The sequence below is a fragment of the Moorena sp. SIO3B2 genome (assembly GCF_010692525.1).
Lineage (GTDB): Bacteria > Cyanobacteriota > Cyanobacteriia > Cyanobacteriales > Coleofasciculaceae > Moorena > Moorena producens.
Genome location: NZ_JAAHHE010000026.1, coordinates 1 through 47,320, shown reverse-complemented (window position 1 = coordinate 47,320; position 47,320 = coordinate 1). Strand labels below are relative to the sequence as shown.

The following is a 47,320-nucleotide window of genomic DNA, read 5'->3' as shown; positions in this document are numbered from 1 at the left end:
GTGATGATTTTATCCATAGTTCCTTTGTCTGGAAATTGCCCTCTGCCCAAGTCACTATGCTATCTAGAGGTGTATCGATATTAGAGGGGATGGAAGTTCAATTGAAAGAAGAGTTGAATGCAAAATCTTGGTCAGAGGTTGAGAAATCCCTGCTTAAGGTAAATCACCAAAAGTTACTGAAGGAGATTGAATATCAAGCCAAGCAAAGCTCACCGGTTGCTGAAGATCCTCTATGGAAAGTAACCTATAAATTTTCATCGAGGGAGTCTGGGTATGACTATAACTTAGACTTGCAGGCCAATTGGAACGGTCCCCGTTCAAGCCCTGACACCAAACCTGAGTATTATTCCTTCACCAAGTCTTGTCGAATTAAGCAGGTGGATGGGCGATCAGGGTTAGGTTCTCAAGCAATTGGTAATGTGGAATGCCAACCCTCTAGGACAGGGGAAATTGAGGTGTTTGCTGACCAAGGAAAACGGTAAAAAGTAAAATTAAAAAGACTTGCTTACATCAAAATAGAAAATAGCAACTAGGAAATAGCAACTAGGAAATCTAGGATTTATAAATAGGACACGAACAATATTGCTGATTTTTAAGAACACAAAAAAATCCTCCAAGCTCTTTCCTACTGCTCCCTACTCCCTGCTCCCTGCTCCCTTGTTACTTTAATCCTATGTTCACAACTCAAATAAAAATGCTATAGCAAATACTAAATACCAATTATCAAATAACAAAAGACCAATGACCAATGAGGAACAACAAATTCCCATTCGTGGTATCAGAGGACTGGGAAAGTGTAGCAGCACGAGGATACTATCAGCCCTCCCCTAACATCACAGTAGCTGAATCGGGGGGAGCTTACCAATTACCGCTCTCCTTTGAGACTCACTCACCCAAGGGATGCCCTAGGATACCACCGGATATTCAGCTGCGGCAGTATCAGCGGCAAGCGGTGGCAAATTGGTTTGCCCATCGGGGACGAGGAACCCTGAAAATGGCAACGGGTAGTGGTAAAACTATTACTGCTTTAGCGATCGCAACGGAACTGTATCAAAAAATTGGTTTACAGCTGTTGCTGGTAGTTTGCCCTTACCGCCACTTGGTCACCCAGTGGGCAAGAGAATGCGAACACTTTAATCTAGAACCGATATTAGCCTTCGAGAGTGTCTACAGCTGGCAGAGTCAACTATCTGCCCAGCTATACAACCTCCAGGTTGGGAAACAATCGTTTATTACCATAATCACTACCAATTCTACCCTGATCAAGGAGGGTTTCCAGTCTCAGCTGAAGTATTTTCCTGAAAAAACCCTGATAGTGGGAGATGAAGCCCATAATTTCGGGACTACCCGCATCGAAAAGAGTTTACCCCGTAACATTGGACTGCGCCTTGGTCTGTCAGCTACACCGGAACGGTATTTTGATGAAGCTGGAACAGAAGCATTGTTTGACTATTTTGGTTCGGTATTACAACCAGAACTGACCTTAGCCGATGCTATTCGCCAAGGAGCGCTAGTGCGTTACCTCTACTATCCGGTGTTCGTGGAATTAACAGAGGCGGAAAATATTGCCTATGCTAAGTTAACTCAACGGATTGGTTGGGCATTAGGGGAAGCAGACGATATAGAAAATGACACTACTTTAACATCGTTATTGATGCAACGAGCTCGGTTAGTTGGGGCGGCGGCAAACAAGTTAAGGGCGTTGCAGCGGTTAATGGCTAAGCGACTGAACACCTACCATACCTTGTTTTATTGTGGGGATGGTTCGGTAGATGGGCAAGTGAGTAATGAAAGCAACCGTCAGTTAGCAGCAGTAACCCAGTTACTAGGTTCTCAACTGGGGTATCGGGTCAACACGTACACTGCCCAGACACCGTTGGCAGAACGGGAGGAATTACGTCGTCAATTTGAGCGGGGGGAGTTGCAGGGGTTAGTAGCAATTCGATGTTTGGATGAAGGGGTGGATATTCCATCCATTGAAACTGCGGTAATTCTGGCAAGTAGTAGCAATCCCCGCCAATTTATTCAGCGGCGGGGGCGAGTGTTGCGACCGCACCCAGGTAAGGAACGGGCAACGTTATTTGACATGATTGTTTTGCCCCCAGATTTGGGACGGGAAACTTGGGAAGTGGAACGGAGTTTGTTGAAAAAGGAATTGAAGCGATTTTTGGAGTTTGCTGAGTTGGCGGATAATGCTGGGCAGGCCAGGGTAAAATTGCTGGAAATTCAGCAGCGCTATGGAGTGCCAGATTGCTAATTGCCAAGAATGCGATTGGGGGGTTGTGAGAGTGGCTTTATGATTGTCGCTAATTTTTCCCCCATGCCCCCTGCTCCCTGTCCCCCTGCTATTTGAGAAAAGGTACATATGCGAACCGGATTTGGTATAATCTCTAAGTTTCGCCTATATACGCCCATAGATGATGATTTAAGATGAACATTCCCTCGATTTGTAGCTATAACGAATGGGACCCTCTCGAAGAAATAATTGTGGGAACTATTGACGGGGTTACAGCCCCTGTTTTAACCCATGACATAAAAACCTTCATACGAAAGGACTATTGGAGCTTCTATCGAGAGCATGGGGGGAAACCCTACCCCACAGAATTGGTGAAGAAAGCCGCCAAAGCTCTAGATAACCTTCAAGAAGTGCTTGAAGGAGAAGGTGTCATTGTACGACGACCAGAAGCTGTTGATTATGCCCATCATATTTTTAAAACACCTTATTTTACATCAGCGGGATTCTTTAATGCTGATGTGAGGGATGTCTTGCTTGTTGTGGGCGAGGAAATCATCGAAGCGCCTATGTCTCAAAGATGCCGCTATTTCGAGTTCTTGCGCTATCGTCCCCTGATTCAGGAATATTTCCAGCAGGGAGCAGGCTGGACAGCGGCTCCCAAGCCCAAAATGTCTGATGCCCTCTACGATTGGGACTATCCTGAAGAAGATATGGCCTTTTTCCGGGGGGAATCTGGTGTACCAGATAGCGTTGGTCCTTTGAATGGGCGCTTCATTACTACCGAGTCAGAACCTTGCTTCGATGCAGCTGATTTCACTCGCTTCGGCAGAGACATCTTGGCACAGAGGAGCCACGTCACCAACGACTTGGGAATTCAGTGGATGCAGAGGCATCTTGGCTCGGAGTACCGAGTCCACACAGTCAAGTTCCGTGATCCAGCTCCCATACATATGGATGCAACTTGGGTTCCCATCGGCGAAGGGCGTGTCTTGTCTTGCCCTGACCGTCCGTGCATCTCACCGGATATCCTAGAGATGTTTAAGCAGGGAGGATGGGAAATTCTTTATCCTCCCAGGGGCGTAGCAAACGCCGAATTTCATATGTCCAGCCGCTGGCTTTCTATGAATATTCTGATGATTGATCAGGAGCGAGTGGTTGTGGAGAAGAGTGAGGAACCAACGATTAAGTTTTTTAAAGAGATAGGCTTAAAGCCAATTTTAGTGGACTTTAAAGACCATTATGTTTTTGGAGGTGGGTTACATTGTGCAACTTGTGATGTACGCAGGCGTGGTATGTTGAAATCCTACTTTTAAATTTGGGTAGTTTCAATATGCAGCGAGCATAGCTAGTTAAGGAACAAAATTGGATACCAAGCAACAAAATTGGATACAAAAAAAAGCCATTTATACTCCCGATCAATTGAGCGTTAATGGTGTCGAAGTAATGCAGGACTGGGAAATTCCGTATATGAAGAAGTTGGCTTCAATCGCAACTTCAAATGGCGGACAAGTACTAGAATTAGGCTTTGGACTTGGATTATCAGCAGGTTTTATTCAAGACTCCCCCGACATTGAGAAACATACGATCCTTGAAGCCCACCCAGATGTACGCGAATTCGCGCAACAAAAATTCCCTGAAGCCTTGAGGATAGGTAGGATGGAAATTGTCCCAGGTTTTTGGCAAGAGGTTAGTTCACGTTTTGATGATGAGAGTTTTGATGGGATTCTGTTTGATACTGTCCCACTAACTCCAGAGGATGCAGGAAGTTTCCACCAACACGATTTTTTTAAGGAAGCGGGTCGGTTACTCAAAAAAAATGGAACATTTACTTATTTTTCACGGGTTGCCACTGAAATACCAGAAGCACATCAAAAACTATTGCAAGAAGCTGGCTTTTCCAAGATCGATTTTGAGGTTGTTGATGTAAATCCACCCCTACCTTCTCAGTATTGGGACTACAAAACAATCGGAGCTCCCATCATTAAGAAATGACCCTACCATCTTCTCTATTCTTGAGGTCTCAAATATTGCATTAACACTTAGGGACTCTTGGAGACTGGTTCCATACTATGGGTAAATCGATCAAATGTCTTTTAGTCAAGGATTTCGACAATAGATCTCTAAAATCTAATCAGGAGAAGTTTACAATCATTGGGGACAGCAACTATCGGGACTTAAACGATAAAAAGAGCAAAATTATGGTATAATCTATGATGGATCAACCTTTCACGTCGAAAGGGCGATTTACTCGCCCTAGGAGGCGCGCACCGTGATTATTTGATCACCAATGTTGAGGCAAAAAAAAGTAACAAAACAGTGGATAGTAATGACCTATTCCCAAAGAAATTGGGTGGAAGTATTTTCTTGGGAAGCCAAGGGTTGGCTAGGGTTGAAAGAATACCAAGTCAGGGATAAAAGAAGTCTAATTCACCATTTTATTCTAGTATTTTGTGCCTATATTTTTATTCTTTGGCATAAGTTAACCGGGGGATTACTTTGGCGATGGGCGTTCCAAACCTTGGCCACGCTACGCGAATGAATACTTTTACAGAAGCCTTGGAGGCTTTCCGTACAGCTATGTCTTTTCGTTTCTTTAATTGGCTAACTAACTCACAATCAGGAGGTGTTTGCTGCTTATAAAGCCAGTTTAGGCTTCATTTGGGCTTGATTTTTGTTTAAGTCCCACTAAAAGACCAGTTTTTCTGGCCTCTCACGATTTTTGATCAAAAAAAGCGATGCAGCGCGGTCTTGGGGAGGCAGCGCGGTCTTGGGGGTCTCCCCCATGACCGCGCTGCCGTGGTTTCCCCCACTCGCTATTGCATCAAGACACGGTGGCAGTGCCACCGATTACGACAATAAGGATGTTACTATTCTTCCGGTTCAAAATCTTCCTTACCGACCCCACAGACCGGGCATACCCAGTCATCTGGAATGTCTTCAAAGGGTGTGCCCGGTGCAATGCCACTATCTGGATCCCCTACCTCTGGGTCATATACATAGCCGCAAGCGGTACAGACATATTTCTTCATGGATATTCTCCTAAATTAGTGTTCTTCTCTCATGATTCTGATCATATCGTGTCCCGTTGTTTCGTTAGTGTTCTTTGTTATTGTTTTTTTATAAATTAATTCCATGACTCCCATGGCACTGAGCGACCAAGTAGTTCTTCCAATGCTGTAACTTCCTGTTTATAATACATAGTAAGAGCATTTTTGATAGCTGGTGAAATCGACACCTTTTCCTGAGGCTGCACATTAAGGCGTAAATAGATCGGATCCAAGGCTCGTCGAATTTTCCTCAAAACTTTGTGAATGGGTTTGTTTTGGGTATATTGACGCATACACTTTAAAAACTGCTCATAATTCCGGTGAAACCACCAATTTTTTACTGCCTTGCTGGGATTATATACTTTAAAGAGATAATCCCCATAGAAGCTGGAATCAATTCCTGCAAATCGACAAATTTTTTCAAGCACATATTTGGGATTACGGGATAATTCTTCATAAAAAGCCACATAAATTCTATCGGATCCGAATAACTCAAAGTAAGGTTTTAAGTAGACATAATAACGCCCTTGCTCAAGGGAACGCATATAGGTATAGGTATTTTCGTGCTCAAAATTATCTTTAATTAATTGCTGGTCAACATAGTTATCAAAGCTGATATTTTGAGGAAGATACTCTTTCTGTTTAGCAAATTTATACCAAGAGATTAAGCGAGAAACCGGTTCCCGTAGGATAAATATAAGTTTAACATTTGGTAGAGATTGTTTTATTTTATGGGGTGTACCTGATGAGTAAAGATAGTCTGGTGTTGCCTCCATCCGAATTTTTTCGACATTGGAGCACTGAGCATAACGAAAAATATCATCATATTTTTCTAGACCATCTTCATATCGATAGTTTGAAGCTTCTGGATAATCTTGATCCAAAAAGAAGCGAATTTCTTTGAGGTTAGAGGTACAAACTTGAGGATGATCAGCTAGATAATAAAATAGTGATGTGGTTGCCGCTTTTGTCGTGCCTCCAATAATCAAGTAAGAGTGCTGTTTAAAACTTGAACTATTCATAGATTTTATTACCCCTCATTCACTGTGATGTTTTTGCAGCAGAGAAACACCCTTTCGATGGAGTAGATAGATGATGAGTATCACATAGATAATAGCCATAACAGGCCAACTCATAGCAATACCAATTAATTCCCAAACTTGCCAAAATAACCAACTCAGAGCAACCCCTACAAATGCCATGGTCACCATACTCCAGACAACCAAACCATAAGCTCTCTGAGCATATAAACCAGCTTCAAGCACGGGGATTAGAGAAATAAATGCCAAGGACAGCCCTAACCAAAAGAATACTTGAGACGTCTGCTCAATAGAGGTAGCTTCAAAAGAACCATGTCCGTATAGCAAACGAATGATTTCTCCATGGGATACCACAATAAAAAGTACTGCAGGTAAGCTTACTAATAGAGTTTTGGTCAAGTTTTTGCGCAAAGCCGATCCCAACCGGGATTTATGCCCAGCTAAGTCATGCTCTGTCATGGCAGGCAAGCTGGTGGTAGCAATACTGACACCAATAATCGTTTGAGCAGCGGAGACGATCCGAATTGCAAAGTAGAATGTGGAGACCCCACCAACTGCTACTAAGGAAGGCAGCATCTGACTCTTGACTAGATTAGATGCGAGCTTAATCACAAAACCGATAGTAGGTAAAGAACCTGCTTGCCACAGACGCGCAAGGTCATCTTTGCCAGCCCACGCCAACCATTGATGTTGGTGTCCCGCTTTAAAAGCATCTAGAAATACCAGCACAAAGAATCCACCAAATCCCAAGGTATAAGCGATCGCTATCCACAGAGCAATACTAGACTGTTGCCATGCCAACCCAATGGCAGCCACTACGAAACCTGGTGCGATCGCATTCCGCAGAGCTACCGCACTAAAGCGCCTTTGGCTGTTGAGGATCACACTAAAGACCGCAATCCCAGGAGCAAACAAAACCATTGGCGCACAGATCCGAAATAAAAACGTTGCTTGTGCTCTACCCTCTGGAGAAAATCCTGGGGCTAACCCAGTTATAATCAATGGCGCTATAATTTCCAACAGAACAGTTAGACTAACACCGAGTACTAAAGCTAAGTTGACAATGCCACTGACCAAGCGATGATATTCCCTGTGATTCAGAGCATCTCGACGCTCCATGAACATTGGAACCAAGCTTTGTCTGGTTCCCTCCCGGCTCACGGTATCAATTAGTCGCGGTAAGCTGAGGGCAACAATCAAGGCATCTGTGGTTTGACTAGTCCCCAGTTTCGCCGCCATCAAAATGTCCGCAACCCACGCCAGTAGCATACCGAAGAAGGTCAGAGACATCACTCGCAGCGTGGGAGATTTCCACCCTTTGATTATACGGTTGGATAGGTTCATCAGATTACTTACTGCCAACACCTGATTAAGGTAGCAGACTTGGGGTCTTTCTCTGTTAGTTTTCCGTGCTAGTAGTTTCCAACAATTAGATCCAAATTGTTGCTACGTTTAAATTCACTGGTTTAAGACTCAGGTTGAAGTACCGGAGGGGAATCTTTAGGAGCGTCTGTCTTAGAACTTGGTTTTTCCCAGGCCAGGATAACCAGGCCAGTTGTCATTAACAGGGAAAGCGCCACAGCTCCCAAGATTACCGTTTTTTTGGTATTACCAACAGGTTCTTTCGGTAAGTTCGGCTCTACTAACAATTGCAGGGTTGGATAAGCAGTAGCATGATCCGATTTATTCAGGTTTAATTGAGCCGACTTCGCCGTAAATATAGCTTCAGAGATTTGCACCTCTCGCTCAAGCTCAGTCAGGGTTAACTGCTCCTGAATCAATGTCTGAAGTCTGGACTCTAGCTGAGCAATTTGTTCTGCCAAGGTGTTCACTTGACCGGTTAGTCCCTGCTGTTGAGCTCTCTGGTTGATTAACACTTGTGCCAGATTTGCTCGACCTGTCTGGGCATCTAAGCCTAAATTGAGATTATCCAAACGTTGAACATCCATCCCCTTGCCCAATAGCTGTTGGCTACGAGCAAGTAATGCCTCAAGCGCCGCTTGCTTCTTAGCTTTGAGATTAATCACCTGAGGGCTGTTTGGTGTCCATTGAGAATTTAGTATCGTTAGCTTAGCACTAATATCGCTATAGTTTTGCCAAAGTTTTTTAAACACTTCATCATCCTGAAGCATCAGAGCATCGGCTGCTTGGTCAGTTGACAACCTTAGGTTAGCTTCTAGCTGCCTTAATCCAGAGGTAGCCGCTTGCTGCTGAGCCAATAAATTAGCACGCTGCACTCGCAACCTTTCTACTTCTTCTGAAAGGTTATTGATTTGTTCAGAAATTTTGAGCAGTGACTTCTTTTTGAATTGAGACAGCTTTGTTTGGGCGTTTTTTAAGTTACTATTAGCAGAGTCTAAAGCTAGCAACGTCTTGTTATCCTGACGAGCTGATTCTTCTGCTCTTAAGTAATCAATCCGCTTGACTAAAGCTTGATAAAAAGCCTGAGTATTTCGCTGAGCGTCCGATGGGCTTTTGCCATCCGCTTCAAACTCTATGATAGTGGTACCTCTATCCAAATAAACCCTTGGCTTGGCAAACTCTTCAAAATCTTTGACTGAGGTATTAACAGCAGCAGCAGCTTCAGTTAATACGACGTCACTCATGGCGATATACTGGTAGTTTTGTCGTGGATCTACCTTTAAAAGATATCCGTAAGGAGATTTCTCACCTGGATTGGAGGAAGCTTGACCGACTCCAGGGAGTTGAACAGATCCTTGAGAACCCACACCAGGTATAATTGCTGCTGCCTTACTGGTGTAAGTTGGAGGGATTTGCTCGAGCACAAAAAAAGCTAAACCCAAAATAGCAGCATTGCTCAAAATCCCCAAACTTATGTAGGAAAACCATTTCAACCCATTGGGTCGAGAACGTTGGCGTGCTTCTGGTAGGGCTCGAATCGGAATTGAAGATTCTGTCATCTGTCTGTCATCAAAATAGATGCAGTCCACAAATTTACATTCAGACTAAATTATGAATATTTTGTGATTTTGACATCTCCCCCGGCTGAAGCACAGGGGATTCTACAAGGTTCCTACAAGGCAGGTTGAAACCGTGCCTTGTAGCTTCTCGTCCTATATGATCTTTTCATAGAGTTGAAAAGATCATACCGGTGCGGTAGTGTCAATGCTCCCCTACCCACCTTGGTCAGGTCAAGACCTAACTGTGTGGCTACTTTTCTAGCTATATTTGCAGCACCGTTACAATCGGCATTAATTAGCCAACCATTAGAAGTTTTGTACAGACCACGCCTAACTCGTTTGCCCGACGGTTTCCATCCTTTGGGTTTTTCGCCGTGTCTTGGGAGGCTGTCGGAGTCAAGATAAGACGCTTTGCTGGTGTACGCTTCCTCGGTAATTGTTAGCTTAATTCCATACTCAGGACAAAGCTGTTTCAGTCGTTCAATCAGTCTTTTTGTTGGAATGACCACAAAATTCTGATTACCCCGTTTCCCCATGCTTGAGGAATCTTTCTGTCCTTCGTTCCAACCAATGACGAGGTTTCCAACGCAATCGCTCAGGCACCGATTAATAATAAAACGGGCGGCTTTGTTGATCGCATCCCTGATTTGATTGTTTCTTCTGCGTTGGACACGATCTAAGTTTGAATCCCAGTATAATTCAGGCTTTCCAGCTTTATATTTGGCAACCAACCTGGCATAAGCCTGATTCAGAGACTTGAGCTTTCTGCCATCAATAATCAGGCTTCTCCCATGGGTTGAAACTCCGGTTAACCAGTTGTCCCCGCCGTGATCAAAACTCCATGCTTGGAAATAGTCTAGATTGGGATTATTTTCCACCGGTTGTTTTCCATCATCAATTACCCAATCGATCCATAATTGGCCTAGATACGGGCGAATAGTAACCTGTTTGACCCAATCTGGATCTATGAACCCTGGAGGTTCTAAGGCGATCTCAGTAAGCAGTTCAGGTCTACTTTCCTTGCTGATCGACGGGTAAAACAAACCGTTCTTATAGTTGAGCGCTTGTCTGGGAAAAGTGACGGCAGCTAGCCCGCCTTTCTTGCGGTACCTAAGCAGTTTTGGTCTATCGACTTGGCCTTTGTAGTAAAGGCTGACTAATTGGTTATAGCTAGTGATTGACTCGGCTACAGTTTTAAGAGTTTGTTGTGCTGACTGAGCCGCCATTGCCTTGTAATGAGGGTTGTCTTTCAAGCTGTTGCATAGCTCAGCATACTTGAGGGCGCACTTGTAAGTCTTCCAACCATAGCGCAGTTCATCCCCCCGCCAGTAAGTTGTAAATGCCTCTGGTTGCTGTTTCAACCAACTATAATGCTTCTGTTTGGAGTAATAGACTGCACAATTTATCAAGCTATTCGCTTGCTCACACTGAAATAGCCAGAAAGCATTTTCTTCGTCTGAAAACGTTGCTTTTACTGGAATTGTTTTGTACATCTTACTATCACCTCCCTCTCTTTATTATAACCTATTGGAATAGATACGGCGGGGTAAACCCCGTCCCGGGAGTTTCATCCCGGAGACGAAACCGTAAACCCTTTTGAAAAGGGAGGCTCTCACGTTCCCAGTATTTTTGGTAGTTCAGATCCCATGCTTTTAAACGATGGCGACCAATGGCATAAATCCTTTAGCTGCCATTTATTATAGAACTAGATGACAGAACTAGATGACGCACACAATAGTTTTTTGCCCATTAATTAAAATAACACCCCCATAGGACTACAGATCCAGATGGGGTTAGCCAAGACCAACTAACAACGGCGTAGCCTAATTGAGCTTAAGATTGACAATCTCAATCAGTTTTGATCAATTTTCAACCTACCCTACAAGGGACGCCAAGCCTTAACAACCTACCCTATGGGAACGCTAAGGGCGAACAACCCACAACCTTCAACCTTCAACCTTCAACCTTCAACCTTCAACCTTTAACCTTTAAACTTCAACCTTTAACCCCCAACCTCCAACCTCCAACCTCAAACTTTAAACCTTCAACCCCGCAACTCCCGAGAACGCTGATAAGACCCCAAAACCGCTTCAATCAAAGCCGAGCGAAAACCAGCCTTCTCCAACTTAGCGATCGCAGCAATTGTCGTTCCCCCAGGACTAGTAACCTGATCCTTCAATTGAGCTGGATGTATTTGAGTTTCCTTTAACAGCTGGGCTGTCCCCAATACTGTAGACTGTGCCAACTGCAATGCGATCGCTCTGGGTAATCCAGCTGCCACGCCCCCATCTGCTAGGGCTTCCACCAAAATCGCCACATAAGCTGGGCCTGACCCAGATAAACCGGTCACCGCATCCATCAGGTGTTCCGGAATCTCGACTACTTCACCAACAGCCCTAAAAATTGTCTTTGCTCGCTCCATTTGATCAGGCGAAACCCATTTTCCAGCAGCTAGTGCTGTGATTCCCGCCCCAACTGTTGCAGGAGTATTAGGCATTGCCCGGATCACTGACTGGGATGGAAAAGCGGTTTCCAGTCGTTCCAGAGGCACTCCAGCTAGAATTGAAATCACCATTGGCAACGTTCCTAAGCTGTGACCGTTGTCACCTCTACCCATTGCCAGTTCTGCCGCTACCGCTTCAAATACCTGAGGTTTAATTGCCAGTAACAAAACCTCTGATGCTGCCGCTGCCGCTTGGTTATTGGCAGTGACCCTTATCCCGTATTTTTGCGCCAAACCATCACGGCGCTGCTCCAGCAGCTCACTCACCAAGACCTGATCAGGCTGGTAAAGTTGTTGGGCAAGTAGACGGGATAGGAGGGCTTCTCCCATGACACCGCCACCAATTATGCCAAGTTTTATAGGCAACCCAACACCTCTCTTTTCAAATATTAATGTTATTCTTGAACACTAGACACTTGTCAAGTCCTGACTCTTACTGAGCCATCTGATCTGGCTCAGAACCCCAGGCTGGTGACGGAGCTGTCTGACGGGAAGGAGGGGCCTGGGGAGTAGGTATCTCATGAATCACACCAGACTGAGTACTTACCTGAACACAGCTTGGTGTGAACAAGAAAATACTTTCACCAATACGCTCTTGATGACCATCAATAGCGTAAGTCCCACCAGCCACAAAGTCCACCGCTCGTTGTGCTTGGTCTGGATCCATGATGGTCAGGTTTAAGACCACCGACTTCCGTTCCCGCAGTGCCTGAATCACTTGGGGCATTTCTTCAAAGGAACGAGGTTCAATCACTGCCACTTCTGAAATGCCATTGACTGCTCCAGGCATGCCAATCACATTATTGATGGGAGATGGCCCTACGCCTGCTTCTGATACCGTTGTCCGCTCCCGAGAACGACGTCTGGTTGGACGTTCCTCCTCTGATGGCGGTTGCACCGGTTGCTCTTGTGGGTAGGGAGTTGGGTAGGCATCCCCCTCCATGTCTTCATATTCGTATTCGTATTCCACTGGCTCATTCAGACCGACGAAATCGCGCAGCTTATTAAAAATACCGCTCATAGTCAACTCTCCATCACAACTTTAGTGTAAGCTTCTGCAAAACCGATAATCGACCTTCTCTAGGGCAGCAGTCTTGAGTAGATGCTTAGACTAGAACGTAAACAGTCTAACTTACCCCATAAGCTTACTTAATAATTTTCACCCTTGAGAACACCACAAGGTTATCAATATAGAATATATATCTGCCTTCTGCTCGGGGTGTAGTTGTCGAAACCAACACTTAGCAAAAGGTTATGCCATTATATATAAGAGGGCAATATTGATGATGGATGTGGTTGGGTATATACTACCCCATTACAAGGCTCTAGCCATAACCTAATTTCAGAAAACCCTCACAATCATCGTTTATACCTACTTCTGGCGGTAATATCAGCCCATTCACCTTGTCCGGCTCCAAGGAGTCTCCCAATTAACCCGAACGGGTTTCCTAATGGAACTTATTGGAAGGTTTGCTGATGGATAATCCGAAGCTGCTCATAGTCAGCCGATGAACCACTGCGCCTAAGTAAGCGAAGGCGATTTTCTACCAACAGCCGAGCCTCAGAACGACTGATTGGCTCAAAGGCAATACCATTGGTGGTACTTTTCACCAAAAAGAAAAGTCTGTGGGCATAGATCGTAGTGAACAACTCTTGTTGTTCTTCAACAATGCAAACTCGAAACAGTAGACCAAAATTGGGGTGATTGAGGTAGTTTTCAGAACTCATCAAAATCCATATTAGGCGGGACTTGAGCACCGAACTATCTGGTAATGGTCAAATAAGTCATTTCCATGACTTACTTTCCCTTAGTCAGGTTAGTGATATTGTGCCAGGGGTGTAAGCATTCAGCTATCAGTCTTGAGCCTTGGCCTATGGCCACGCATCGCGTATTGCTCACGCTACTTGAGGTGCCGTCAGCTAATCAACGGTCGGTAGTAAACCAGCATCGGGGGTGCTGGTACGGCTGGTTTAAAATCCCTGCTCGTTTTACTGATCCGACCCCGTGCAGTTAAAGCGCCTGCTAGCACCTCTAGTAGCGATGCAGTGGCCTCACGGGGAGGCAGTGCCGCCAAAGGGGGTTACCACGGGGCTTTCAAGGTGCGGACGCAGGTGACCCACGCAGCCCCTCCCGATGAGCAACTGCCGTGGTTTCCCCCACTCGCGCTTTGCATCAAGACAGCGTAGGCGTAGCGCATTAGCTAATAGCACCTCAAGTAGCGTGGGCGTAGCGCATTAGCTGATAGCTGATAGCTGACGGCTGAATGCTTACCCAGGGGTTTGGTTCGTTAGTTAATCTAGGTAAGACTAGGAGTCAGCAAGACCCTAACAATTCCTAAAGACTTTAACCAAGTTATAGAGATAATAGCTTGATTGGTGGATTATAGTTCGCCAGGGAGAACAATTAGGGGATTGGGTCATATTGTTTCTGACGGCATTAGAATTGCAAGATAATCCTAATCGGATCTTACTTACCAAGTCTACCCAAATCTCCACAATCCAAATCTCCCCTACCTTGGTTGAACTCCTCAATACCGATACCAACCGATTGGAGATCGACTGAGGATTTAGAAGAAGCCCATAGGGGAAGAGGATGGGGAGCAAAAAAAATACACTAATAGTTTTGGCAATAGTTTTGGCTGTGACTTCGTGAAATTTTAATAAAGATTGCTCAGAAGTCCACATGTTTCAAAAATTCTAGGTCGATAATGGTTCTATAAGCTAATGATTTCCCTAGTAATTAGCAGACTAAACTATCCGGATTAACGAGTCTAATGACTGAAAACTGGAGTGAACAAGAGACAAAAACTATCAGTAGAGGTGCATCCAGATAATAAATGATTAGGCGTTTTCAGGATGTTATTGATTAAGGGTAAGCATTTTCCTAATAGCCTAATCTCGACCCTGCAATGTTTGTAGGGTCATTATTATGAATTGATAGTGATTTTACAATGCCCGTTAGTTTGTCTTAATTGCTGGGCATCTTAGTGAGTAAGTCCTGGTAAATTGGTCACTCAATTTGGTCACTCAATTTGGATAGTAGGCTGACACACTGGGCTGTTAGTCTGTGAACTTCAATCGATAAATCTTTGAGGAGTAAAGTAGAAACATCATGTTTGACTGCATAATCGTTGGTGCGGGACCGGCTGGTGGAACTGCTGCTTATCACCTGGCTAAAGGTGGAAAGTCTGTGGTGGTTCTAGAAAAAGAATCCTTACCCCGGTACAAGGCTTGTAGTGGGGCGGTTTCCCCACAAGTGCAACAGTGGTTTGATTTCGACTTTACACCTGCCATATCTCTGAAAGCTGAGAGTGTACGCTACACCTGGAAAATGGATGACCCAGTAGAAGTGAAACTGGACACTCAAGAACCGGTTTGGATGGTGCAACGGGATGTTTTCGATCACTATCTCATCCAACAAGCCCAAAAACAAGGTGCTGAAATTCGAGATAATACAGCAGTTACAGGGGTGGAGTTTAAGGGAGACCACTGGCAGGTCAACACTGTCAATGGGACTGTTGAAGGTCGCTACGTGATTGCAGCTGACGGTGCTACTGGACCGATGGCAAAATGGTTGGGATTCAAAGAACGTAAATCACGTCTGGCATTAGCCCTAGAGGTGCCCAAATCGGAAACCAATAGTACCGAGATCCATTTTGACTTTGGTCAGGTCAAAAATGGCTTTATCTGGAATATTCCTAAAGCCGAAGGCTACTCCATTGGTCTTGGCTCCTTACGGGGTGGTGACCTGAAAGACATGGAAAAGATAGTCAAAGGTTATGCGGAGAAATCCGGCTTAGACCTGAGTAGCTGTAAACAGCACGAAGGTGCCATCTGCGTCTGGGAACGTGAGGAGAAGCTGCATACACAAAATGCTGTATTAGCTGGGGAAGCTGCTTGTGTGGTGGATCCCATGACTGCTGAGGGAATTCGACCCTCCATGTTCAGTGGCATGAAAGCAGCTGAGGCCATTCAACAAGCTTTGGCAGGTCAAGCCGATGCCTTAGAAAACTATACCCAGGTGATGCAGCAAGAACGGGGAACTGATATGAGTTGGGCTGCTAAGCTCGCTGGTGCGTTCTACAGCTTTCCCGGAATTGGGTACAAAGTCGGCGTTAAAAAACCCGTTGCTACTCAAATCATGCTCAACATTCTGTGTGGGCAATTACGCTACTCCGAAGTAGTAAATCGTGCCATGAAGCGCTTGAACCCATTAAGCGGGGGATAATGGTGATAGGATAATTAATTTTGTCTGGTATCTTATCACATAAATAGTTGGGGTTGTTGAGGGTGGACACTTGACTGTCAACCCTCAACCCTCAACAGATAATACCATTAATGTCGGGTAAAAATGACCACACTTGACCCCACCACAGGACTACGGGCAAGTAACGTTCCCTCTAGGTCAGTAATTTCCAACTTGTTAAAGTCTAATTGTTGAGACTGACTCAGCATCCTTTGAGCTAAGGTATTCTGCTGAGCATCGTTGAGTTGGTACCACTCATCACTGACCTTGACCAAGAGCATACTTCTGAGAAAGTTCGCCTCAATTGCTTGAATCAGGTCATTACCGTACTGAGCAGTAATAGCCGCAATTTGATTTTGAATTCCGACAATCAGGCTTTGTTCAGGAGTTAACTCTGGTGTGGGTATGGGTTCCGATTCCACAAGTTGTGATTCCTGAGGAACTTCCAAATTTTGTGGAGAATTAATGGTATCAGCAGTAACTTGTGCCACCTGTGCTGGTGTCTTTGGTAGAAGCGCTAGTGTTGTCCATAGAATGACTACTACCACGCTTGCGATCGCACCAGTCAACATCCAATCAGACAGTTTTTCATTCCAAGCTGCCGGTAGCAAGGAGCGGACTTTTTTTAAGGTGCCATCCCACAACCGGCCAAGAGTACTAAGAATCGGCAGCAAGCGATTCATTAATCCAGACTTAGGCTGAGAAGACGATAACTTTCCCTTGCCAGTGGTCTGAGGCGATTGACTTGTTGTTTCCAAGCTGTCTTTGGATTTATCTGTCACTGATGGTGTCGGCGGCGTTTGCATTGGTTGATCATTTGCCGCTTCTGGCTGCTGTTTTTGCTCTTCTGACATTGTACTTCCTCCCAGGCAGCGCCATTTTTTGATTCAATCGATTGACACTCCTCCCTACTCACTATATGCGGACCAACATGTGTAGGTACTGACACAGACTTCTTGACCATTTTCCCACAAAGAACGAGCATTCTTGACTGGGGTAGTGCGGGGGGACAGCAACTGTTGTTTTCCTTTACTGCCGTGCTATATCCTCTAGCCTATTAGGAATTTAGATAAGATTTCCTAATCGAGCAATGGTCAACTTGCTTACCAGAAATGCAATGTTCTATCACTACCTATTTATCACTACCCTCATAATTTTAATGGGAAATTGAACAGGTATTATACCCACTCAATTTCCCAGTATCAAAGCTCCGTCTTCAAGGTAGGAGGGCGGAGATATTCGCGATTCAGTTATACCGCAGCAAAGTAAACTTTTGATTTAACAGGGTCAGGGTTCATAGTTTTGTCACCTGGTTGCCAGCCTGCTGGGCAAACTTCATCGGGATGAGCTTGAACGTATTGAATTGCTTTCAAGGTACGCAGGGTTTCGTCAACGCTACGACCAAAGGAGAGGTTATTGACAGTAGCATGCTGGATAATGCCCTCCTTGTCCATGATGAATAAACCACGCAAGGCAATACCGGCTTCCGGGTCAAGAACGTTGTAAGCGGTGCTGATGTCTTTTTTGATATCAGAAACCAGAGGATAAGCTAGATCGCCTACACCTCCATCCTTGCGGTCAGTCTGAATCCAAGCCAGGTGAGAGAATTCACTGTCAACAGAGACGCCAAGGACTTCGGTGCCTAGTTCTTTGAATTCTTCAAAGCGATCGCTAAATGCAGTAATTTCAGTAGGGCAAACAAATGTGAAGTCTAGGGGATAGAAAAACAGAACGACGTATTTACCACGATAGTCAGACAGTTTAATTGTCTTGAACTCTTGCTCGAATACAGCAGTGGCCGTGAAGTCGGGAGCCAGTTGGCCTACCCGGAGACATCCTTCTGTCGTAGTCATGTCGTTATTCTCCTTATAGTGTCTAGGGTGTCAGTTGGCTACAGATTGCTGATCAAGTGGTGGTCACCTCAAACCTTGCTACCCATACTATTTCTCAAAGTGCTGGCTAAAAAGATACATCTTGAGAGGGAGTTCATGGATAAGAAAATGATCTAACCAATATCCCATGTCCATGCCGAGACCATGACATGATCTGTAACCTACCACACAAATGGTATCAAATCTAATTGATTATTTACGAACCTTTACAATTAGATCATAGTCATAACGATTTTGATTAGTAGGCTTTCCTTCAGGTGCGACCCGTGGCGAATTTAATTCTTAATGGTAAGAGCGCATATAAGTATCCAGTATTAGGAAATATTTGATGGAGCTTTATCGTTGATCCTTCCCAATTACTCTTTTACACTTTATTCTTCATGCTTTATAATTTACTCCTAACCCTTCATGCTTCAAGAATACTCAATTCCAACAGGGTTACCTCCCAAACCAATCGCGGCTGAGCATAACTGAGCAGGTATCGCCGAGCTTGCTCTAGCTTTTTAATCATCTCTGGTTGAGTGTGTGATTGCCAGTAGCAGTGTTGTAAATACTTCACTAACCAAAGCTGAGTGTGGGTATCCAGGTTGTTGTCAATTTCCTTTGCCAGTGCTAATGCTTGACGGGATGTGTGGGGTAACTGGGTAAGTTGGGTGAGTAAGTTTGGGGGCATGGCTTTGAGTTGCTCAAAAGCAGCGATCGCTTCCCCCGGACTTCCCTGGGCAATAGCGAGTACTGATGGTTCCTGTAAAATCTGTTGATGACCGGTTTGCCACAGCACTGTTGTCATAGTTTCGGGCCCCAGCCGAGAAAATGGAATCCGCTGACAGCGAGACACTAGGGTCGGCAACAAAGATTCAGTGTTAGGTGCGATCACTATCAACGTAGCGTTTCCCGGTTCTTCGAGAGTCTTCAGCAAACCATTGGCTGCTGGCTCTGCCATAGTTTCTGCTTGCTCTAGTACCACCACCTTACGTGATGCTTCTAGAGGAGAATTACTCAGAAACCGAGCAATTTCCCGAATTTGTTCCAACCGAATTTGGGGGGGTGCCTGACGCTGAATTCCTTTTTGGACAGCTTCTGTAGCAGACACCAGTGTACCATTCTGGAGATAGGTTGGCTCTACCCACAATACATCTGGGTGATTGCCCTGAATCAGTCGTTTTTTAATTGAGACTTGCCCATCAGCTGGGATACCTTGACCAAACAACTGTTCAATAAAAGCCCGTGCTACCAGACTCCGCCCCACCCCAGATGGACCAGCAAACAGGTAGGCAGGGGCAATGCGGTTAGTTGTAATTGCTCCGTTCAATAATGCGATCGCTTGGTCTTGCCCTAGGATAAAATCGAACGCTCCTGGAACCATGTTCTCAACCGTTCACCCAAAATCTTCTGAATGGCATTATGCACCTCCTCCTCACTGTAGCTAGCATCTACCCGAACAATCCGATCGGGATTTTGTTGATACAACTCCTGAAATCCCTGCTGCACTCGTCGGTGAAATGCTAAGTCAGCTTGCTCCATGCGGTCAACGGTTCCCCGCTGTCGCGCCCGTTCCAGACCAATTTCGACATCAATATCTAGCCACAGGGTGAGGTCACTTTCCAGTCCACCGGTAGCAATTTGATTAAGCTCCTCGATCAATTTCAAGTCAATACCTCGGCCATAACCCTGGTAGGCAATTGTGGAATCCGTGTAGCGATCGCATAAAATAATTGCTCCGTTGACCAACTGTGGCTTAATCAACTCTTCAACATGTTCAGCCCGATCAGCAGCATAGAGTAAAAGTTCAGCCCGAGGGTGAATAGGTGAGGAATCTCTATCTAGTAGCAGTTGGCGAACCTTAGCGCCTAATAATGTTCCCCCCGGTTCTCTTGTGACTACAACGGGCATGGTTTGATCCAAAGTACCTAGACAGTCTTGTAAGCCACCAGCTCGAAGCCAATTTGAGCATCGCTGCAGTTGGGTAGTTTTACCACCGCCTTCCACTCCCTCGAAAACAATTAGCTTACCGCTCAAGCCTACCTCCTTTACTACTCATGGCGCTAATGTTTGATAGCCTACAGCTTAAACAATGGCTTGAACAAGCTCAGGCATTCAGCGGTTCCAATTAGCTTGGCGATCAATCACGCCTCCTTAAGCTGTGCTAATAAATACTGACGATATAAATCACAACTTGGCATGACGTGATTTCCGTCAAAGATGATCAAACCTAGATTCTTTAATCTATTGATTAAGATTGAATCTAACTCAACACCTCTATCGGTTTGAATCACCTTGTTGAAGAAAGTGGCTAACTCAGGATTTTGCCTAAGTCTAGTTAATTTTAGCAGCAGATGATCCCTATAAATTCCCTCTCGGGTAGGTGCTTGATCAAGAAGTTGTTCTAGGCTAAGGTTTTGACAAGCCAAGTGATAGAGAGCAAGCTGCACTAATTTCGGATGTCCCCCCACCATAGCCATTAATTTCTCCCTAGCTTGACCTCTAAACCAATCGAGTCCATAAAGCTGGGCTAACTGCTGAATTTGTTGAAGGTTAAACTGGGGTAATTCAATGGGCAATCCTAAATTCGATAAATAGTCAGCTATTTTAACAGGAATATCAACTTCTGTGGAGTAAGCAAGCACAAGCCGCAGCTTTTGCCAAGGTGTGACGTGTTTGGCAGCCTCAGACCAAGATCGCAACAGAATAAAAAAGTCAAGAGCTGTTTGCCTATGCTCAAGGAGCAAATTCACTTCATCCATCGCCAAAACTAGGGGCTGTTCAAGGGACTCTAAGATATGTCCTTGAAAAAAAGAGCTACAGCTTGCTTTGCTGCCGATGTCCTCATGCCAATACTCATCCAATTGCTTGGCAAGCACCAGTTGATTACATAGATTAGCACACAACCAACGTAATAACCGATCTAAATTACTTAAAATCGCTCTTTCTGCTTGGGCAAAATTAATCCATACTGTTCCGTAACCTAGGGATTTTGCCCGGTCTACTATCCGCAGCATCAAAGAGGTTTTACCGGTCTCTTTCGGGGATCTAATCAGGATTAGACTTCCGAGTTGTTCAATGGCTTGGTAAGCCATTTCTTCGACAACGGGACGTTTAATGTAAAACGCTGATGATAGGGGGACTACTCCAATGGGAAAGGTTGGGCATTGGCTCAAGGATTGGTAATATTGCTCGATTAGCTCTTGCTGTAAGGGACTCAGAGGAATGCTAGCTAAAACTGGTTTGAAGTTGCCCTTGGTGATTGGTTTGCCAAAAATCTTGCTGAGCAATAGCCATAACTTAGAAGCGATTCTCCTGAGATATTCACTACCGTAGTGTATCTCCTCCGCCATCTCGGCATAGGTTTTTTCTTCCCAGGCTTGGTACAGAATCCATTCCTGAAGGGAAGTCAATTTAGTGTACCCCATAACTGTGAGTACATCTATGAGCTGATCTACTGTCATCGCCTTACTCTGTGCACCTTTTGCTGATGGTCTTGAGTCAGAGATGACCAAAACCAAGGAAGATCAATTGTTTGAATAATTATAAGGAATATAGAGTGTTGATCATACCGATGAGGTACATTCAATTTTATTACCCCCTTGCGCGCGGGGATTCCTACTCCCTACTGCCTACTCCCTACTCCCTAAAACCCAGGACGAAAGTACCTCACCCAATTGAAAACTGCTATAGAATTTCCCAATGAATTGTAAACAAGTATTACAGTTTTTTCGATTCCCAAAAATCTTTATATACTTGATTAGCTCTTGCCTCTTGCCCGCCCCCCTTACTAAGGGGGGTTAGGGGGGATTCCTCTTGCCTTTCCCTAAGCAATTAGGTTTACAACTCCAATGGAAATTCTCTAGTTAAGTGTCACACAGGCTTTTAGGGATCAGTAAGCTGATCAGATCAGGTAGCTTGATTCCAGTATGGCACGGAATGGATAGTTAGGTTCCATGATAGTAAATTAGTTACATTGAACACTTGACAAATTAAATCAATTAATTATAATTACATAATTAAAATAATTTTTGGGCAAATTTTTCCCTAAAATTTTGGGTTAATTGATAATAGTCTCAATAAAGCGGTAGATTAGTGGGCTAAATGCCTAGCATTTAGCCGCGACGATGTAGCCAAATCCTCTAAGACATTGGCTACAGCTTTTTATTGGGTTTTTATTGACAGTGCAAGGTCACATTTGTAATGATTCCTTTGGGATATAGAATTATGGGTGTATCACAGTCTAGATCCAGTGGCTCTGGGAGTCAGGGATAAAATTCAGGGCGATAGACTGTGAACCGAGAGTCCACAGGTCAGTTTGTAATATTCGGTGTTGTATGTAGACTCTAGTATCTATACTCTGGTAATGCTGGCGATATTGTTGATTAGGAATACTTAAGGTGTTATAAATTAACCTGTTATCAGTGTTTGTGTTGCCGTAGCGGGACCCAGTAGCTTCCAAACTACACTTTGAAGTGCGGAATGTGGGATACCAAACAATCCCTATCTACTAGTTAGCACTACCATCTTGATTGGAATTATGGTTCCGATCCATATTGTGCTGGGTTTTTTTACCAAGACTATCAGAGTCCAAAATTAATAACTGATAGCGCTGCGCGCAGGGAACAGGGAACAGGGAACAGGGAACAGGGAACAGGGAACAGGGAACAGGGAACAGAAATATGTCTTAAGTGTTCAGTTTTTTCGGGAAAATTTGTCTGGAAATAATTTTAAGCTTTTTTAAGTTGAGAGTATTCACAAAGTATTCACTAACTATTGTTAGAACTTTCTAAATCCAGTAACTGATCAATTTTTAATAAATATCCGGATTTAGAGTCTTGAAGGTGTAGTTAATAATTAGTTATTAAACTAAAACTTACCAAGTTTTTATGATTTAAAACAATCCAATAATTACTTTGGTTAAAAAATATATTTCTACCCTAGGTTAGGGGATTTAATTAATGCAATCGTATTATATATAGGGAATCAAAGGTAACGAATCCAAGAATACTAGTTAGTTGGTAAACACACTATTCCTAAAATATAGGTAATTACGTAATGACTATGCTAATTTGTCAGAAGCAATGATTAAAAATATTGCTTAGCAATCATTTTAGGCATTGATATTCGATTGATATTAAAAAATTAATTATCAAAATATCAGAGCTATAAACAGTATTAATTTTAATTAATTAAAATTAATACAAGTTAAGCATACCAGATACCTAAGAGCATTTTTTTATGTTCCATAAAATCAAAAAAATGTGTACCTCACCTATTTGATAAATGCTATATAGCGTTGAGCATACTTATGAAGTACAGTCAATTTTATTACCCCTAATCCCGACTCCCTCGGTGCGCGCCTCCTAGGGCGAGTAAATCGCCCTTGGGTCGCACCGCTCCCGACTCCCTAAAACCCAGGACTAAAGTACCTAAAGCAATTGATAAAATCTATAAACTATAACCCATAAATCACTGACTCTCAAACAGTTTTACTTCTTATTAATTAAAGTGACCAAGAAACTAATTTTAACTATTTTCTATCAGTTTAATCCTTGGCATAGCAGCATTGGTGGGATTCAGACCGTCATCCGCTCCTTTATCAAATATGCTCCCAGTGAGTTCGAGGTGCGGTTGGTCGGAACAGGAGACCTGGCTTCAGCTTCCGGTGTCTGGCAAGAAGGAGAAGTAGCGGGTCGAGCCATTCAATTTATGCCCCTGTTTCCTTTGGAAGATGACAATGTTAGGGGCTTGATACCGACGACGGTGAAGTATACGACTGCCCTGTTCGGTCGTTGCTTGGCATCGGATTTTATGCATTTTCATCGCATCGAACCCAGCTTAGCAGCTCTCAATTGGTCTGGAGAGAAGACGCTGTTTGTACACAATGACATTGCCAAGCAGATGAATCCTGCAACGGCTAATAATGGCATTCTTTGGCAGCGTTTTTCCGCAAGCTATTTTGCCCTCGAAGGCTTACTGGTGAAGCAATTTAGCCAAATTTTTTCCTGCAATACTGAATCAGCTAAGTTTTATCAACAGCGTTATCCAGCGATCGCAAATCGTGTTGCTTACCTAAAAAACACCGTTGATGACGAGGTGTTCTATCCCCTAGACCCAAAGCAACGAGCACAGGGACGCAAAGCTCTGGCACAGGAGCATAATTTGTCTGAACAGACCCGTTTTATCCTTTTCGCCGGTCGTCTGCATCCTCAGAAAGACCCGATGTTACTGATACGGGCGATGGCAACTTTATATATTGCCAATGTTCACTTACTGATTGCTGGGGATGGGGAGTTAAAGGATGAACTCCGTGGTGAAATTTCCTTTCTTGGGTTGTCTAACCGAGTGACTATGCTTGGAGCAGTAGGTCAGGAAAAACTAGCAGACTTATACCGTGTCTGTAGTGTCTTTGTTTTGACTAGCGTTTACGAAGGACTGCCCTTGACTGTCCTTGAGGCTCTCGCCTGTGGGACACCTGTAGTGACTACGAATTGTGGTGAAACCCCCAAATTTCTCGGTGCTGACAGTGGGATTGTTTGCAAAGAGCGTACTGCCGTTGCGATCGCAGATGCTTTGGGTAAGGTCTTGCACCATCCAGAGAATTATTCAGCCTCCTCCTGTGTGCGCACGGCTCAACCCTATAGTGCTCGCACAGTTGTCAGCAGTGTTTATGAGCAAATGCTCAACCGTGCTCACCAACGGTCTGCCTAATCTCTGTCTAATCCGCTGCCTTTAATCAAGATAGAGCAGTCAAACTTACATAGTAAGCATATGCGCTACAGATGGTGCTACTTGAGGTGCTATCAGCTATCAGCTATTAGCGTGTCGCGTATCAGCCAAAGGCCTGTGGCCACGCTACACTGAACAGTTTATGCCCATAGCGCACGCTACACCGAACAGCTTTTGAATAAAATAAGCTGACGGCTGACGGCTGACGGCTGAATGCTTACCTTACATACTCAGGGTGTCATCACCACTTCATTAGTCTGCCGAAGAGTATTGTAAAAGAGAAAACTAGAACTCATGAAAATTGCTGTAATTGGAGCCAAAGGAGTACCTGTTAAGCAAGGTGGCATTGAACGTTACTGCACAGAACTCTATCCCAGAATCGTTGCCCAGGGTCATTCGGTAGATCTATTTGCACGGTCGTCCTACACCGAGTCTACCGGTTTTTCATCCTCTGACTACAAAGGTGTTCGAGTAATCTCTCTACCCTCGATACAATTCAGAGGAATAGATGCTTTGGCTAATGCTGCCCTGGCAGCGATTATCTCCAGTGGCAAACGCTACGACATCATTCATTTCCATGCCCTAGGTCCAGCTGTGTTCTCCTGGCTCTCCAGAATTGCCTCTTCTGCAAAAATTGTGGTTACCTGTCAGGGATTGGACTGGCAACGAGCCAAGTGGGGGAAATGGTCGAGTGGGTTAATTCGTTTGGGGGAGAGGAACGCGGTCTACTCTGCCCATGAGTTAGTGGTAGTGTCACAAGCACTCCAAAATTACTTTCTCAACACCTATAGCAAGAATACAGTCAATATTCCCAATGCTCCAGGGATTTACCCAGAGTCAGACCCCAAATTTTCCTATGGTAAATTCCTAGGTCTAAACCCGGGGCGTTACATTCTGTTCTTGGGCAGGCTTGTACCGGAAAAACGACCTGATCTACTGATCAAAGCTTTCCAACGGCTCAAATCTAACGGTTGGAAACTGGTGATTGCTGGTGGTGATAGTGACACTCATAACTACATCGCCAACCTACATGACTTGGCAGGCACAAATCAAGACGTGTTATTCGTTGGTGAACTCTATGGAAGTCGCTTAGCCGAGATTGTTCGGGGCGCAGGGTTGTTTGTTCTGCCTTCGGATTTAGAAGGATTACCGCTGGTGATGCTAGAGGCAATGCAGGAAGGGATTCCAGTGCTCGCTAGTGATATCCCTCCCCATCAGCAATTGATTGGTGAACAACGAGGTCTACTGTTCCAAGCAGGAAACGTAGACTCTTGTGTCCAAGCTCTAGAGAGGGCGATCCGCCAACCTCAAGAGTTAGCGGACATGGCCAAGAAGGCACAAGACCATGTAGCCACTTACTATAACTGGGACAAAATTACTGCTGATAACTTAAGACTGTATCAAAAACTCTGTGCGTCCTCTGATCCCAAATTCAGTGTCACGCTCCCCTTTTTCAAGAACCAGTAAAACCACAGAGTTTCGTCAACGTTATGGACACCAGCCTTTCATCACTACCATTAGCCTTAAAGCGGCGGCTTTTGCCAGCCCTTGTTACCTTTACATCCGTAATTGGTGGAGCGATTGCCTATTTGGTTGTTACCCCACCAGTGTACCAAGTGAAAGCACGGCTGATGCTGGACAATAAAAAGGTGAGTGTATCTGAGTTGGGTGACAACCTCAGCCAAGTCCCTGCTAATACACCCGGTGGAGCTGACCCAATCGCAACTCAAGCAGAACTAGTGGGGTCAGAACGGCTTCTTCAGGGAGCACTTGACGAGATTGCTCTACTCGGCAGTTCACAAGAAGGACTGACCATAGACACACTCCGTGAGGATTTAAAGGTAAAAATTGTGCCTGCTACCAATATTCTTGAGCTGAGCTATCAGGGTCAAAATCCAGAATTGGTAACCACGGTGCTCAATGCTGTCGCCAACGCAATGGTTACTGAAAGTGCTGAAGGGATTCGTTCAGAAGCTAGAGCTGTGCGGGAATTTTTGGAGAAAGAAGTACCATTACGGCGTTTGGAGGTAGCAGCAGCAGAAGCAGCGTTAAACAAATTTAAACAGACCACTGGTTTAGTTTCTCCGGAGGAACAAACACAACTCTTAGTCAGGAGTTTAGCTACTTTAGAAGACCAAGAACGTGCTGTGTCTATTCAACTCCAAGATGCTAAAACCCGTAGCCAAGAACTCCAGACCATAACCAGTCTGAATAATACTCAGAATGCTTACATCGCTGGACGCATTGGTCAAGATCAAGAACTCCAAGCCTTACGAGCTCAGCTAGTAGAGTTGGATCGGGAGTTAGCCAAAATGCGATCGCGTCTAACTGATCAAAATCCAGCGATGATATCACTGGTTCAGGAGCGGTATGAACTCCTTACCCTCTACAATCAAAAACTTTCTCGTCTGTTACCGACTAATCAGTCCAATAATCAAATTATTGCCCCTGGTGATGTGGCCTCTGATCAGTTGAGCCAGGACTTTACCTCTAGATTTATTTTAGCTCAAACAGAACGGTCGGCACTGGAACAAAAGCTCTACCTGGTGCAGACTGAGCGCATTAAACTCCAGAATCGTCTTGGTCAAATACCAGTTCTACGGCAACCCTTTGCTAGCTTAGTTCGCCGACAAGAAGAAGCAATTGCCTCTCTTAAACTCCTCCAAAACAAACTGGAAGAAGCACGGATTGCAGAAGCCCAACTAGTTAGCAATATTCAAATTATTGAGCGGGCAAAACTTCCTTCATCACCCCAGGAACCCAATCCAAAAGTGGTGCTGGTGATAGCTACTGCTGCTGGAATTGCCCTAGCTGTCGGTATGGTGCTGCTGCTGGAGGTAATGGATAATACCCTACACGATGCCTCGGAAGCGGAGGCACTCCTGAAGCTGCCTAGGCTGGGGGTATTACCGAAGATACCTGCTCAGGCACTCAGTCTTGAGCAACCGAACCGATTCTTGGAAGATATGAGGTTAATGGAGCCTTACCGCCTGCTCCTGACAACCATGGAGTTGCGTGCTCAGAAGACCTTACAGCTGATTGTGGTCAGCAGTGCTGTTTCCGGAGAAGGTAAGTCAGTGGTAGCTTCCCACTTGGGTGCGGTTTCAGTAAGATTTTCCCGGCGGACATTGATTATTGATGCCGACTGGCGTCACCCAATGCAGCACAATTTGTTTGGCTTACCCCCTAAGCCAAAGGTTACAGATGTAATTGACAGCAATCAAACCTGGCGGTCGGCGGTGCAACCCACAGCCATCGCAAACCTTTCGATTTTGACCTGTAGTGACCAGCCCTCTGGTTCGGCTACCTTCCTACAGTCACAGATGATCAAGTCTATTTTGGCAGCAGCCGCAGATCATTATGACCTAGTCATTGTAGACACGCCACCAGTTAGTAGTTTTGCTGATGCCCATACCTTGAGTCGGTATAGTGATGGGTTGGTGATAGTCACACGTCCCAACTTTACCCAGAAAGATATCCTACTACAGACAGTATCGGAATTGAAAGATAGTAGCACTCCCATACTGGGGTTTGTTGCCAATGGCATAAGCGATCGGACTCAACAGTACTATTTCGATTCCTTCGATAGTTACCAGCCTCAAGCCGAATTCAGGCAGACCCATGGCAAGGAAGCCAGTAACAATTGTGCTGTTGTATCCAAGGGGGTTGATCATGCAGATTCATAACCCCTGGCATCGTTCCTCTGCTCTGACCTTTTGGCTAGGACTGGCAGGTGTGCCGATTGGTCTAGCTGTTGGCTTACTCGCAGGTACTCAGCCGATTTTGCTTGGTTTAGGGTTGGTTGCAGTAGCGGTGGTGGTCTACTTCTTTGCCCGGTTTGAGCAAGCGGTACTGGGACTATTGATCTTGCGTAGCTGTCTCGATCCGTTTTCTGATCAACAGGTACCAGCAGCTTTTGCTATCGGACTCGACGGCTTGACTTTGCTTTATGTGACAGTGATGTTACTGAGGGGGCAAACTGTACGCACTGATAAGTTTTGGTGGTTCTTTGCTGGTTGGGTGATGCTACAAGGCTTGTGGGTGATACTTTTGCCTCTGGGAGGGCTGGGGCTAGATGCTTCGTTTTTGCTAGAAAGCATCCGTGAGTGGATACGTCTATTTTCTTGGCTGATGGTCTACTTGCTGGTAATGCAACTCAAGGACAGGCTTCCACCTAAGCAAGTTGTCTATGGGCTGTTTTGGGCTCTGCTCTTACCAGTTACAGTAGCGTTGCTCCAGATGTTTGTACCTTCGGTTTTACCTCCCATGTTTGCTGCTGATGGAGGTTATTCCGAAACACTAGATGAAGTATCTCGAATCAAAGGGACTATTGGTCACCCTAATGGCTTTGTAACCTGGTTATTGCTGTTCATGGGTCTGACCTATTGGAGGCTAACCCAGTCAAAGCCACGCTGGATCTGGATGCTATTGCTGGGTTTACTTAGCCTTGTGTATGTGAGTACTAAGGCTCTATTTGGTTTGATGATGCTTGGTACCTTTATTGTGGTTTTAATCGCCCCTAGATTGAGCATAGTGAACCTAATCGGTGGCATAGTCCTATTTGTCGGAATTATAGTTTTGTTTGGTAGTACGGAGTTTGGTCAAGAACGTCTCGGCTCAATCACTGAAACACCCTTAGGCAATCCAGACATCGATATTTGGCGTGCCATCCTCCTCTCCAAGGGAGACCACAACAGTTTCAACTGGCGAATTGCTCAGTGGCATTACCTACTACAGCAATGGCAACATTTTCCTATCCTCGGTTACGGTCTCGGAATTAGTGCTGATGTTAGTACCAATGGGCTGTATCCCCACAATGATTACATTCGAGCCCTGGTAGAAGGAGGAATCCTAGGACTGGTAACTTGGTTGGTCTTCCTCGGAGTTCAGGTTGGGCGTCTTGTTCAATTATTTCGACAGGCATCTCCTGGCAGTGGACAACGAAATCTGTGTTTAGCCATGTTGGCGGTTCTTCTGGCTGTACCTGTGGGGATGATTACCGAAAATATCTGGAGTCATACCACTCTCTTTTTCTACTGGTATACCTTGTTGGCAGTGGTGGGTTGGAATTGGGATGATCTGCCGCCTTCAGAAAATCACACACCGGTTAGTCCTCCTGCACGGCTTACACCTTTTTGATCAGGGTAACTCTAGCTTTTATAGGAGTGACGCGAATTATTTCACTCACGAAATAGTTGAGACTTTAACCAATAGCAAGACAACACCATGACTAATCAAAACATCATAAATAATGCTGAAATTAACTTATCATCAAGTACTCAAGACTTGCTTTGCTGTCCCTGTTGCTTGTCTAGTTTAGAATCAATAAAAAATCAGTTGAGATGTACAAATTATCAATGCAAAAAAAATTTTCCTGTTGTTCAGGATAAACCAATTTTGATCAATGAATCATCTAGTATATTTAAGATTAAAAATTTTCTAAATCCCGAAAATGCTGATCTTAACCCAAAACCAAAATTAGAAAGAATTGCCATCAATTTGATCCCTAGCATTATCCTGAATTTTAAAAGTAAGAGGAATTACCAAAAATTCACAGAACTTCTGCTCAAGCAGACTGATAGTCCTAAAGTACTGATAATTGGAGGTAGTGTGATTGGTCAAGGTATGGAAGAGCTGTTATCAGTACCTGCCATTGAAATTATCGAAAGTGATGTTGCTTATGATTCCCGTATAGCAGTAATTTTTGACTCCCACAATATTCCTTTTAAAGACAATTCATTTGATGGAGTCATAATCCAAGCTGTCCTTGAACATGTTGTAGATCCATCCCGTTGTGTTGAAGAAATTCATCGAGTGCTCAAAAAAGATGGTTTAGTTTATTCGGAAACTCCGTTTATGCAACAAGTACACCTAGGAAGATATGATTTTACTCGCTTCACTCACTTAGGACATCGTCGTTTATTCCGCAAATTTGAAGAAATTTGTAGTGGTGCTGTGTGTGGACCAGGAATGGCATTAGCCTGGTCATATCAATACTTTCTTTTAAGTTTTGTTAAGACACCTATGGCAAGAAGTTTAATTAAGGTTATTGCAAGAATTACATCTTTTTGGTTGAAATACTTTGACTACTATCTAATTGATAAATCGGGGACATTTGATTCGGCATCAGGTTTTTACTTTATGGGCAAAAAGAGTGAAAAAATTCTTGAAGACACAGAACTAATAACTCTCTACAGAGGAACACAAGCAAGTTCTTTCTAACTAGCTTCGCTAAGCATAAGTCTGAAGTATAAAGTTATTTAATATCAAATATTTCGACTGATTGCTGCTGGTTATTTATTTCTGGATCTATGCACTATTATTTGGTTGCCTTTCAAAGTTTTAAATTTATAAATCAGTGAAATATACTAGGATTTTGATATTATTTTATGCTCCAAAAACACCTGAATAAAATCAGTAATTATATCCTACAAGATTGGCAAGTTAATTACTATGATTCTAACTTGAAGGCTCGGTTCATTTTATTGATGTTTCGTTCAACACATTTGCTTGGTAAATTACCTGCACCTTTGTCATTTTTATCGATTTTTTCTCGTTTACTTTACCAATTATTAGTAGAATGTATATTAGGAATTGAATTGCCTTGGGATACTCAGATTGGAGCTAATACTAAGCTTTTGCATGGCATAGGTTTGGTGGTAAATCATGAAACTGTTATTGGCGCAAATTGTACCTTAAGACACTCAACCACTATTGGAAATAAACAATTACCAGATGGTTCCTATAGCGGTTGCCCAAAAATTGGCAATAATGTAGATATCGGCTCCAATGTGGTGATTATTGGTGCGATTACCATTGGAGATAATGCTGTAATTGGTGCTGGTTCTGTAGTTGTAAAGGATGTTCCTGAGAGTTCTGTAGTTGTAGGAAACCCGGCAAGAGTTATTCGTAAAATTTGTAAAAAAAAGTTAATTTATAAAAAATAGTATAGCGCTTTTTATCCTCATGAGGTACACATATTTTTTTCCCTCTTCCCTCTTCCCTCTTCCCTGCTCCCTGCTCCGTTCGCGAAGCGTGGCCTACGGCCTCAGTCCCTGCTGCCTAAAACCCAAAAACTTGTACCTTACTAGATTAAAAACCGCTATATCAGTATTAAATAACTAAAGTATCGCTAATTTTTAAGCATAATATCTAGAGCAATAGCTATGGTTATGCCAAGCTCAACTTAGCTTGGAAATCTCTGCAGAAGGTTAATAGTGATTACCGACAGGCAAACCATTATCGTCAGCAAGCCCTTCTACACTATCCTAAGCTGCGCTTCTCTCTAGACTTTATCCGTTTGAGTTTTGTGATCGCACTGAGGCAGTTCTTCCGATCTCAGAGCTACAGCAGATTGCTAGAGGTAGATTACAGTCTGCGTCGGCGTCTATCAAGTGTTGCTCGATAGCTACCCATCTCCCCTTTCTCCTGCTCCTGATTATGCTATTCAAATCTAGGAAATTCAGTCGGAAATTCAGATGGTATGTAGTAATAGTTCTGGTGCTGGTAACGATAACTATCAGTATCGGTTTAGCTAACTATTTTAAACCGAAGCAATCTATTACTGCTAATACCACTACTTCTGCCGCTAATGCCAACACTCCTACCACTCGTGACCCCTGGTTATGGCCTTTTTCTCAGGACTCAATCTGGAACATGCCCATCGGCAGTAATGCTGAGTATAAACCAGCTAATTTGCCGCGATCGGCTCGCTCCACTATAGATATCGATCTTTTATTTATTATTCCTGCTAGTAGTCCACTGCGACCGTTGTATGACCCTGATAGTTGGACTAAGCGTTGTAGCGGAACTACAACCTATGAAAACTTATCTATCCCCATTCCTGATGATTTAATTGTTCCTGATGCCATTAACACTCTCGTTAGGTATTCCACTCCCAATAATGCTGCCGCCTTGCTACAGCCTGACGGTCGTACTATCATCCAGCTAGAACCAATGGCTCGCTGTCAAAACGGTGGTCCGGTATATGGCTATCACTGGCCGAAAAAAGATTTGGATCTATACAGTCAAGGTATTGCCGGAGGTCATCTTGGTTCTGGATTGTCCTCTTTAGGAGGAGCAATACGCCAGGGAGAATTAATTGGTAGCGAACCGATTCGTCATGTTTTAAAACTAGAGCTTTGGGAAAAATATATCTATTACAATCCCCAAAGTTCTACACCAGGATACCGTTGGCCTGCAGATAGGGCAGATTCAGCTGCTCCAAAGATATATAAAGGTGAAGACCCTCAACTGGTAATGGGTTCTCTGTTAGCAATTCCGCCGGAGGTAAGTGAAAAGAGCCTAGGTCTAACTACCCCAGCAGGGAAAAAGCTGTTTCATGCTCTCCAAGACTACGGTGCTTATCAAGTAGATGTCACAGGTAGAGACGCTTATGCTTTAGCAGCAGAACAGGGGGTTGAAGAAGAATTTAAAGCCACCTACGGTTACGGTTTAACGGCTAGAGCGCCCACTAATAATCCCTTTTACCAAGACTTTATGAAGCTTGTTCAAGCCTTACATATTGTTACTAACAATGGACCAGACACTGTCGGGGGAGGTGGTCAACTTAGAGAACCTTTAGCTCCAACCTTAGCTAAAACCGCAGACTCAAACAGTGACTAAAAAACTAGCTAGTACGGTTAGACGCCTATTGATTTCCATCTTAGGCGATGGTAAGTTCCATGCTGACTCACACCAACCACGAGTGCGTTTCCGTAGTTTAGTTTGCAATATGAGTCGGTGCTACCCAGTTTTCAGATTAATTCATAGCAGTCTCCTAAAGAAGACTTTGTCTTTAGGCAACTACGGTCATGCCGATGAAGTTTTACTAGCAATACTAGCTCTGTTGGGACGGTTCTATGACATTCCTGAATACCTGTTGTTTTACAGCAGACATCCGAAACAATCAGTGCAGGTGTACAGCAAGAATGGTGAGAATGATGACTATGAGTACCCTCAATGGTGGTACCCGGCAAACCAAGAAAAGATTATGTTTCCAAGATGGAAAATATTTAGTGAGTATTGCCGCGCCATATCCCAGGCTCAAGTAAGCTTATCTGACCGATTTGGCTGCTACTTTGATGCTCTAAATTACCTGAGAGGGAGTTGGATCTATTTGGTCAAAGAAGTGATTAGACCAGTAAGTCAATTTTGCCATCTTGAATAAAACTATCCTTGACTAGATAAAACTTACAGTACAGACCACCCAATGCTAATTAATAAGTTCAAGCAACTATCATCGGGCGAATTTATTCGCAATGCTGGTTGGATGGGAATAGCAGAGCTAGTCAATCGTCTCTCCCGTCTAGCTACAACAGTTACTTTAGCTCGTATGTTTACTCCTCAAGATTACGGACTGGTATCTGCTATTTATACCACCTTTGAATTTGGCAATGTTCTAATCCTCAGAGCTGGTACAGAATCCAAAATTATTCAGGCTAGTGAACAAGAGCTAGAAGCTGTATGCAATACATCCTACTGGCTTAATTGGATTTTTGGTGGTTTGATGTTTGTTATCCAATGTATTGCTGCCTTTCCCATTGCTAAATTTTATGGCAATAACCAAATAATTTTGCCCATAATCACTATCGCATTGATCTACCTAATGATGCCATTGTTTATAGTTCAATCGGCAATGATTAGGCGAGATAATCGACTAAAAGTTACAGCTTTTGCTAATGCCTGCCAGGCGATAATCGGCAATATCATAACTGTAATATTAGCTATATTAGGCATGGGAGTATGGGCTGCAGTTTGGGCAATGGTTTTATCGACTCCGGTGCATATTTTGATTAATTACCGACATCATCCTTGGCGAGCACCTACATCCTTAAAGCTTCATAATTGGCAGTCAGTCCTTAGTTTCAGCTGCAAAATTCTTGGGGTTGAGTTACTCGAAAAGCTTAGGTCAAATCTCGACTACTTACTCGTTGGTGGCTTTCTAGGTGTTGAGGCACTGGGACTATATTTCTTTGCCTTCAATGCTGGCTTGGGAATTAGCCAAAATGTCATCAAATTATTTACTTCCTCTGTATTTCCTTATCTTTGTGCAGTCAGAGAAAATTTAACCCAACTTAAGAACCGGTATTTTAGTAGTCTGAAAACCACTGCTATCATTGTATTGCCCCTCATTCTGCTCCAGGCAAGTCTAGCTCCCCTCTACGTACCAATTGTTTTTGGACAGAAGTGGGTAGTGGCAATTCCAATTTTGATACTTATTTGTCTTTCGGCTCTGCCCCTTGCTCTTACTAATACTACAACTGAGCTCCTCAATGCTGTCGGTAAAACTAAGCTAAATCTTTATTGGAATTTGATTTATACTGTAATCTTTTCTAGTTGCTTACTCCTAGCTGTTAACTGGGGAATTGTTTGGGTGGCTCGTGCAGTACTCATTTGTCAATTGCTGACGCCTATTTTCACTATTTGGGCTATTAGATATGTCTTTAAATAAAAACTATATAATTTAAAGATTAATCTGAAATATTGCTCCGGTAGAGGTTGAAGCTCCACTAAGGTTATATAGCGCTACGCGCAAGTCATAAGTCATAATTCAGAAGTAAGCTATGATTAAGTTTCGGAGTTTATGAATGTCATAACTTGAAGGCTTAGTGCTATATATAGCGTTAATTTATATATTTCAAATATCCTATAATAGCCGATCAAAATACTTAGCATATTCACAATTGATAACCAGTAATAATTCAGGAAAAATTTTATAATGTCAAAATCTAAACAATTAAAGCTTATACAAGTTTTTCGTGGAATAGCTGCATTACTCGTAGTACTTGTTCATGGCGATCTCATATTTAATCAAAATCTAAATCGAGATTTTTTATTTGATATATTTGCTTTTGGGGGTTCTGGAGTAGATTTTTTTTTCGTTTTGAGTGGATTTATTATCTTTTATATTCATAAAAAAGATATTCAAAACCCTTCCAGGCTTAAATCTTTTGTTCTGAAAAGACTTGTTAGGATATACCCAATTTACTGGGTAGTATTAACAGGCAAATTAATAGCATCATTTATGTTTGATTATTCGAGTACGCATCAAGGTAGTTTTGGTGAAATAATAAAAGCCTTTATTCTTTTTCCTCAAGACAGGGAAATACTTTCTTCAAGTTTTATTGGAGTTAGTTGGACATTAACTTTTGAAGTATTTTTTTATATTTTATTTAGTTTTTTGATATGGGTTAAACCCAAACTATTGGTGCCATCAATTACCGTTTGGATATTAGCAACATTATTAACATTTTTTGGCTTCATAAGCTTTCCTGAAGATCAGGCTACTATCCAGCTTGTTTTTAATGAACTTAATTTGGAATTTATTCTGGGCTGCTTAGCTGCTTATATTTTATCTAGACATAAAATTAATCATGGTTTATACTTGATTTGTTTAGGGTGTTTCTTATATACTATATCTGCCATCAATACCAATTACGGTCTTGTGAGCGTTTCAGATGTTATTGCCTTCGGTATACCTTCAACAATACTTATAATTGGCTCAGTATCTCTAGAATTAAGCAAAAATATTGACGTTAATCCCCTTCTTATGATTTTAGGAGACGCATCTTATTCTATTTATTTAATACACGGTTTTGTCATGAATAATTCAACTAAAATATTAGTAAATAATCTTGGACTAAAGATATTCCTTGCCAATTCAATAACCTTAAGTATATTTGCTATTTTTAATGCAGTTATAGCTGTAGCAGTAGGGTGTATTGTATATTTTTATATTGAAAAGCCCATTATTTCAAGGTTGAGACCACTCCTAGTGAAGAATTAAATAAACTATCCAATTTTAAAGAGGTTGATTTTGACCACATCAACTGTTTTTATCCTTACTTTATGGAAACTATGCCTCCAAAGCGATTTGGGTCTCCTTTAGAGCCTCAAATGCCCACGAAAACTAAACGCTCCTACAAAGTTGCCATAGTCCATCCCAGTGCAGGAGTCAACTGGAGTGGTGGCACCGAAAACTTTGCGATCGAGCTTACTCACCATCTAAGCCCGTATTTCGAGGTGGAATTGTTAGCAGGGGCTCCCTGTAGTCCTTTTTACTATCCTGCTGGTGGCATCCCTCGTACAAAAGCTCGTCAGCTCTTACGTAATCCTCTGGTTAACTCAGTGTTCAGGAGCGTCTCTACTCACCCTGATATGGTCATTGAACACTTGAGTAGTTTTATTCCCTGTGCAATGCGACTGCTAAGGAAGCCAGCCGACTTAATCTTTCCTTGCAATGACTATGGCGGTTTGGCCATGGCAGCTTTTGTAAGAGCACTGATTGGCACACCCATTCTGTTTAAAGCACACACTGGTTTGACTGGCGGTGGACAATCACTGGCGCGAAGCCTGCGATTTCGTCCCAATCATGTGGTGGTTTTCTCTGAAACAATGGCTGACTTTGTTGATAAACAGCGTCCTAATCAGCCTGTCACAATTATTCCCAACGGCGTAGATATGGATCGATTCAAGCCAGAGGGAAATCAGATCGACCTAGGTTTGAACAAGCCGATTGTGTTGTGTGTTGCTTCTTTAAATCATAACGATCACAAACGGGTTGAACTGACAATTCGAGCGATCGCAAAGCTTCCCTATGGGAGTCTTCTGATTTGTGGCGATGGACCTGACCGTGAATATTTTCAAGCATTAGGTGAGGAATTGTTGGGAGCTAATCGCTTTGCCATACAGACCTTTCCCTTCAATCAAATGCCTGAGGTTTATCGGTATGGGAATCTATTTACCCTCCCTTCTATCGATGAACCATTTGCCAATGCTTACCTACAAGCAATGTCTAGCGGCTTAGGAGTTGTTACTACTGATGATGAGATTCGTCGCTATATGATTGGCGATGCTGGTATTGTGTGTGATGTCACCAATCCAGATGTTTATGCTGGAGCGATCGCACAGGCTTTGAGCAAAGATTGGAAAACTAAGGCTAGAAAGAATGGGATGCGTTTTAGCTGGGACATGGTTGCTCTACGCTATCGTGATTTAATTATGCAAATGATTAGTCAGTCTAGTCTTGACTAGATTAAATAGTTAAATATTTGCTACTTTTTCCAAAATATTATGAGCATAATTTTCCAGTTTAATGTTGCATTTAACCACAATTAATCTGTCCTATTATTGTTTCGAGTTAATATTAACTTTAGCAAAATAGTTTGATTAAATAACTTGATTAATGAACTTGACTATGCCAAAAGTTACTGTTGTTATTCCAGCATATAATGGGATGGAATACCTCCCGAAAACAGTGGAGAGTGTTTTAGCGCAAACCCTTGCTGACTTTGAGTTACTGATTATCAACGATGGTAGTTCAGACCACATTGTTGAATGGGCATCTCAAATAGCAGACCCCCGAGTCAAACTGATTTCCCAGGAAAATCAGGGGGTGTCTGTAGCACGAAATACAGGCATCGCCCAGGCTCAAGGAAAATATATAGCCTTCTTAGATGCAGATGATTTATGGAAGCCAACTAAACTTGAAAAACAGGTAAGCTGTTTAGAAGAATATCCAGAGGCAGGTCTAGTCTATACCTGGACCGCTCTAGTTGATCAACAAGGTAAACCCACAAACAGCATTATAGCTTTCCATCAACAAGGAAATGTCTGGGAGCAAATTCTGGTGGTTAACATGATTGGCAATGGCAGCTCAGCTATGGTTCGTCGGAGTTGCTTTGACACTGTCGGAATGTTCGACCCCAACTTATCCAGCGCTGCTGATCGAGATATGTGGATTCGGATTGCAGCTCAGTATCTATTTGCGGTGGTCAAAGAACCCTTAACTCTTTGGCGACAGCATGCCAGTAGCATGTCTAAAAGGCGTGAGAAAATGATCCAGGATTCACGTCAGGCCATAGAAAAAAATTTCCAATCTGTTCCCTCTGATTTGTTGTACTTGCGTAACCGGAGTTATAGCTACTTAAATCTCTACCAGGCTTGGAATTCAGTAGATCAGGGAAACTACAAAGAAGCAATGCATTTCCGTAGACAAGCTTTTTTGCACTATCCACAAATGCGCTATTCACAGAGCTATATCCGCCTGAGTTTAGCAATTATGTTAATCCGCTGGTTTGGACCTCATGGCTACGACGGCGTGCGATCGCTTACCCAAGCCCTGCGTCAACTAGCGTTGGGTATTTCAACTTAATCTTTTCTGTAATCGAAGACGAATTGCTAAAACCTTGATAAGACAATAACACGCTAAATTATTCCCTGTTCCCTATTCCCTATTCTCTATTCCCTATTCCCTGCGCACAGCGCTTAGGATTAACAATAAAGCATGAATCAAATCAGAATATTATCGCCATTGCTTAAATTTTATCCTTGGGTTTTTCCATTAATTATTACCTTAGGCGTATTCTCTTCTTTGGCAGAAGGATTTAGTATTAGTTTATTTATTCCTCTTCTGGAAAGTTCTGGCAATCTAGGATCTCAAGCCTTCCAAAATAGCTTGATTTTAAATAATATTGAGCAACTCGTTATTAATTTTCCAAGCCAAGCTCGGATTTTTTTTATTGCTTTTTCTATCTTCATAATACTTTTTATAAAGAACTCCATTGTTTATATAAATAGTAGTTTAGTGTCTTGGCTTTACCTCAGGATTAACCATCGGTTGCGTTCCAGTGTTTTTAACCAGCTTCTGAAAGTCAGCTATTCTTTTTTAGAAAGGAATCAATCGGGAAAGTTACTTGACACACTTAGTGATCAAACCTGGCGGAGTTGTGAGGCTCTATCGCACTTTTTTAACCTGATAATTAATGTTTGCAGCATTTCTGTATTTGTAATTCTGTTACTGTTAATATCGTGGCAACTCACCCTTTTAGTTGCTGCTGGATTGGTACTCATTTCCCTGAGTATAAAGTTTGTGACACGCTCGGTAAATGACAGAGGTAAACAAGTTTTACAGGCTAATTCTGCCCTTGCTTGCCTGATGTTGGAAGGGTTTTCTGGAATGAAGGTGATTCGGGCTTTTGGCCATGAATCCTATGAGCAGAAGCGTTTTGATCTGGCATCAAAGCACTTAAGTAATACTTTGCTAAAGATTCAGCTTTTCGCTAAAGTTGTGAATCCCCTTTCTGAAGTCCTCTCTACAATTCTACTTCTATGCATTCTAGTTATTGCACTGCTTCAGAACCAAGCTACCCTACCGAGCTTACTAACGTTTCTATTTATGCTCTATCGTCTACAACCCCACGTGAAGCAGTTAGATAGTGCCCGTGTGGAACTTGCTGCGTTGACAAGTGCTGTAGAGGACGTCATGTATCTTTTGGATCCCTCTGATAAACCTTATATTCACTCTGGTAACACTCCTTTTAAAGGTCTCAGACAAGAAATCTCTTTTCAATCTGTTACCTTTCACTACAACCCCTCGGAAAAACCTGCACTTAAGAATATTTCAATTGCTATCCCACAAGGTAAAACCATTGCCTTAGTAGGTTCTTCAGGTGCGGGTAAATCGACAATTATTGGCTTAATTTACCGTTTTTATGACCCTACAGAGGGAGAGATTTATATAGATGGTTATCCCTTGCAACAGCTGAATCTAGCTGACTGGCGCAGCCGAATTGCCCTGGTTAGTCAGGAGATTCATATGTTTAGTACAACAGTACGGGAAAACATTGCCTATGGTCGGTTGGATGCTACAGAAGACGAAATTAGAACAGCAGCCAAACTTGCCCATGCCCATGAATTTATCAGTGAATTACCTGAAGGTTATGATACCAAGGTAGGAGACCGAGGAATTCGACTCTCAGGAGGTCAGCGACAGCGTATCGCCTTGGCTCGTGCTATCGTCCGCGACCCAGAAATTCTGATTCTCGATGAGGCAACTAATGCTCTCGATAGTGTTTCCGAGAACTTAATCCAAGAGGCGCTAAATAATCTTAGTCAAAATCGAACGGTGATTGTTATTGCCCATCGCCTATCCACCATTGAACAAGCTGATCAGATCTTGGTGTTGAAGCAGGGACAAGTCATCGAACATGGGAAGTTTCAGGATTTATTGAAGCTCAATGGATTCTTTGCTGAACTCTATCGCTTGCAAAATCGCCATGTCCACATTTGATAAAACTAAGTCAGCTCTCTATTTCCTATAGCGGTTTCTAGCCTAATGAGGTACACAAGTTTTTTTCCCTGTTCACTGTTTCCTATTCCCTCTTCCATCTTCCATCTTATCTGTTCCCTGTTCCCATATCCGCTGTTCCCTAAAACCAGGTACTCTGTACCTCACCAAAGTGAACACCGCTATAGATCATTAATGGGACATTGACTTGATTGGGATAAAACTAAGATGGATAAGAATAAGATCTGTCCTGAATTAATGAGTTTTTTTAGTAAAAAATATTATATTAATCGATAAATATTTTATAAATTAATGAGATGAATAGCAAACCATTAGTTTCTGGAATTACGATCTTCTTAAACGCTGAAAAGTTCATTGAAGAAGCCATAGAAAGTGTACTTGCGCAAACCTATGACCATTGGGAACTGCTGCTGGTAGACGACGGGTCCACCGATAACAGCACTGCCATTGCCCAACGGTATGTGGAAAAATATCCTGACCAGATACGTTATCTAGAACACCAAGATCACGAAAATCGCGGCATGAGTGCCTCCCGTAATTTGGGTATTCGTAATGCTAAAGGTAAGTACATTGCTTTCCTTGATGCTGATGATATCTGGCTACCCCAGAAACTGCAAAAACAGATAGGAATTTTGGAGTCTCATCCAGAGGCTGCTATGGTTTATGGAAATACTTTGTATTGGCACAGCTGGACTGGCCATTCTGAAGACAGTCAGCGGGACTACATGCCAGAACTGGGAGTTCAACTCAATACTCTGATTCAGCCACCAACCCTACTTAAATTCTTGATACAAGGTGGAGGCGCTGCCCCCTGTATCTGTAGCTTTCTGGTAAAACGGCAGATTGTCGAAGAGGTTGGTGGCTTTGAAGAGACATTCCGAGGTCTTTATGAAGATCAGGTCTTTTTATCCAAAATATTCCTGAAAACCCCTGTGTTTGTGGAAAGTGGATGTTGGGAAAAGTATCGTCAGCATAAACATTCTATTTGTTATACCTCCCAAGACACAAAAAAAGAATATACGGCTCGTAAGACTTTCTTGAATTGGTTAAAGGAATATCTGTCTAAAGGAAGCCTCAAAAATCCTGAACTTTGGTCTGCTCTACAAAAGGAGCTATGGCGATATAATCATCCAGCCTTGCACTATTGGACAAATCGTATTCGATATTTTGTAAAACCTATGAAAAAACAGTTGAAAGCACAATTGGAACCAATAGCAAAGCTAACATTGCCTGCCTCTACATACCGTTGGTTATACGATATATTCCATGGTCGTCTACCAGTAGGATCGGTAAATTTTGGCAGCCTGCGGCGGGTTACACCTATCAGTCGGGAATTTGGCTATGACCGTGGTCTCCCCATAGACCGCTACTACATAGAAAAATTCCTTGGTCACCGCAGTCAGGACATCCAAGGACGAGTATTGGAAATTGGCGAAAACACCTACACCTGTCGTTTCGGAGGAGACCAGGTCACAAAAAGCGATGTACTGCACGTCGTGGAAGGCAATCCCCAAGCCACCTTTGTGGGAGACTTAACCAACGCTGATCACATCCCGTCAGAGGCTTTCGACTGCGTCATCCTGACACAAACCCTACACCTAATCTACGACATGCGGACAGCTTTAGGCACACTCCACCGAATCCTTAAGCCTGGTGGAGTTTTGCTGGTCACTTTTCCGGGAATTAGCCAAATCGTTAAATGCGATTGGGGTGATGACTGGTGTTGGGCCTTGACCTCTCAATCAGCAGGCTTGCTATTTGAAGAACTATTTCCGAAAACAAACGTTCAAGTTGAAGCCCATGGCAATGTACTGGCAGCGATCGCATTTTTGCAGGGACTAGCCATGGAGGAGTTGAGCCAGAAAGAACTTGATTACCGAGACCGCGAGTATCAAGTCTTAATTACAGTCAGGGCAGTGAAAGGGGAGGTGACATCATGACTATAAGGGAGCTTGGCAGATGGCCTATTTCTCTATACCGCTGGCTACGAGAAATATGCCACGGTCGCCCACCAGTAGGATGGGTAAACCTTGGTAGCCTCGGACGAGTCAAGCCGATCAGCTCTGACTTCGGTCTAGACCGGGGTTTACCTATGGACCGATATTATATTGAGCATTTTCTTGGCCGTCATGCTCAGGATATTAAAGGACACGTACTAGAGATTAAGGAACCTCTCTACACTCACAAATTCGGTGGCGATCGCGTCACCCAGAGTGACGTGCTTCATGTGGAAGAGGGTAATCCCCAAGCCACGATTGTGGCAGATTTAACCAAGGCTGACCATCTACCATCCGACACCTTCGACTGCATTATCCTAACTCAAACCCTCCCATTCATCTACGATGTGCCAGCCGCCCTCAAAACCCTCCACCGCATTCTCAAACCCAGCGGTGTCCTACTGGCCACGGTTCCAGGCATCACCCAAATCAGCTGTGATGATATGAATCGCTGGGGTCAATACTGGAGTTTCACTACTCTCTCAACTCAGCGGCTTTTTAAAGAAGCCTTTGGAGAAACCCCAGTGCAAGTTGAAGCCCAAGGCAATGTATTGAGTGCGATCGCATTTCTGCACGGCTTGGTAACTGAGGAATTGCCCCAGGCACAACTCAACTATCACGACCCTAACTACCAGGTCTTAATTACGGCTAGAGTCGTCAAGGAGCTGAAACCATGAGCATAGGCAAGGTCAGTAGGAAATTGGAACAGACAGCCTGGCGGCTCAAAAATAAAATTTTGCCAGGTGTGCTGATCTTAATGTACCACCGTGTGGCTGAAGTAGATTCAGACCCTTGGTCTCTATGTGTAACCCCAGAGCATTTTGCTGAACATCTAGAGGTTTTACGAAAACATCACTACCCTCTGAGTCTACAGCAATTGACACAAACAATTCGCGATCACCAGACTATAAAGCGGTCAGTTGTTATCACTTTTGACGACGGCTATGCTGATAATTTTTACAATGCTAAACCATTGTTGAAACGCTATGACATTCCCGCAACAGTTTTTGTAACAACTGGAGGAATTGGCCATAGGCGTGAATTCTGGTGGGATGAACTAGATAGACTATTACTACAACCTGGTATATTACCGGAAATACTTCAGTTAAATATCAACGGCAGTACCTACACATGGGAATTAGGCGAAGCCGCCTATTACAGTCAGGCTGATTATCACTTTTATCGCCATTGGAGTGCTTCAGGTATAGAAGATCCCAGCCTTCGCCATACCCTCTATCGCTCCCTTTATGAACTGCTATATCCTTTATCTAGCCACAAGCGAGAAAAGGTGCTAGAGGCAATCAGGGTGTGGGCTAATGCTGAACCAATTGGTCGCTCGACCCATCGCTCTATGTCTCGTGAGGAACTGTTGGATCTCGAAGAAGGGGGACTGATTGAAGTCGGGGCTCACACAGTAACCCACCCATTTCTTTCTAAACTTCCAGTAGCTTTGCAGCAGGATGAAATCGAACAAAGCAAACACTATATTGAGGAAATCCTAGGGCATCCAGTTACCAGTTTTTCCTATCCCCATGGGGATTACACTGCTGACACTATCTCCATTGTCCAAGAAGCTGGATTTACCTGCGCCTGTTGTAGTGTTGTTGACCGGGTTCAGGAACATAGCAACTCTTTTCTGTTGCCTCGTGTTGAGGTTCAGGATTGGGACGGGAAAACCTTTGATCGTTGGTTGTCAAGATGGCTTTAATTATGAGTAACAAACCACTAGTTTCCACTATCATCATTTTCTTAAACCCTGAACCATTTATTCAAGAAACCATTGAGAGTGTTTTTGCTCAAACTTACGACAACTGGGAACTACTCCTGGTCGATGATGGTTCCACTGATGGTAGTACAGAAATAGCCTTGCAGTATGCTCGGAAATATCCGGAAAAGGTGCGCTATCTGGAACACGAGGGTCACCAAAATCGCGGCATGAGTGCCACCCGCAATCTGGGTATCCGCCATGCCAAAGGTGAATATATTGCTTTTTTAGATGCTGATGACATTTGGTTACCAAATACCTTGGCAGAGCAAGTTGTTCTCTTGAATGCTCATCCCGACGCTGCCATGGTCTACGGACCAATTCAATGGTGGTATAGCTGGACTGGAAATCCTGAAGACCAAGAACGGGATCACGTGGAAAAGGTTCGTGTGCCGACCGATACCCTGATCAATCCACCAAGGCTGTTTCGTCTTTTATTAAAACGCCGGATTAGCATATCGGGGATGTTGTTGCGACGTCAGATTGTAGAAGATGTTGGTGGTTTTGAGGAAAACTTCCGAGGTCTTTATGAAGATCAGGTCTTTTGCAGCAAGATCTGTCTCCATGCACCGGTTTTTCCAGTTACCAATTGTTGGTACAAGTATCGACAGCACCCGAACAACTGCTGTTCTATTGCAGAAAAAACCGGCAAAGAGTATGTTGCACGTCTATTTTATTTGAATTGGGTAGGACAGTACTTATCTGAACATAAAATCAAAGATATCAAAGTCTGGTGCGTATTCATCAAGGAACTATTACTAGCTATGAATCCCACTGTGTATTCTTTGTCGTCCAAGTCTAGGAGGTATTTCGGGTGGAAGCTCAAACAAAGACTATTCAGTATATTGAAAACGGTTTAAAAATTTTTGGAACTCAGGTCATCAATCTTGTCCATTAACGGAAAGTAAATAAACTTGAATATAAGTAAGATCAAATGAGTCACAAACCACTGGTTTCTGGTATTATGATCTTCTTAAATGCTGAGAAGTTCATTGAAGAAGCCATTCAGAGCGTATTTGCCCAGACCTATAACAACTGGGAATTGCTGCTGGTAGACGATGGCTCCACCGACAACAGCACAGCAATTGCCCAACGGTATGCCCAACAATACCCGGAAAAGGTAAGCTATCTAGAACACAAGGGTCACCAGAATCGCGGCATGAGTGCCACACGCAATCTAGGCATCCACAATGCCAAAGGGGACTACATTGCCTTCTTAGATGCTGACGATATTTGGTTACCACAGAAACTGGAAAAGCAACTAGCAATTTTTAGTTCACAACCAGAAGCAGATGTAGTTTGTGGTCTAACTAAATTTTGGTATAGCTGGACCGAGAAGCCTCAGGATATTGATCGGGACTTGATGCGAGAAATTGCTCCTGACTACGATACTTTGTTTGACTCCCCCAGGCTGCTCACCCTCTTGCTGGAGAGTCAAGCTAGAACCCCCGCCACTTGTAGCGTTTTGATCCGGCGAACACTATTTGATATTACAGGTGGGTTTGAAGAAAGCTTCCAGGGAATGTACGAAGATCAAGCCTTTTTCGCGAAGGTATATCTCAAAGCCGCTGTATTTGTCACTAGTGACTGTTGGGATTGGTATAGACAGCATCCTAATAACTGCTGTTCTATGGCAGAGCAAGCAGGAAAATACACTCCTGGTCATCTGAATCCAGCACATCTGAGTTTCTTGAACTGGCTATCAAAGTATTTATCTCAACAAGGGGTCAAAGATACTGAACTCTGGGATGCTCTCCAAAAGAGACTCTGGTCTTATAAGCATCCTATCTTGTACTACCTTTCACGACCTAAGCTTCTTGTGAGGTTAATAGCACAGCGGACATTGCCTGTAACAGTTCGCCATTGGTTTCAGATTTAAGACAAGGTGATCAAGAGTACTTAGTGGAGCGCATTTTGATTAGTAAATTCCACACTAATTAGGCAAATAAAAATAACTTAGTTAATCTTTAATTAGTAACCGATTACATAGTTAACCATTACTTAGTAAAAACTCAAAAATTATGCATTTCATTGTCACTGGCGGAGCTGGTTTTATTGGCTCTCATCTTACCGAACAACTTCTATCAGAAGGTCATCAGATCACAGTAGTTGATAACTTGGCCACCGGTAGTCTAGAAAACCTACCTAAGCATCCTAATCTCCAATTCCTGCAAAAAGACATATCCACTTGTAAACCCGAGGATTTTATAACTAAATTTACAAATAAAATTGATGGCATTGCCCATTTAGCAGCCACCCCCTCCGTTACAGCATCATGGCTGCAACCTCTAGAGGCTCATCACAATAATCTTTCGGCAACGATTGCTGTTATTGAACTTTGTAAAACCTTAAACATTCCTAAACTAGTCTTTGCCAGCTCAGCCGCTGTATATGGCAATCCCACACAAGTACCCATTTCAGAAAATCAACAGACTTCTCCTATTTCTCCCTATGGCTTACAAAAACTGGTGAGCGAGCAATATGCCAGTTTATTTGCCAAACAAATAGATTTTTCATTTGTGGGATTACGATTTTTTAATGTATTTGGTCCTCGACAAGTACCTAACTCCCCATACTCCGGTGTAATTTCTATCTTTGTTAATGCCATGCAGCACAGTTTACCGATAACTATTTACGGAGATGGGACTCAAACACGAGACTTTATCTATGTCAAAGATGTTGCCAGGGCTTTTGCCAAAGCTTTAACAACACCCCTAGAATCAGGCTCATGCTTAATTTGTAACTTAGGCACCGGAAAATCTACTTCTTTACTTCAGCTAGTTGATAGTCTAAAAACTTGCTTTCCTCAGTGGAAATCAGAAACTAAATTTGCCCCTCCCCGTCCTGGAGATATTAAACATTCCCAAGC

37 protein-coding genes and 1 pseudogene are annotated in these 47,320 nt (G+C 43.3%); 25 read left to right on the top strand and 13 right to left on the bottom strand.

Translation table 11 applies throughout. The features are described from left to right. The 5 genes and pseudogenes from F6K38_RS09255 to F6K38_RS09235 form a co-directional block, all read left to right on the top strand. Positions 1 to 482: DUF5357 family protein (locus F6K38_RS09255; RefSeq protein WP_287356496.1), on the top strand; the 482-nt coding region annotated here is incomplete at its 5' end. A gap of 266 nt (positions 483 to 748) precedes the next feature. Continuing rightward, positions 749 to 2,257: a DNA phosphorothioation system restriction enzyme gene (locus F6K38_RS09250; protein WP_008187704.1), complete on the top strand. Its 1,509-nt coding sequence runs from the start codon at positions 749 to 751 to the stop codon at positions 2,255 to 2,257. 173 nt (positions 2,258 to 2,430) lie between these two features. Further along, entirely contained in the window at positions 2,431 to 3,549 is a 1,119-nt protein-coding gene (locus F6K38_RS09245; protein ID WP_008187706.1) for a hypothetical protein, read from the top strand. Between the two features lie 49 nt (positions 3,550 to 3,598). Beyond that, positions 3,599 to 4,228, top strand: a complete 630-nt coding sequence (locus F6K38_RS09240; protein WP_008187707.1) for a class I SAM-dependent methyltransferase — start codon at positions 3,599 to 3,601, stop codon at positions 4,226 to 4,228. Positions 4,229 to 4,507: 279 nt separating this feature from the next. Further along, a pseudogene (locus F6K38_RS09235) lies at positions 4,508 to 4,904 on the top strand (IS701 family transposase); the annotation flags it as partial. Between the two features lie 199 nt (positions 4,905 to 5,103). On the opposite strand, the gene rd reads toward F6K38_RS09235, so the two are convergent. From rd to pipX, 8 genes are all read right to left on the bottom strand, one after another. Further along, entirely contained in the window at positions 5,104 to 5,265 is a 162-nt protein-coding gene (gene rd / locus F6K38_RS09230; RefSeq protein WP_008187710.1) for a rubredoxin, read from the bottom strand. A gap of 95 nt (positions 5,266 to 5,360) precedes the next feature. Further along, entirely contained in the window at positions 5,361 to 6,305 is a 945-nt protein-coding gene (locus F6K38_RS09225; RefSeq protein WP_287248574.1) for a sulfotransferase domain-containing protein, read from the bottom strand. A gap of 15 nt (positions 6,306 to 6,320) precedes the next feature. After that, entirely contained in the window at positions 6,321 to 7,667 is a 1,347-nt protein-coding gene (gene murJ, locus F6K38_RS09220) for a murein biosynthesis integral membrane protein MurJ (RefSeq protein ID WP_008187712.1), read from the bottom strand. A 122-nt stretch (positions 7,668 to 7,789) separates the two neighbouring features. Then, a complete protein-coding gene (locus F6K38_RS09215) occupies positions 7,790 to 9,244 on the bottom strand; it encodes a GumC family protein (protein ID WP_287248580.1) in 1,455 nt (484 codons plus the stop codon). A gap of 113 nt (positions 9,245 to 9,357) precedes the next feature. Next, on the bottom strand, positions 9,358 to 10,737 hold the full coding sequence (locus F6K38_RS09210; RefSeq protein WP_008187714.1) for an RNA-guided endonuclease InsQ/TnpB family protein: 1,380 nt from the start codon (positions 10,735 to 10,737) through the stop codon (positions 9,358 to 9,360). A gap of 551 nt (positions 10,738 to 11,288) precedes the next feature. Further along, positions 11,289 to 12,113 (bottom strand): pyrroline-5-carboxylate reductase, encoded by an 825-nt coding sequence (gene proC / locus F6K38_RS09205; protein WP_071986918.1) that lies wholly within the window; start codon positions 12,111 to 12,113, stop codon positions 11,289 to 11,291. 67 nt (positions 12,114 to 12,180) lie between these two features. Continuing rightward, positions 12,181 to 12,768: a cell division protein SepF gene (locus F6K38_RS09200; protein ID WP_287248583.1), complete on the bottom strand. Its 588-nt coding sequence runs from the start codon at positions 12,766 to 12,768 to the stop codon at positions 12,181 to 12,183. 437 nt (positions 12,769 to 13,205) lie between these two features. Beyond that, a complete protein-coding gene (pipX, locus tag F6K38_RS09195) occupies positions 13,206 to 13,475 on the bottom strand; it encodes a transcriptional coactivator PipX (protein WP_008186718.1) in 270 nt (89 codons plus the stop codon). Between the two features lie 1,384 nt (positions 13,476 to 14,859). On the opposite strand from pipX, the gene F6K38_RS09190 reads away from it, so the two are divergent. Further along, positions 14,860 to 15,975 (top strand): geranylgeranyl reductase family protein, encoded by a 1,116-nt coding sequence (locus tag F6K38_RS09190; protein ID WP_287248585.1) that lies wholly within the window; start codon positions 14,860 to 14,862, stop codon positions 15,973 to 15,975. A gap of 107 nt (positions 15,976 to 16,082) precedes the next feature. Here the strand turns inward: F6K38_RS09190 and F6K38_RS09185 are convergent, their stop codons facing one another. The 5 genes from F6K38_RS09185 to F6K38_RS09165 form a co-directional block, all read right to left on the bottom strand. Further along, positions 16,083 to 16,847, bottom strand: a complete 765-nt coding sequence (locus tag F6K38_RS09185) for a hypothetical protein (protein WP_287356494.1) — start codon at positions 16,845 to 16,847, stop codon at positions 16,083 to 16,085. A 396-nt stretch (positions 16,848 to 17,243) separates the two neighbouring features. Next, entirely contained in the window at positions 17,244 to 17,846 is a 603-nt protein-coding gene (locus tag F6K38_RS09180) for a peroxiredoxin (protein WP_287356493.1), read from the bottom strand. A 445-nt stretch (positions 17,847 to 18,291) separates the two neighbouring features. After that, a complete protein-coding gene (gene holB, locus F6K38_RS09175) occupies positions 18,292 to 19,251 on the bottom strand; it encodes a DNA polymerase III subunit delta' (RefSeq protein ID WP_008186706.1) in 960 nt (319 codons plus the stop codon). After that, entirely contained in the window at positions 19,221 to 19,904 is a 684-nt protein-coding gene (gene tmk / locus F6K38_RS09170) for a dTMP kinase (RefSeq protein WP_287247664.1), read from the bottom strand. The genes holB and tmk overlap by 31 nt, the downstream gene beginning before the upstream one ends. A 107-nt stretch (positions 19,905 to 20,011) precedes the next feature. Further along, positions 20,012 to 21,295 carry an AAA-like domain-containing protein gene (locus F6K38_RS09165; protein WP_287264855.1) on the bottom strand — a complete coding sequence of 428 codons (1,284 nt, stop codon included), beginning with the start codon at positions 21,293 to 21,295 and terminating at the stop codon, positions 20,012 to 20,014. Between the two features lie 2,083 nt (positions 21,296 to 23,378). On the opposite strand from F6K38_RS09165, the gene F6K38_RS09160 reads away from it, so the two are divergent. The 19 genes from F6K38_RS09160 to F6K38_RS09070 form a co-directional block, all read left to right on the top strand. Continuing rightward, positions 23,379 to 24,581 carry a glycosyltransferase family 4 protein gene (locus F6K38_RS09160; RefSeq protein ID WP_287264856.1) on the top strand — a complete coding sequence of 401 codons (1,203 nt, stop codon included), beginning with the start codon at positions 23,379 to 23,381 and terminating at the stop codon, positions 24,579 to 24,581. Positions 24,582 to 24,893: 312 nt separating this feature from the next. Continuing rightward, positions 24,894 to 26,066 carry a glycosyltransferase family 4 protein gene (locus tag F6K38_RS09155; protein ID WP_287264857.1) on the top strand — a complete coding sequence of 391 codons (1,173 nt, stop codon included), beginning with the start codon at positions 24,894 to 24,896 and terminating at the stop codon, positions 26,064 to 26,066. A gap of 23 nt (positions 26,067 to 26,089) precedes the next feature. After that, complete coding sequence (locus F6K38_RS09150; protein ID WP_287356491.1) at positions 26,090 to 28,285, top strand: GumC family protein; 2,196 nt, start codon at positions 26,090 to 26,092, stop codon at positions 28,283 to 28,285. Further along, a complete protein-coding gene (locus tag F6K38_RS09145) occupies positions 28,272 to 29,738 on the top strand; it encodes an O-antigen ligase family protein (RefSeq protein WP_287249822.1) in 1,467 nt (488 codons plus the stop codon). Before F6K38_RS09150 ends, F6K38_RS09145 begins: the two co-directional genes overlap by 14 nt. A gap of 87 nt (positions 29,739 to 29,825) precedes the next feature. Then, positions 29,826 to 30,821 carry a methyltransferase domain-containing protein gene (locus F6K38_RS09140; RefSeq protein ID WP_287356489.1) on the top strand — a complete coding sequence of 332 codons (996 nt, stop codon included), beginning with the start codon at positions 29,826 to 29,828 and terminating at the stop codon, positions 30,819 to 30,821. A 182-nt stretch (positions 30,822 to 31,003) separates the two neighbouring features. Next, entirely contained in the window at positions 31,004 to 31,546 is a 543-nt protein-coding gene (locus F6K38_RS09135; RefSeq protein ID WP_502709572.1) for a serine acetyltransferase, read from the top strand. A gap of 553 nt (positions 31,547 to 32,099) precedes the next feature. Further along, a complete protein-coding gene (locus tag F6K38_RS09130; RefSeq protein ID WP_287356485.1) occupies positions 32,100 to 33,224 on the top strand; it encodes a hypothetical protein in 1,125 nt (374 codons plus the stop codon). After that, on the top strand, positions 33,217 to 33,768 hold the full coding sequence (locus tag F6K38_RS09125) for a hypothetical protein (RefSeq protein ID WP_048815282.1): 552 nt from the start codon (positions 33,217 to 33,219) through the stop codon (positions 33,766 to 33,768). Before F6K38_RS09130 ends, F6K38_RS09125 begins: the two co-directional genes overlap by 8 nt. A gap of 42 nt (positions 33,769 to 33,810) precedes the next feature. Then, positions 33,811 to 35,052, top strand: coding sequence for a lipopolysaccharide biosynthesis protein (locus tag F6K38_RS09120; RefSeq protein WP_287249830.1), 1,242 nt, complete (start codon positions 33,811 to 33,813; stop codon positions 35,050 to 35,052). Between the two features lie 267 nt (positions 35,053 to 35,319). Continuing rightward, positions 35,320 to 36,387, top strand: coding sequence for an acyltransferase family protein (locus F6K38_RS09115; protein WP_287249832.1), 1,068 nt, complete (start codon positions 35,320 to 35,322; stop codon positions 36,385 to 36,387). A gap of 62 nt (positions 36,388 to 36,449) precedes the next feature. Next, the gene (locus tag F6K38_RS09110; RefSeq protein WP_502709571.1) at positions 36,450 to 37,634 is read left to right on the top strand and encodes a glycosyltransferase; all 1,185 of its coding nucleotides are present in this window, start codon (positions 36,450 to 36,452) and stop codon (positions 37,632 to 37,634) included. 163 nt (positions 37,635 to 37,797) lie between these two features. Continuing rightward, positions 37,798 to 38,754 carry a glycosyltransferase family 2 protein gene (locus tag F6K38_RS09105; RefSeq protein WP_008186679.1) on the top strand — a complete coding sequence of 319 codons (957 nt, stop codon included), beginning with the start codon at positions 37,798 to 37,800 and terminating at the stop codon, positions 38,752 to 38,754. Between the two features lie 132 nt (positions 38,755 to 38,886). Further along, on the top strand, positions 38,887 to 40,671 hold the full coding sequence (locus F6K38_RS09100; protein WP_044493896.1) for an ABC transporter ATP-binding protein: 1,785 nt from the start codon (positions 38,887 to 38,889) through the stop codon (positions 40,669 to 40,671). Between the two features lie 314 nt (positions 40,672 to 40,985). Beyond that, positions 40,986 to 42,629: a glycosyltransferase gene (locus F6K38_RS09095; RefSeq protein ID WP_071104774.1), complete on the top strand. Its 1,644-nt coding sequence runs from the start codon at positions 40,986 to 40,988 to the stop codon at positions 42,627 to 42,629. Beyond that, positions 42,626 to 43,363: a methyltransferase domain-containing protein gene (locus tag F6K38_RS09090; protein WP_131827040.1), complete on the top strand. Its 738-nt coding sequence runs from the start codon at positions 42,626 to 42,628 to the stop codon at positions 43,361 to 43,363. Before F6K38_RS09095 ends, F6K38_RS09090 begins: the two co-directional genes overlap by 4 nt. Further along, on the top strand, positions 43,360 to 44,394 hold the full coding sequence (locus F6K38_RS09085) for a polysaccharide deacetylase family protein (RefSeq protein ID WP_287293722.1): 1,035 nt from the start codon (positions 43,360 to 43,362) through the stop codon (positions 44,392 to 44,394). The genes F6K38_RS09090 and F6K38_RS09085 overlap by 4 nt, the downstream gene beginning before the upstream one ends. Positions 44,395 to 44,396: 2 nt before the next feature. Continuing rightward, positions 44,397 to 45,311, top strand: coding sequence for a glycosyltransferase family 2 protein (locus tag F6K38_RS09080; RefSeq protein ID WP_044493912.1), 915 nt, complete (start codon positions 44,397 to 44,399; stop codon positions 45,309 to 45,311). A gap of 74 nt (positions 45,312 to 45,385) precedes the next feature. Beyond that, the gene (locus tag F6K38_RS09075; RefSeq protein ID WP_287356482.1) at positions 45,386 to 46,330 is read left to right on the top strand and encodes a glycosyltransferase family 2 protein; all 945 of its coding nucleotides are present in this window, start codon (positions 45,386 to 45,388) and stop codon (positions 46,328 to 46,330) included. A gap of 142 nt (positions 46,331 to 46,472) precedes the next feature. Further along, positions 46,473 to 47,320, top strand: an 848-nt coding sequence (locus F6K38_RS09070; protein WP_287356481.1) for an NAD-dependent epimerase/dehydratase family protein, incomplete at its 3' end; no start/stop codon positions are given.

Coding starts and splice junctions, on each gene's coding strand:
- F6K38_RS09250 (WP_008187704.1), top strand. CDS start 749: ATGAGGAACAACAAATTCCCATTCGTGGTATCAGAGGACTGGGAAAGT.
- F6K38_RS09245 (WP_008187706.1), top strand. CDS start 2,431: ATGAACATTCCCTCGATTTGTAGCTATAACGAATGGGACCCTCTCGAA.
- rd (WP_008187710.1), bottom strand. CDS start 5,265: ATGAAGAAATATGTCTGTACCGCTTGCGGCTATGTATATGACCCAGAG.
- F6K38_RS09225 (WP_287248574.1), bottom strand. CDS start 6,305: ATGAATAGTTCAAGTTTTAAACAGCACTCTTACTTGATTATTGGAGGC.
- murJ (WP_008187712.1), bottom strand. CDS start 7,667: ATGAACCTATCCAACCGTATAATCAAAGGGTGGAAATCTCCCACGCTG.
- F6K38_RS09215 (WP_287248580.1), bottom strand. CDS start 9,244: ATGACAGAATCTTCAATTCCGATTCGAGCCCTACCAGAAGCACGCCAA.
- F6K38_RS09210 (WP_008187714.1), bottom strand. CDS start 10,737: ATGTACAAAACAATTCCAGTAAAAGCAACGTTTTCAGACGAAGAAAAT.
- F6K38_RS09200 (WP_287248583.1), bottom strand. CDS start 12,768: ATGAGCGGTATTTTTAATAAGCTGCGCGATTTCGTCGGTCTGAATGAG.
- pipX (WP_008186718.1), bottom strand. CDS start 13,475: ATGAGTTCTGAAAACTACCTCAATCACCCCAATTTTGGTCTACTGTTT.
- F6K38_RS09190 (WP_287248585.1), top strand. CDS start 14,860: ATGTTTGACTGCATAATCGTTGGTGCGGGACCGGCTGGTGGAACTGCT.
- F6K38_RS09185 (WP_287356494.1), bottom strand. CDS start 16,847: ATGTCAGAAGAGCAAAAACAGCAGCCAGAAGCGGCAAATGATCAACCA.
- F6K38_RS09180 (WP_287356493.1), bottom strand. CDS start 17,846: ATGACTACGACAGAAGGATGTCTCCGGGTAGGCCAACTGGCTCCCGAC.
- holB (WP_008186706.1), bottom strand. CDS start 19,251: ATGGTTCCAGGAGCGTTCGATTTTATCCTAGGGCAAGACCAAGCGATC.
- F6K38_RS09165 (WP_287264855.1), bottom strand. CDS start 21,295: ATGGGGTACACTAAATTGACTTCCCTTCAGGAATGGATTCTGTACCAA.
- F6K38_RS09155 (WP_287264857.1), top strand. CDS start 24,894: ATGAAAATTGCTGTAATTGGAGCCAAAGGAGTACCTGTTAAGCAAGGT.
- F6K38_RS09150 (WP_287356491.1), top strand. CDS start 26,090: ATGGACACCAGCCTTTCATCACTACCATTAGCCTTAAAGCGGCGGCTT.
- F6K38_RS09145 (WP_287249822.1), top strand. CDS start 28,272: ATGCAGATTCATAACCCCTGGCATCGTTCCTCTGCTCTGACCTTTTGG.
- F6K38_RS09140 (WP_287356489.1), top strand. CDS start 29,826: ATGACTAATCAAAACATCATAAATAATGCTGAAATTAACTTATCATCA.
- F6K38_RS09120 (WP_287249830.1), top strand. CDS start 33,811: ATGCTAATTAATAAGTTCAAGCAACTATCATCGGGCGAATTTATTCGC.
- F6K38_RS09115 (WP_287249832.1), top strand. CDS start 35,320: ATGTCAAAATCTAAACAATTAAAGCTTATACAAGTTTTTCGTGGAATA.
- F6K38_RS09110 (WP_502709571.1), top strand. CDS start 36,450: ATGGAAACTATGCCTCCAAAGCGATTTGGGTCTCCTTTAGAGCCTCAA.
- F6K38_RS09105 (WP_008186679.1), top strand. CDS start 37,798: ATGCCAAAAGTTACTGTTGTTATTCCAGCATATAATGGGATGGAATAC.
- F6K38_RS09100 (WP_044493896.1), top strand. CDS start 38,887: ATGAATCAAATCAGAATATTATCGCCATTGCTTAAATTTTATCCTTGG.
- F6K38_RS09095 (WP_071104774.1), top strand. CDS start 40,986: ATGAATAGCAAACCATTAGTTTCTGGAATTACGATCTTCTTAAACGCT.
- F6K38_RS09090 (WP_131827040.1), top strand. CDS start 42,626: ATGACTATAAGGGAGCTTGGCAGATGGCCTATTTCTCTATACCGCTGG.
- F6K38_RS09085 (WP_287293722.1), top strand. CDS start 43,360: ATGAGCATAGGCAAGGTCAGTAGGAAATTGGAACAGACAGCCTGGCGG.
- F6K38_RS09080 (WP_044493912.1), top strand. CDS start 44,397: ATGAGTAACAAACCACTAGTTTCCACTATCATCATTTTCTTAAACCCT.
- F6K38_RS09075 (WP_287356482.1), top strand. CDS start 45,386: ATGAGTCACAAACCACTGGTTTCTGGTATTATGATCTTCTTAAATGCT.